Genomic DNA, 55,074 nt, shown 5'->3' on the forward strand with positions numbered 1-55,074 from the left:
CCCCGCCCCCCCCCCCCCCCCCCCCCCCCCCCCCCCCCCCCCCCCCCCCCCCCCCCCCCCCCCCCCCCCCCCCCCCCCCCCCCCCCCCCCCCCCCCCCCCCCCCCCCCCCCCCCCCCCCCCGACTCATTCGAACCGGAATGGCTAGACGATGAACACCTTCATGACCTCGTCGCCGTAGTCGTTGATGACCTTGACCGCGATCTTGCCGGTCTCCGGCTTGTCGAACGGTCGCGACGTCGTGCGGTGGAGCGACTCCCACGCGTCCGGCTCGATCTCCGCCTTCAACGCCGCCTTGAGGCGCTTGTACGGGTCGTTGCCGCCGGTGAAGTAGCAGTGCCGGACGAAGAACGACTCCTCGTTGTAATTCGTGTCGATCATCCAGAGCGCAATCTGGCTCGTGTCGTTGCTGCGGATCTCGCCGGTGGTCGGGTCGAACACGTCAACGCCCTTGAGGTCGACCACCATCTGACCGTCCTCGGTGGACTCCAGCTCGATGTCGGGCTCACCGAAGACCGTGAAGAGGTTGCCGGCACCGGTCTTGGCGAGGTCCTCCCCCATCAGCAGCTCGACATTCATCCGAACGAGCAGCACCCGCACCCGACCAAGGTCGCGCTCGCCGGCGACCGACGCAAAGCCCTCCTCCGAGGTCTCCACGGTGACGCCGTCGGACTCGGTGACCTCGGTCGCCTGCGCGTCAAAGGCAAAGCCGAGGACACAGAGCAGGTCGATGTCCCCCGCCCGGTTGGCCTCGCGGGCAGCCGACTTGATGAACGACGGGGAGACCGTGCCGTACTGCGGGCCGATGGCGATTCCGACTCGGCTGGGCGCCTCCTCCGGAGCAGCGCCCCCACTGGCCCGCTCCCCCACCGCCTGGATGTAGACACCGGCGTAGGGCTCGAGGCCGGTGAACTCGATCCGCTCCTTGCGCCGGCCGTTCTGAATGCCCGCCTTACCAAGGTTGTCGAGGATCGATTGCTCGAAGGTCGGCGCCGACGCGTCCTCTGCAGCCGACTGCTCGCTGATCGTCTCGCGATGCTCGACATCGTCGGGTCCGCCGCCGAAGGCCAGCGAGCGGTGAGGCGAGAGGCTCTCAACGGTGAACGGACCTGTCACGCGGGCCTTCGACTTATCCTCGTACGGCTTGTCGTACAGCACCTCGAAGTCAGCGTGTCGCTTGATCGCCGCATCGATTTCCGCCCTCGACATACCGTCGCGGATGTCGGGGTTGTTGGCAATCGACTTCAAGGTGATGTGCTGAACGCGCTCATAGACGAAGCCATGGCGGATGTCGTTAGTCACCTCGGCCGGAGGCAGAGGCTTGCCGCCGACTTGCTCCTCCTTGGCCCTACCGTCGAGCGAGTCGGCGATGTAATAGTAGGGGAACTTTGCGCCCATTAGCCGCTGTCGCGTGAGCGCCAAGGCGACGCGCGAGGTGTCAATAGTGATCCAGCGCCGCCCCCACTGCTCGGCGACATAGGCGGTGGTACCTGCGCCACAGGTTGGGTCGAGGACGAGATCGCCGGGCTGCGTACACATCAGCATACAGCGTTCAATCGTACGACTGGCGGTTTGCACGACATAGATTTTGGGATCAGCCCTGCTCTGCACCCCGCCGATATCCATCCACGCATTGTTTATAGCAAAGGCGGGGAAGTCGTCAAGGTAGCGAACGTAAGAAAGCGTGTTTCGAGTCCTCGCCACACGCCCGGCTAGGAGAAGACGAGCCATGCCTGCTTCGTTCGTCTTCCAGCGACTCTGCATCGTCGGAAGGAAGTCACGACCGTCAACGTGGACAGGGAACCACGAGGCCGCACCTTCGCCTTTGACTCGACCTTGGCTTTGACTGGTCAGGTTATCTAGTCGATACGGTCGTCCATCTGCGTCCACAGATCCGTACTTGGACGCGCCCAAACCGCCCGCTTCTTTTGCGGCGTAAATTGGGTTGAATCTTGTTCGACTGCGATCCTTGCCGTACCACAGGAGGAAGTTGGAGACTGAGGGCAAGAACTCATTAGTTGCGCCAGCCGTGGTCGCAAAAGTGATGAGGCTGATGAAGTTTTGATCACCGAACACTTCATCGAGCAGTGATCGGACAAGATGGACATTCTCATCGCCAATTTGGACGAAGCATGATCCAGTTTCCGTCAATAGCTCGCGAGCGACCAAAAGGCGGTCACGCAGGTAGGAGAGGTAGGAATGAATACCTAGTTGCCAGGTGTCCCGGAAAGCCTTGATTTGTTCCGCCTCTCGGGCGGCATCCTCAAGTTTTCCGTCCTTGACGTCTCGACTCCGCGCCGAGACCTGCCAGTTGGAACCAAACTTGATCCCGTAGGGCGGATCAATGTAGATCATCTGCACCTGGCCGCGCAGGGCTTCACGGTCTGCGAGCGAGGCCATCACTTGGAGTGAGTCTCCAAGGATCATGCGGTTCGACCAGTTGGCCTCGTGCTTGTAGAAATCGACCATCTCGAACTCGCCGAGACCGTCGAACGACTCGAACAGCGACAGCTCGGGCTCTTCCTCGCCTGGGGCGGCCGTCTGACGCAGGTTCTCGACCAGCACTCGCGGATCGATCTTCTCCTGGATGTAGATCGGCGGCGCGTCGACCACCAGGTCCTTGTCAGCAGCCGGATCGCCTTCCGGGTACTTGCCCTTCCAGACCAGCTGCGGGTCGAGGCTGGGGTCGCGGGCGAGCGCAACGGTTCGGATCTCTTCTAGCTCTGGCGTCCCGAAGTCCTCGACCGCGTCGGCCGTCGGCAGATTGACCCGGGTATCGCGATGCTCGATCGCCTCGACCGGGGTGGGCATCTTCGGACCATTCGGCTTACGCGCCACGTGCTACCTCGTCATAGTCGAGCAGGTCGGGATCGCCGACGATGGGTGCGTCGGCGTAGAGCAGGTCGATGGTTTCGTTGAGCCGTTGGCGGACGTCCACCATGGAGGTGATCTCGACGTAGCCCCAGCGGCCGAAACCGCCGTGGTTGTTCACCGCGACGCACCACTGGTCGCGAGCGGTGTCCGCCTTCGCCTTGGTCGGACCTGGGCTCTTCTGGCCGCCGGAGACCTCGATGATCAGCGTCCGCTGGACGCCGTCCTCGCGAGGCTTGAGCCGTACGAGGAAGTCGGGCCAGTAGGAGTGGGTCCGGCCCTTGTGCACATACGGGATAACGAAGCCGAGGTGGTCGTTCTTCGCGTACGCCAGGACGTCCTGGTGCAGCTCGCATTCATTGGCGAGCTCCTGTTCCCAGGTGTTGCCATCCCTGCCGTCCAGCGTGACGTGACTGATCTCGGACTTGATCGTCTGGACGACTGCCTTCCGAGTCGGGAATGCGATGTCGGCAGTGGAGCCCACCGGATCGAACCGGCGGATCATGGGCCGGAGGCGCTCGCGCCGGTCCCCCACCTGTACCGCGATCGCTCGATGGATGGCCTCGGCGGCTACAGCCTGGCCCTCCGTCGACGTCAGTAGATGTCCGATCGCGTATCCCGCCGCGATGTCGACGCACCGCTCGAGCCACTGTCGGGAGATCTGGACCAGTTGGGGGAACAGCCACGGCCGCGGGTCCTCGCCGAGGGCCGTGAAATGCGTGCGGAGGAGCCGTGCGGCGAGCGCGTAGGCCACCTCTTGCCGGCGACGGTCCATCGCCTTCTCGTCGGTGAGCTGCTCCTCTCCCCCGACGACGTCGCTGACGATCGTCCACCTCGGCACGGTGCTTGGGCCGAGCGGGAAGCGGTCGGTGGTTGCCGGGTCGAAAATGAGCTGCTCGTCGGGGATCTCGACCCGGTAGCCGTCCAGCTTCGGGAAGTCGATCCGCAGGTGCTCGCGGCCGGGTAGTGACTCCACCAGGATCGCCGGGGGACGAGGAAGCGGATCCGGACCCGGCCTGTCACTGGGGATGAACGCGAACGGGATGCCGTAGACATTCGCATACTCGGGCTCGAACTTGCCATCCTCGCCGAGGGCGTACGACCGGCGGCGCAGTCCTCGACCGACAACCTGCTCGCACAGGAGCTGGCTGCCGAAAGCGCGGATCCCGAGGATGTGGGTCACGGTGTTGGCGTCCCAGCCCTCCGTGAGCATGGCGACGCTGACGACACAGCGAACGCCCTCGCCCAACTTGCCCTTCTTGCCGACGGTGTTCATGACCTCGCGGAGGAGGTCCTCGTCGGTCAACGAGTCGGCGTCCGCACCGGGGTTGCGCAGCCGGAAATCGGCCTTGAACGCTTCGATCTCGGCAGCCGCGGCTTGCTTGAAGTCCGCCTTCATCGCCTCGCCGGACTCCAGCTGCGCGGAGTCGACCAGGACGGTCCGGGGACGGGCGAGGAACCGGCCGTCCTCGACGTTGCTGAATCTGGGGAGGACGCCCGGCGTCAGGACGCCGTCCTTCTCCGTCCCGGCGATGAAGTCGTAGACGAGCTTCGACACCACCGTATTCGGGCAGACGACGATGAACACGGGCGGCGGCTCGCCGTGCTGAGCCAATGCCTTCTCCCAGTGGGCGAAGGACTTCTCATAGCTCCCGTACAGGCTCTTGAGCGCGCCCTCGAGCTCGGCGGGCGGGACCCATCCGTGCAGCGCCTCGGTGGAGGAGAGCTTCTTCTTCGGCAGCTGGGTACCGACGTAGTCCCACAGCCGCAGGTACGTGACCAGGTCTCCGGTCGCGTCGTCGTCCACCGGGATCCGGGGAATTTTGACGATGCCGCACTCGATGGCGTCCATCAGCGAGAAGTCGCTGACCACCCACGGGAAGATGTAGCCCTCGGAGTAGCCCGAGCCGCCGAGGTAGAAGGGCGTCGCCGACAGGTCGTAGATCGACTTGACGCCCACCTTGCGCTGGATCGCCTGCAGGCCGCGGAACCACACGCGCGCCGTCTCGAGGTCTTCCTTCGTCTGTGACGCCGGCGCGCCCTTGGCAACGGACATGGGTCGGTCCTGGTAGCAGTGGTGCGCCTCGTCGTTGAACACGACGATCTGCTCGTTGCGACCGGCGAAGTCACGTAGGACCCGCGCGACCATCGCGTCGGGCGTCTCGGTGAAGGGGTCGTCTGTCTTCCCGGCGAGCAGGATCTTCTTGGTGTTCGATGCGACGCCCTTGATCTCCTTCGCGTCGCGGAGCAGGAAGGAGTGGTAGTTCGTGATGACGAGCTGCGCCTGCTGAACAGTGGCGCGGAGGTCGGACGGAACGAGGTCGCGCTCGTCGTAGTAGTTGCCGGGGTTGCCGGGAAACAGGACCTGAAGCCGGTCGCGGATGGTGATGCCGGGCGCGACGATCAGGAAGCGCTTGGCGAACCGTGCATCCCGCGGACTGATCACCTTGTTGGCAGTTTGCCAGGCGATGAGCATGGCCATGACGACGGTCTTGCCGGTGCCGGTGGCCATCTTGAGTGCCACTCGGGGCAGGCCGGAGTTGTGGTCGGCGTTGGCCTCGTCGATCTGGCGGCGCCAGTCCGCGTAGCCGTGCCGGCCCGCCACCTCTGCCAGGAAGATCGCCGTCTCGGCGGCCTCGCGCTGCGCGAAGAGAACGCGGTTCTCCCGAGTGGGGTCGGCCCAGTGCTGCAGGAGCTTGCGGCTGGTGGGCGTCACCCGCTCGTAGTCGCGATGCCGCCAACGCTCGACCTCGCGGCGGAGGTCGTTGACGAAGCTGTTGCGCTCACGCCGCTCGCCGGTGAGGTCGAAGTCGATCGCGTCCTGCACGAACAACCCGTCGGCGACCTTCTGGCCCTTTCGTGCCGCGGGGATGGGGATGAACGACTCGCTCGGGCGCCGTCCCTCCTTGACGGTGTTCGTCCGTCCTTGCGGGCCCATCTCGTAGTGCCGGGCCGGCGGGTCGTACGGCCCGTTGAGGATCGGGCTGGCCTCCAGCGTCTCGGTCATCGGCGACCACGCTCTCTCGTCATTTCGCTCCCCCGTCGTTCCGCATACACCCTAGGGCGCCCCAGATGCTCACCCAAGGTCATCGGTCGTGTACCGGCCATCAGCCCTGTACGCGGTGACGCAGAAGGTGGGTGAGGACGGCGTGGTTGGCCTCCCAGCCATCCGGACAGTCCGCCGGCAGGTTGAGGAAGACGTTCGACTCAGTCGGATGCGCGTCCAGGAGGTCACCCGCTCCGTCCCGCCCGACCACGATGCAGCCGTGCCGGTGACGGCTGAGGAGCACGCACAGACGTCCCGCCTCGAGGTGGAACGACGTGGCGTCCCGCCTGCCCGCCAGGGGGTGCCAGACCACGGTCACGTCGAACTCCCGACCCTGAAGCCGGTTCGCCGTGTCCACCACCACCTCGCCGAGCTGGGGTAGACCTCCAGCGGCCAGCCGATGCTGAATCTCTCGCCGCACAGCCGCTACCTGATCGGTGTGCGCGGCACCGATCGCGACCCGGCTGCCGGCCAGGGGACCTCCACCACGGTCGCTTTCGCTACGCGTGTGCGCGTTGCGGGTGAAGAGCGCCGATGTGGCGTCGACGACCGCGTTCACCATCCCGCTGTCCGTGCGGATCGTGTACGCCGCCGGCAGCTCCAGGTAGGCCCACCCCGACGCCGCCATCGCCGTCACTGCTGCGTCTGCTGCGGTGCCGATGTCGACGTGGTCAACCGCCAGTTCGCGCTCGTCGAGATCCGTGGCACTCATGAAGTCGAGTTCGTAGAATGCGTGCCGAACCAGCTCGACGGCCGACGCGGGCAGGCGCCACGACACCGGCAGCTCGATAACCGGTGCGTCCGGATACGAGATCTCCAGTGTGGCGGCCGCGGTCTCCAGCGGTCCCAGCGGCACACCCTCGAAGCGCCGCGTCTCCGCGATCGTGAACGGGTCGAGCTGTCCCGGGTCCCCGACGGCGAGCGCCCGGTCGAAGAGGTTTGCGATCCGGAACAGGTTGTCGCCGCGCATCTGGTACGCCTCGTCGATCAACGTCAGCGGGTAGGACGGGGGGGCCGCCGCTGCCCGGGGGTTGTTGCAGTACACCCACTTGTCGGCCGGGGCCACGATCGCCTCGCAGCCCTGGAGACCCGTGAGTTGGCGGTCGACGGTCAGGCCGGCAATCCCCGCACCGCGAGTCCGAGCACCCTCCTCAGCGCTCTCTGAGACGAACCGTCCGGTCCGCACGCCGTCGGCGGCCAAGGCCAGCATGAGGTCGTCGGCCTGGGCGTTCGTCTGGACGACGATGGGCACCACATCGAGCCCGTCGTCCAGCAGTGCGCGGGTGACCCGGCGCATCGTCGTCGTCTTGCCTGCTCCGGGAGGGGCCTTCGCGATGACGACCCGGCTATCCCCACGCAGTAGCGCATCCGTGATGTTGGTGGTCGCGGCGTCGGACGCCGCGATGGCCTCGGGCTTGGGCATCAGGCGTCCTCTCGGCTGGCCGGACCCGCCGTGGTGGCGGCCGGCGGCGGGGTGTCGTCCGTGTTGCCGTCGTTGACCGCGTCGGCGTCCTCGCCGAGCCGGCGGTGCGTCCAGGTCTCCGATAGCCGGTGCACCGGCTTCGGGGGACCGGCGGACAGGGACAGCGAGGTGAGGCGCACTGTGTCGCCGACCTGAGTCGGCAGGACCGGAGCAACCCCGGCGACTCGGTTCGTCCCGGAGCAGATCTCCAGGGTCATCGTGGCGTCGTCCCGCTCGAGAACCTGCAGGCCGACCTTGCCGTCCCGCTCGGTCCAGGACAGCCGATCACCGACCACCACGCGCAGGTTCTCGCTGGCCAGCCGGATGCGGATCAGCGGGCGGAGAACCCGGTTCGCCCTGCCGGTCGGAACCACTCGACGGTCAGGCTCGGCGTGCTCGACGACGCCTCGCACACCTGTTCCGTCGACTTCCTGTGCGACGAAGCGGAGCGGATCGTCGGCACACTCCTGCGCGACGAGGAGCGCGGTGTCCGTCTCGCGCTCGGCGAGCAAGCGGATCGCCTCCCGGTCAGACAGCGTGTTGCGGAGCCGGACGTCGTCCCCGGTGCTCCAGGCCCACCACCGCCCCCACTCCTTGACATCGCGCTCGTGACGTCGGGCCACGTGTGCAGCCAGACGGAGGCCGCGAAGCAGATACAGCGCCGTCCAGGTGTCGTCCCACGCCGACAGCAGCGCCTCGCGGACCAGTTCGCGCACCTCGGCCGCGAGCGGTTCCACCACCGACGGGTCCGTGCTGCCGGCCCGAGCCGCGTTGAAGTCAGCGATGGCAGGATCGAGGTGGCGCTTGTCCCACTGTGGGCTGGAGGCAGGCCCGGCCGTGGGGCCGTCCTCGGCGGCCAGGGCAGCCGCCGCTGCGCCGTGGGGTCCGGGGTTGATCCAAGCGAGGACGGCGGCGAGCAATTCGTCCTCGAGCGCGGACTGGCCCGTCGTCCAGTGCTGGCACAGCAGGTCTGTCATGGGCAGCACGAGCGACTGCCCGGGGTGTTCGGCCTGCCCGCCGAACCAGGCGAGGTGCCTGCCGGCCTGCACCGTCGTGGGCGGGATCAGACCGGCGCGCCCCGGGAAACGGACGCTGCGGCCCAGCACCTCGAGGAACTGGGCCGTGGCCGTGTTCGGCACGACCAGCTGGGGGCACGGCCGCTCCACGGGATCACCCGGGTCGCCTTCCTCCGGCTCGAACCGGTTGAGGTAGCCGAGGACCATCTCGGCGAAGGGGTTGATAAGCCCGAAGCGGAGATCACGGTTGCGCGGCTCCGGAGCACAGAAGAACTCGGGAGCCGATCGGTCAGTGCCGATCAGGACGCCGAGGGGGCTCGCCGGGTCGCCCGCCAGCTTGTACGTGACGATGACCAGCGGTTCCTCGCTGAGGTGCCGATGGCACATGCCGGCACGAGGCAACGCCCGATCTTCGGCGGCCGCCCGGACCTTGAGGTACGAGTCGAAGACGGTCACGCTGCTCCCCCGTTGGCAAGGTATGCGGTGTGGGCCGTGTGCAGCGCCGCGGTCACGTCGGCTGCGAAGGAGGCCACCTCACCGTTGATCCCAGAGGGCACCTGACCGGTGCGCGCCGCGGTGACGACGTCGGTCACCGTGTCGAACGCGCCGAGGTCGGCGCGAACACCCTGACCGAGTCGGTCGAGGCGGTCACCGGCGATGCAGCGCTCCCGGCAGACCCGAGCCATAGAGCACGAGCTCAGACACCCGGGGGTGTAGTAGTTGTCGACCTTTGTGACCTGGTCGGCCAGCTCATCCGGGTCGTCCACGTCGAACGTGAGGTCGTCGGGTAGCTGCGCCAGCACCGCGGAGAGGTTGGTCCGCCGGGCGAGCCGACGCCTCAGCGCCTTGAGCTCGTTGCGGACGTCGAGCGTGTGGCTCGTCGGCGTGAGGCCGTACCCCTTCGCCGTGATGAGCAGCGTGGTGGTCGACACGAGACCCGGGTCCAGCCCGAGCCGCTCGAGGGTCTGCTGCAGCGACAGCACATAGACCGCGCTCTGTCGCGCAGCCTGCGCCACGTGGCTTCGATCGGTCGGCACTCCGGGGATCACGGAGAACGACTTGACCTCGACCACGTACAGCCGTCCTTCGGAGACGAACGCGAGAGCGTCCTGCTCCAGGTAGCTCGTTCGTCCACCGCGGGACAGCGTCGTGACCGGGTGCCGCAGGATGTTGTAGGCCGCGTCGGGGTTGGTGAGCATCTCGACGAGCGCGTCGGTGGTCCGCTGGGCCCGCCAACGCATCGCGGCCCGGCCGCGCAGACCCTCGGGGACGTCGGAGAGGTCCTTGTAGCGAGCGTCCTCGATGTCGAGGCCCAGCTTGTTCCGCGCCTCGGCGAGGAGATGCCCGTCGTCGACCACGATCCGCTCGAACAGGTTGCCGCGGCGAAGCGCCGCCGGCGACTGCTCCTCCGGCATGGGGTGCCCCAGCCGTGCAGCGAGAGCCGCCTTGTCCATGGCTGCTGCGTCCAGGACGGCGCGCAGGTGGCAGCCGGGATGGTCGAGATCTGCAGCCACGTCTCGGGCGTGGCTGGGCTGCGCAGGCTGGTTGCCGCGGATCCGATCCAGGATCTCCTCGACGTGGTCGCTCTTCGGCGCGATCGTCATCTCCATCCCCTCCCCCTCGACGTGGTCGCGAGCTCGAACGGCCCGCCTGCGCTCCCATGCCTCTTCCGCTTGCTGGTCCCGGTCACGGTCCGGCCTCCTGGTCGGTTTCGTCCGCCGGCCGGACAGCCTTGAGCGGGGCACCGAACAACTGCTGCGCTTCAGGCAGCCGCGCCGCTCGTGCCGCCGCTTCTTCTCGGTCGGCACGGTCACGGTCATCGAGGACTTCGAGTTCACGATGAGCGGCGTCCCGAAGCCGATCGGTGTTGAGCTCGCCCCGCCGGACCCCAGGGACGGTCGCTCCCAGTCGCCAGAGCAGACGTTCGAGTGGAATTGCGTCCGGACTGTCCGAGCCGCCTGATTCACGCGTGCGGTCCAGGGCATCCGCGAGGTACGTCGTCAGGCGAAGGTGTGCGGTGCGCGTGGTCAAGGGAGCCAGGATCCGCTCCGCGAGATCCCAGCTCGAGGAGGTGAGCAATCCTCGAGTGGGCGCCAACGTGTCGTGCTGAAGCGCCGGGCAGATGTAGTAGCTGCGGGCCCCCGGCGCCTTCACATGCGCCTTCTTCTCGTCGTGGCGCAGCGACGTCACCGCCTTGTACGGGATCTCCTGCGCGTACACCGCCGCGGCCACGCTGATGATCTGCTGCGGCGAGAGAGGAACACGGACGCCTTCGAGCACGGCGTGCGTCTGCTCGCGACTCGTCGGTGCCGGCAGGGCGGTCACGTACGAGCCCTGCTCGCGATGGACGCGTGCGACCGCACGCTCCATGGCACGGTCGCGATCCCGCTCGGCCAGACGCAGCTCCCGACTCAGCGACTCCCAGCCGGTGAGGTCCCCGGCCTCGAGCGCCTCCGCCAGCCTCGACTGGAGCGCGGCGACGCGCTCCATGGCCTCGCGGGGGCTTCGATCCGAAGACATGCCCGAGAGGCTAGCGCAAGTTCCAGACTTCGACCAGACTTCTCCAGCATGGCTACCCGAAAGAATCCCTACTGCTCCGGACCATGCAAGTGTGGGGCCGACCAAAAGACGTCGGGAAAGTGGATCTCTGGGCCCCGTCCATGCTCGGTGCAGTTCGCCACTCGGGGTGACCAATCCGAGACCATTTCGGTACGTGATGTCACGATGACTGAACGACTCCGCTCGACGGGGGTGGGTCAAGCGGAGGAGAAACGATGGTCAGCGCTCTCGAGCCGATCCGGCATGGTTTGACGACGGCCCTGGACAAGGCGCTTCACCTCAACCAGAGCCTGGTAGACGCCTACCTGGCCCGCGCGCGCCGCAACCGGCCCGACGCCGCACCCGCGGAGGTCGTGAGCTCGCTGGAGCGCCAGTATCTGGCAGCTGTGACGAGTATGGGGTTGGCCGGGGGCGCCGCGGCAGCCGTGCCGGGCGTCGGGACCCTGGGCGGCTTGGCCGTCAACGTGGTCGAGGTCGGCACGTTCCTCGAGGCCAGCGCGGTCTTCGCGCTGGCTGTGGCCGACGTGCACGGCGTGCGCATCGACGAGCTGGAGCGACGCCGGACGCTGGTGACCGCCGTCTTGCTGGGCAATAGCGGGACGGCGTTTGTGCAGAAGGCCGCTGGGCGCACCGGACCGTACTGGGGCCGTGCGCTGGTCAAAGGGATCCCGATGTCCACCATCAACAAGGTGAATGCGGTGCTCGGCCCTCGCTTTGTTACCAAGTACGGAACCAAGCAGGGCGTCCTGGTGCTCGGCCGCCAGCTGCCGATGGGGATCGGCGCTGCCATCGGCGGTGGTGGCAACGCCGTCTTCGGGCGAACGGCGGTGGGAGCGGCGCGACGTGCCTTCGGACCGGCCCCAGCCATGTTCACGACCGCGGATTCAGCATGAGCTCCGGTGGGCAGGCACCGGATCTGGTGCAGCCTGTCGACCTGGGACGACGACCCACGCTAGTGGGCCGCTCTGCCGACTATCGCCAGGGCAGGGGTCGACGAGGGAGTTCTTAGGCCAGTCGTCGCCGTTCAGAGTCTGTCAATCCAGGTGTCCTCGTCGCGGTCATCCCACGAAGATGTCGACCGCGCCTCGGACGTCGGCCTGGGACTCAGTCGCTCCAGAACGCGCATCGCCTCTGCGCGGGTAAGGGACCGCAGGGACTCGACTGGCCGGTCGGCGACTGCCTCGATTGCCCGCTGGCGATCCGCCATGGCGGTAAGGCCACTGGCGGCAAGCGCCTCCCTGATACGCCCAACGAGCCAATCAGGCAGCGGAGCCTCCGTGCAGGGCCCCGGAACGGGCTCACCCCCCGCGTCGTCGCCGAAGAGGGAGAGGTCGTCTGACACGGACGGCATGCTATTGAGCCTCACGCGTCAGTCGTTAAAGCCCCACGGGTGCCTCAGTCGACCTCGGGACGTTGCCCGCGCGCGGTCCGCTTCGCTTACAGGGATCGCATCGCTACCACTAGGCATGGCAACCGCCGATACGCAGTTGGCTACTACGCGATCCAGGGCTGTTCAGGTCGCTGAACGGCGCATAGACCACATCTGGGCGGGGCGTTCGAACTGGGTGGCTACCTCCCAGCTCACCGCGCCGTCGACGACCTCCTTGCGAAAGTTCCCAACCGCCACGCGCGCCAGCTCTGGGTCGGCAGCCACCCGGGCGGCCAGCTCCAGTGCCCGCTTCTCCACGTCCGCGTCGTCCACCGACTCCCAGGCGAGGCCCAGCTCGCGGGCCTTGTCGCCGTTGATCTCCTCGCCGAACAGCGCCATCGCCGCGGCGGCCTCACGGCCGATCAGCCGGGACAGGATGACGAAGTGCCCACCGCCCGGGTGCAGGCCGCGCTTGAGGAACCCACAGATAAGCCGCGCGTCCCGCGCGATGATCCGCAGGTCGGCCGCCAGCAGCATGTTCATCCCGGCGCCCACCGCTGACCCACGCACAGCCGCGACCGTGGGCACGCGAACCTGCCCCAGCCGGTAGAAGGAGTCGTAGATCGCCGACATGCCCTCGTAGTTCGACGACTCGGCCGGGTCGCGGCCGGCGTCGGTCAGGGTCTGGATGTCCCCGCCGGCGCAGAACGACTTGCCGACGGCGCGCACCACGAGCGCCCCGATGTCCGAACGGCCGTCCACCTCGTCGAAGGCCGCCATCAGCTCACCGGCCATCCCCGGCGTCAGCGCGTTGCGCCGGTCCGGGGCGTTGAGCGTCACGACGGCCACCGCGCCGTCGTAATCCAGCAGCACCTCACCGGAGCCAGCAGCCACGAGCCCACCCTTCGATCAGGCGGCCGACTTCTCTGTCGGCCCGTACCTCTCCGGGCATCAGACCACGCGCCCCGACCCCTTGCGCCGCCACCCCGGAGCCGCTGGAGTGGCCCGGGCAATACCCGCCCGGCAAGGGGACCGCCGTGAACCTGACCCAGGGACTCCACCGCGCCGTCCAGCAGAAGCCGGACGCCGTCGCCACCATCTGCGCCGGGCGCACCAGGACCCACCAGGAGTCGGTCGACCGCATCGCCCGCCTCGCTGGCGCCCTTCAAGATCTCGGCATCGAGGACGGCGAGCGCGCCGCGATTCTCTCCCTCAACTCCGACCGCTACCACGAGTTCCTCGCCGCCACGCTGTGGGCCGGCGGCGTCGTCGTCCCGGTCAACCTGCGCTGGAGCATCCCGGAGATCGCCGAGTCCCTCGCCGAGGTCGACGCCCGCGTCCTCGTCGTCGACGACGCCTTCGCCGGCCACGTCGACGGCATCCGCGCCGCCGACGCCCGCATCGAGCACATCGTCCACGCCGGCGACGGCCCCACCCCCGCGGGCGCCAGAGCCTTCGAGGAGCTCATCGAGAGCCACGAGCCGATCGAGGACGAGCGCCGCGGCGGCGACGACCTGGCCGCCGTCTTCTACACCGGCGGCACCACCGGCCGGTCCAAGGGCGTCATGCTCAGCCACACCAACCTGCTGACCTCGAGCGTCGGCACGCTGGCCAGCGAGCACTTCCTCTCCCCCGACGGCGTCTACCTGCACGTCGCGCCGATGTTCCACCTCGCCGACCTCGCCGCCTGGACCGGCCAGGTGGTCCGCGGCGGCACGCACGTGATGATCCCGATGTTCGAGCCGGTCGCCGTCCTCACCGCGATCCCCGAGCACTCGGTGACCGACGTCCTGCTCGTGCCGACGATGATCCAGCTGCTGGTCGACCACCCGCGCATCGACGAGTTCGACGTGAGCAGCGTTCGGCGGATCTTCTACGGGGCCTCCCCCATGTCCGAGGGCCTGCTCGGCCGGGCGGTCAAGGCGCTGCCCAACGCGCAGTTCACCCAGCTCTACGGCATGACCGAGCTCTCCCCGTGCGCCACCGGCAACTTCCCGGAGGACCACAACGACCCCAGGCGCCGCCGCGCCGCCGGCCGGGCGCTGCCGCACAACGAGGTGCGCGTCGTCGGCCCGGACGACGTCGAGCTGCCCCGCGGCGAGGTCGGCGAGATCGTCGTCCGCGGCGGCAACGTGATGCTCGGGTACTGGAACCGACCGACGGAGACGGCCGAGGCGCTACGCGGCGGGTGGATGCACACCGGCGACGCCGGCTACATGGACGACGGCGGCTACGTGTTCCTCACCGACCGGATCAAGGACATGATCATCTCCGGCGGGGAGAACGTGTACTCGGTCGAGGTGGAGAACGTCCTCGCCCAGCACCCGGCGGTGGCGACGGTAGCGGTCATCGGCGTCCCTGACGAGACCTGGGGCGAGCGGGTGCACGCCGTCGTCGTCCCGGCCGCGGGACAGACGGTGACGCTCGAGGAGCTGCGCGGGTTCTGCGCCGACCGGATCGCCGGCTACAAGACGCCGCGGTCGATGGAGCTGATCGAGGCCCTGCCGGTCTCGGCAGCCGGGAAGGTCCTCAAGCGCGAGCTTCGCAAACCGCACTGGGAGAACCAGGAACGCTCTGTCCACTGAAGGGGGCACGCACATGACCGGCACGCCGCAGGACGTCTTCGCGCACCACTGGGACGCGCTCGTCGCCGGAGACGTGCCCGCCGTGATGGAGGACTACACCGACGACGCCGTCCTCGTCACCGCCGACGGCGTCTTCGAGGGACGGGACGCCATCGCCGGCTGGTTCTCCGCCGCTGTCGGCGCCCTGCCGGACGCCAAGTGGGCCCAGAGCTCCACCGCGTACGCCGGGGACGCCCTTCTGCTGCACTGGAACGCCATCTCGCCCCAGGGCCGGATCGACGACGGCGTCGACACCTTCGTCTTCACCGACGGGAAGATCCGGCTGCACACCGTCTCCTTCTCCGTCTCGCCTGCCTAAGCCCGAGATCACGGTCGCGCTGCACCAACGGGTGACCTGCGACGCGGCCACGTTGACGTGCCGGTTGATGGTGATCGACGTTGACCGCATGGAGCCCCACGAGGAGCAAGGCGCGCGGCCGGACGAGCCGAGGCCGGCTGGCCCGCCGAACGTCCCTCCGGGCTCCCCGCCTCCCCCGCACCACGCGCCGCCGGGCTACTGGGTCGTGCCGCCCGGCTACTCGGCGCCGATGGGCTACTACGCGGTCCCTGCGTCGATGCCCGTGGCGACGCCGATGCGGGAGGGTGCCGAGAAGGCCACGAAGCTGAGCTCCTGGGGCCTCACTCTGAGCATCGGCGGATTCGCGTTGCCCCTTCTCGCCCTCCTGTTCGCGGCGCTCGACGGCCTCTTCTGGTTCCTGGGCGTGCTCCTCGCCTGGCTCGGGCCCTTCTCGGCCCTGCTCGGGCTCGTCCTCTCGGCCATGGCCATGTCCGGGCGTCACGCTCGCCGGGGCCAGGCCGTGGCCGGCCTCGTCGTGGGGATCGTCGCCGTCGTCTTCTGGCTGTTCTTCCTGATGATCGGGTTCGCCACTCGCGTCTGACGGGGACCCTCCCCCGGGCGTTCCGGGGGGCCCGCACTGGACAGCGGACCCCGACAGCGAGAGCGTGTGCGCCACCGCCTGCGAGAGGGGACGCATGTACGCCCGGTCGACCACCGTCCACGCCGATCCGAACGCCATCGACGCCGGGATCGCCTTCCTGCGCGACAACGTCATGCCGACCCTCGACCGCACCGAAGGCTGCATGGGCCTCTCGATGCTCGCCGACCGCAAGAGCGGCCGCTGCATCGCCACGACGTCCTGGACCACCGCCGAGGCCATGCGCGCCACGACCGAGCAGCTCAAGCCCGTCCGCAACAAGTTCGCCCTCGCGCTCGGCGGGGAGCACCCCGAGGTGCAGGAGTGGGAGATCGCCGTCGTCCACCGCGACCACCCCAGCGGCGAGACCGGCGGCGCGCAGGTCACCTGGGCGCGCATCCAGCCCAACCACCTCAAGGACCTGCTCGACGCCTACCGCGTCAACCTCATGCCCAAGCTCGAGGCCCTGCCCGGCTTCTGCAGCCTCAGCATGATGGTCGACCGCCGGAACGGCCGCACCGTCAGCGTCACCTGCTTCGAGACCCGCGAGGCGCTCGACCTGGTCCGCAAGCAGGCCCGCATGATGCGCGAGCAGTTCGCCCAGGCCATGGGCGCCAAGATCCACGACGTCGCCGAGATGGACCTCGTGCTCGCCCACCTGGGGGTCCCCGAGACGGTCTGAGCCTGCCGATAGGAAACCGGGGCCACCAGAACAGCGGCCCCCGGGAACCGAGAGGACGGCATGCTCCACCCTGCTCTGCCCGCCGACCACCGACTGGCCGCCCTCCGTGCGCCGCGCCCCATCTCCACCGGCAACCTGCTCGCCGACTGCGAGCGCTGGTGCCGCGACCACCTCCCGCCGCGGACCATCCCCCGGCAGGCCGAGGTGATCCCCATGGACCTCACCCGCCGGCGCTGACCGCCCGGGCCCTCGGGCCCTGGCAACCCCGCAGCGGGGACGCCGACGCTGGTCGGGTCACCGGCCCGGGAGGCGATCGGCGTGGACGACGCGACGCTGCCCACGGGCACGGTGACCTTCCTCTTCACCGACATCGCCGGCTCCACCCGGCTGGTGCGGGCCGACCGCGCGGCCTATACGCGAGCGCTGGACGAGCACCGACGCCTGCTGCGCGCCGTCCTCGCCCGGCACGGCGGTCGAGTGGTCGACACCCAGGGCGACGCCTTCTTCGTGGCCTTTCCGACCGCCGCACAGGCGGTGGCCGCCGCGGCCGACGCCCAACGGGCCCTCAGCACAGGCACCATCGCCGTGCGGATGGGCCTGCACACCGGCGAGGCCACCCTCGGCGAGGGCGGCTACGTCGGCCTCGACGTGCACCGCGCCGCCCGCATCGCCGCCGCCGCCTCGGGCGGCCAGATCCTGCTCTCGGGCACCACCGCGGCCCTCGTCGACGAGCAGCTGCCCGCCGGCACCGCGCTGCGCTCCCTCGGCACCCCCGGCTCAAGGACTTCCCGCAGCCCGCGCCCCTCTTCCAGCTCGACGTCGACGGGCTGCCCACGCAGTTCCCGCCGCCGCGCGCCCCACGCGAGCAGCACCTCCCGATCCCGCCCGGCGAGCTCATGGGCCGCGAGGACGACCTCGCCGCGCTCACCGAGCTGCTGCGCGACCCGCGCACCCGGCTGGTCACCGTCACCGGGGCCGGCGGCGTCGGCAAGACCCGCCTCGCCCTCGAGGCGGCCCACGCCGTCGCCGGCGACTTCCCCGGCGGCGCCGTCTGGGTGCCGCTCAGCGCCGTCACCGACCCCGCGCTGGTGCTGCCCACCGTCGCCGACGCCGTCGGCGCCCGCCGGGAGCGCGGCGCCGACGCCGTCACCGCCATCGGGACGGCGCTCGGCGACGACCGGACGCTGCTGCTCCTGGACAACGTCGAGCAGGTCGCCGACGCGGCCACCGACCTGGCCGCGCTGCTCGACGCCGTCCCCACCGCCGTCGCCCTGGTCACCAGCCGCCAGCTGCTGCGGCTGCGGTCGGAGAGGCAGTACCCCCTCGGCACCCTCCCCCGGGCGCCGGCCAAGCGGCTGTTCCTGGAGCGCGCCGGCGCCGTCCGCCCCGGTTTCACCTTCGACTCGCTGAGCATCGACGCGGTGGGCGAGATCTGCCGCCGTCTCGACGGCCTGCCGCTGGCCATCGAGCTGGCCGCCGCCCGGGTCCGGCTGATGCCGCCCGCCGCGCTGCTCGACCGCCTCGTCCGGCAGCTCGACTTCCTCTCCGGCGGGCCGGTCGACCTGCCCGGCCGGCAGCGCACGCTGCGCGCCACAATGGACTGGAGCTACGACCTGCTCGACCCCGCCGACCAGGCGGTCTTCGCCCAGCTCGCCGTCTTCTCCGGCGGCTGGACGCTCGACGCCGCGGAGGCCGTCTGCAGCGCCACCGACGTCGTCGACTGCCTCTCGGCCCTCCTCGACGCCAGCCTGATCGTCCGCTCGGGCGAGGAGCGCCTGGACATGCTCGAGACGGTGCGCGCCTACGCCGCCGAGAAGCTGGCCGCCTCCCCCGCCCGCGCCGACACCGAGCGCCGCCACACCGGGTGGATGGTCGACCTGGTCGAGGCCCTGGTGCGGGCGACCGGGCACGAGCACCGGACGCGCGCCGACCGGCTGGACGCCGAGCTGGCCAACCTGCGCGCGGTGCTGCAGAGGGCCATCGACGCCGGCGACGTCGCCACCGCCGCCCTGCTGCTGCGCGACACCCTGTCGTACCGGACCCGCCGCGACGACGAGCAGGAGGCGAAGGGCTGGCTCGACCGGGCGCTGGCCCTGGCCGACGACGCACCCCCCGACGTGCGGGGCCGCCTGCTCGTGCTGCGCGCGCTCGTCGGCGGCCTCTTCGGTGACCTCGACTCGGTCCAGGCGCTGCTCACCGAGGGACGCGCGCTCCTCCCCGACGACGCCGACCACGCCTACGACCACGCCGCGGCCGCGGTCGCCGCCATCTACTCCGCCGTCGCCGAGAACGCGTGGGCGGACGCGGAGCGCTTCATCGAGGATGCGCTCGCGCGCTACACCGCGCTGCACCACGAGGTGGGCCAGGCGCACATGGAGATCGCCAGCGGCGACGTGGCGCTGCTGAGTTCCAACCTCGAGGCCGCCCAGCGGCACTACGCCACGGCCGCTGAACTCGGCGACAGCATCGGGGACGACGCCCTGGTCGGCCAGGCCAGCAACCTCCGCGGCCTCACGCTCGCCGCCCGCGGGGACGTCGACGCCGCTCGAGGCTCGATCCTCGACGGCGTGACGGCGTGCCGGCGCGCCGGTCAGCGGGCGAGCACGGCGCACTCGCTCGAAGGGTTGGCGGCACTGGCCCTGGCCGACGGCCACCCGGACGTGGCGGCCCGAGCCCTGGGCGCGGCGGCCGCGGTGCGCGAGGTCATCGGGTCACCGCTCTCCCCCGCCCTTCCCCTGCTCCTCGACGACCTGGCCGCCCGGGCACGGGACCAGCTGGGCGAGGACACGTACCGGGCGGCTGCGGCGGAGGGCGCGTCGTGGTCGCTGCAGGACGCCCTCGCCCGGACGCTCGATGCGGTCGCCCCGGCCTCGTGACAGGCCCACCGTCAGCGGCTCAGTCGCCCCGGTCGACGAACTCGGCACCGCCGTCCTCCGGGCCGAGGCCTGGCGCATCGACCACGACGCGGAAGCCGCCGTCCCTCCGGGCCTCGAACGACGGCAGGACCGCCTCCAACAGGCTGCCGACGTCCGCGGCCATGACGAGCACCTGCGCCGATGCGCGCAGGCTGCCGGCGAGGTGGCTCGCCGCCCGCTCGGTCATCTCGCGCCCCTCGCCGTCGTCCGGAACGGTGGCGAGCGCGAAGCTGAACGCCTCCGCCTTGACCGTCGTCGGGTCGAGCTCGCCCTCGACCGTCACAGTGATGCGGACCGGCTGACGCGAACCCATGCGGCCCATCGTGGGCGCAGCCGCCGACAGAACGGCGGCTCAACCCGCCACCAGACACCGGTACCGGCCGGTCCCGTCCGTATTGACGTCACTGCCCGCGGTTGGTACGACACATCCGGTGGAGCACGGCGTGGTGCTCGGCCACACGGGGGTCCTGCGCTCAACCGAGGGGGACCACATGCGCAGATTGATCGTCCTGTTCGCCGCGTTGCTGGGGCTGATGGCGGTCGCCGGCCCCGCGCAGGCCGTCACCAACGGCGTCCCGGACGGCGACAACCATCCGTACGAAGGGCTGCTGCTCTTCACCGACGGGACCAGCTACTGGCGCTGCACCGGGTCGCTGCTGAGCCCCACGGTCGTGCTGACCGCCGGGCACTGCACCGACGGCGCCACGCAGGTATGGGTCACGTTCGAGACCCACGTCGACCGCGGCACGCTGCCCATCGCCGACTTCCTGGCGACCGGGCCGTTCACCACCGGCACGGCGTACACCCACCCGCAGTTCTGCGTCGAGTGCGGTCCCGGGCTCACCCGGTTCGCCGACTACGACATCGGCGTCGTCGTGCTGGACGAAGCGGCGGACGTGACCGAGTTCGCGGAGCTGCCCGAGGCCGGCTTCGTCGACACGCTCGGCATGGGGACGCCCGTGGACATCGTCGGTTACGGGGTGCAGGAGCGCGTCGTCGGCGGTGGCCCGCCGCAGTGGGTCGGCACGTTCACCCGCTACTACGCCCCCTCCCTGCTGGTGGCCAGCGAGAACAGCATCAGCGACCGGTTCATCAAGCTGACCGCCAACCCGGCACAGGGCCGGGGCGGCACCTGCTTCGGCGACTCCGGCGGGGCCGACTTCCTGGGCGGGACGAACACCGTCCTGGCGGTCAACTCCTTCGTGACCAACGGCAACTGCGCCGGCGTCACCTACTCCCAGCGGGTCGACCTGCCCGAGGTCCTGGCGTGGATCGAGGAGTTCCTCTCCGTCTGAGCACAGCGGCCGCCCGGTCCTCGGGACCGGGCGGCCGCCGTCGTGCCGACATCCCTGCTGGGGGTGGGGTGTCCGGCGGATGATCCCGGGCGGGAGCACGACGAACCGGCCACGGGCACAGGAGTCCCCATGGAGCGCGACCGCGGAGGCGTCACGGTCCTCGACCTGCCGGCGGGCAGGCGCGAGACACCCAACCTCATCGACATGATCTGGTGGCGGCACTGGGTCTACGGGCTCGTCGAGGTCGACGTGACCACACCGCGCACCTTGATCAGGGACTACGAGTCCCGGACCGACGAGCAGCTGTCCTTCACCGGCTACCTCGCCCTCTGCGTCGGGCGCGCCGTGAGCGAGGACCGGACGGTCCACGCCATGCGCAAGGGCCGGCGCCGGCTCGCGGTGCCCGACGACGTCGACGTCCTGGTCATGATCGAGCGGCAGGTGGACGGCGTCCGCGTGCCCACCGGTCACGTCGTCCGGCGGACCGACCGGCGGCCCTACCTTGAGATCAGCCGCGAGATCCGCGAGGTGCAAGACCGGCCCGCCTCCGACGCCAAGGGCATGCCCCCGCTCCTCCACCGGCTGATGCTGCTGCCCGGCCCCGTCGCCAAGCTGTTCGCGGCCCTGCTGCGGTTCTCCGCGCGCCGCGCTCCCGAGCGGCTGGCCGGCATGGGCGGCACCGTGGGCCTCTCGGCCGTCGGCATGTTCGGCCGGCACAGCGGGTGGGCGCTCGCCCCGAACGGCCACACCCTCGACCTGCTGGTGGGCGGGCTCGTCCGCAAGCCGGTGGTCGTCGGGGACCGGGTCGAGCCGCGCGACGTCCTCAACCTCACCATCGCCTTCGACCACGACGTGGTGGACGGGGCACCGGCCGCGCGCTTCGTCGAGCGGCTCCTCGCCCACATCGAGAGCGGTACCGGCCTGCCGGTCGCTCCCCAGACCGCGGTGTCGTCCGCCGACGCAGGACGCCAGGCCACGAGCGCCGACGCCGGCTGAGTTCCCTCAACGAGCGCGCGAGTAGAACAGGACGGCGTTCCCGCCCGGGAAGGTCCGCACGTCGTCGAGGTCGAACCGGGTGGGCGCGAACCGCGGCCCGAAGGCGGTGCGGCCCGTCCCGGCGACGACCGGGTAGCTCTTGACCACCAGGCGGTCGATCTCGTCGAGGAGCTGGCCGGCCAGCTGTCCCCCGCCGGCGAGGTAGACGTCCAGCCCCGTCTCCTGCCGCTTGAGCGCGCGCACCGCCGCGACCGGGTCGTCGCGGATGACGGTCACCTGCGGGTCCGGGGACTCCAGTGTGCGGGACACCACCACCTGGCGCAGGTGGGCGTAGGGGCTGGTGATGCCGGCCTGCAGGGCGGGGTCGTAGGTGCGCCGGCCCATGACGATGGTGTCGAAGCGCCGGTTAGGCGCCGCGTCGATCCCCAGCGCCCGGCGGATGTGCGTGGGCAGCGCGTCGCCGAACTCGGTGGCCATCCACTCCTCGTACGGCTCGGAGATCGGGTAGAAGTCGATCTGGTCGTCGGGCCCGGCGATGAAGCCGTCGATGGTCACGCCGACGTAGTAGACGAGGTCGCGCACACCGCCTTTCCTACTCCGACCGCGCAGGAACGGTTGCACGGCTGAGGCCCGGAATCAGGTCGATCCCGGGCCTCAGCGGTTCAAAGGTCAGACGCTCTCGGGCACCCGCTCGGTGGGCCGGCGGCGCACCGGGCGCAGCGCCCGCGATGCGGTGTTGCGGGCCAGCTCGAAGATCGGGCCGGTGTCCCACGGCTTGCGACCCGTGTCGTCGTCGGCGGCCGGCGAAGGCTGCGGAATCTCCGGAGACGCCCCGACAACCGCCCGCTCGGCGGCCGCGGCCAGCCGGGCCCGGCGGCGCTCCAGCACCGCCTCCTTCTGCCGGTCGACGCGCTCCTTCTCGGCCAGCACGAGCAGCTCCTGCTGCGCCTCCTCGACCTCGCGGCGCGCCGCCTGCTGCAGCTCCTCCACCGACAGGTCGCCGTCGTCCCGCAGCTCGGCCAGCCGGTCGTACGTCGTCTTCGGGCCGAAGTTGAGCAGCATCTTCATCAGCACCGGCAGCAGCTCGATGCAGATGAACAGCAGCGCCAGCATCCAGTGCGCGGCGGCCATCGTGGCGTTCGAGTCGGTCAGCCGCGACAGCGCCTCGAGCCGGATGAGCATGCCGGTGTTGTCGGAGTTGGTGGCGTCGAACGCCGCCTGCAGCTCCGCCTGGTCCTCGGTCAGCCGGGCGAGCTCGGCCTGGTCGGTCTCCAGGTCGGCGGCGGCCTGCTGCATCGCCCGCTGGGCACCGCCCGACACCGCGTCGATCGCCGCGTCGAGTTCCGCGCGGGCCGAGGCGACGACGCCGGCCTGCGCGTCGGCGGCCGCGCGGGCCTGCACGTAGGCCTCGCCGGTGCCGGCGTCGCCGGTGCCGCAGGTGCCGTCGAGCTCGCACTGCGCCTTGGCCGACAGCTCCCGCTGCGTCGCCAGCGCCTGGTCGTACGCCGTCTGCGCCGTCGCCACCTCACCCTGCAGCAGCGCGAGGTCGGGGTCGGCCTGCCCGCCGGAGGCCACGACCGCCTGCTCGGCCGCCACCCGCTCGCGCAGCTCGGGCAGCCCGACGAAGCGGGCGTCGGCGTCGAGCGACCGCTTGTACTCGTCGGACTTCTCGGCCTGCAGCGCGACGATCTCGGTGTCGATCTCCTTGTGGAAGATCTGCAGCGTCAGCGGCGTCGAGATCACGATGCCCAGCACCAGCGCCAGGCCGACCCGCGGCACCGCCATGAGCACGTTGCGCTTCAGCGAGCCGTCGTGCGCCATCCCGACCAGCAGCATCCGGTCGAGATTCACGATCACGAAGCCCCAGCCGATGCCCACCAGCAGCGCGACCGCCCACCAGGCGCCGAGCGCCATGTGCACCGCGAAGGCTGCGGAGAGGACGGCGAGGCCGCCCGTCGACAGCAGCACACCGCCGAGCGCGACGAACTTCGCGCGGGCGCCGGGCGCCGACTCGAGGATGTCCGGTCGCGCACCCGCCAGCGTCGCCAGCCAGTTGCCGATCCGTCCACGCCGTCTGGCCATCCCTTAGCCCCCTCCTCAGGCGGCGGGATCGAGGAGCATCCGCCACCTTCTCTCCCCTATCGGCGGGCTCGGCGGCCAACGGCACGGTCCGGCGTGTGAGGAGGTTGACCCGGGGCCTCCGTGCGCGGACCGTTCCGTCACATGCAGACCCGGTTCACCGAGCTGGTCGGCTGCACCGTCCCGATCCAGCAGGCCCCGATGGGCGAGATCGCCGCACCCCCGCTCGTCGCGGCGGTCGCCGACGCCGGCGGCGTCGGCACCCTGTCCGCCCTCAACGTCCCGCCGTCGCTCCTCTTCGAGCGCGTCGACGGGCTGCTCGAGCGCACCCGCGGCGTCCTGGCGGTCAACTTCGCCGGTCAGGACGTCGACCCGGGCGTCGTCGCCGACGCGGCCGCCCGCGTGAGGCTGATCGACTGCTTCTGGTTCGACCCCTCCCCCGCGCTCGTCGAGCGCGCCCACGCCGCCGGCGCCCTGGTCAACTGGCAGGTCGGCTCGGTCGACGAGGCCCGCGCCGCCGTCGACGCCGGCTGCGACCTGGTCACGGTGCAGGGCTACGAGGCCGGCGGACACATCCGCGGCTACGACGCCCTGTTCCCCCTCCTGCAGGAAGTCCTCGACGTCGTCGCCGTCCCCGTGCTCGCCGCCGGCGGCATCAGCGACGCCGGCACCTTCGCCGAGGTGATCCGCGCCGGGGCGGACGGCGCCCGGATGGGCACCCGCTTCATCGCGACGGCGGAGTCGGGCGCGCACCCGCTCTACAAGCAGGCCCTCGTCGACGCCGGGGACGACGCCACGACCATCACCGACGCCTTCGCCGTCTGCCCGCTGTGCGCCACCAGCCCCCGCGCCCGGGTGCTGCGGTCGGCGGTGGAGCGCGTCGCCGGGGCGGCGGACGTCGTCGGCACCGCGACCATGGGCGGCCAGCAGGTGCCCGTCCCCCGCCACGCCGGCCTGCCGCCCTTCGCCGGCGTGGACGGCGACGTCGCGGCCATGGCCCTCTACGCCGGCAGCGGGGTGGGGGCGATCAGCGACATCCTTCCCGCAGCGGACGTGATCGCCGAGTTCGTGGCGGCGGTGCGGCCGACGGCCCGGGCCTGAGGGCCATCGGGCTCTGTCCCGCCCTCCCGGCGCGCCGCGACCCTGAAGTGACCACCTACGCCGGGAGGTCGTCGATGTACCTCACCCAGGGCCTGCACCGCTCCGTGCAGCAGCAGCCCGATGCCGTCTGCACCGTCTACTCCGGCCGCACCCGCACGTACGCCGAATCGGTCGACCGGATCGCCCGCCTCGCCGCCGGCCTCCGCTCGCTGGGCCTGGTGGAGGGCGACCGCGCCGCCATCCTGTCGCTGAACTCCGACCGCTTCCACGAGTTCCTCGGCGCCACGCTGTGGGCCGGCGGTGTCCTCGTCCCCGTCAACATCCGCTGGAGCGTCCCCGAGATCGCCGACTCACTCGTCGAGGTCGACGCCCGCATCCTCGTCGTGGACGACTTCTTCGCCGGGTACGTGGACGCCCTCCGGCTGGTGCACCCGCGCCTGCAGCACGTGATCCACGCCGGCGACGGCGCTCTTCCGGACGGCGCTCTGTCGTTCGAGGAGCTCGTCGCCGGCTCCGAGCCGATGGAGGACGTCCGCCGCGGCGGCGCGGAGCTCGCCGGCATCTTCTACACCGGCGGCACCACCGGCCGGTCCAAGGGCGTGATGCTCAGCCACGCCAACCTGCTCACCTCGTCGTTCGGCGGGCTCGCCGTCGAGCACTACGGCAAGGACGGCGTCGGTCTCTTCGCCGCGCCGATGTTCCACCTCGCCGCCTTCAGCGTCTGGGTCGGTGGGGTGGTGATCGGCAGCACGCAGGTGATCGTCCCGTTCTTCGAGCCGGGCGCCGTCCTCAGCGCGATCCAGGAGCACCGGGTGACCGACGTGCTGCTCGTGCCCACGATGATCCAGATGGTCGTCGACTCCCCGCAGGCCGACGACTTCGACGCCACCAGCGTCCGCCGGGTGCTGTACGGCGCCTCGCCCATGTCCGACGCGCTGCTCGGCCGGGCGACCAAGGCGTGGCCGAACGCGCGTTTCCTGCAGGCCTACGGCATGACCGAGCTCGCCCCGCTCGCCACCGTCCTCACCCCTGACGACCACGAGGACCCGCGGCACCGGCGCTCGGTGGGCCGCGCCGCCCCGAACAGCGAGGTGCGGATCGTCGGGCCGGACGACGCCGAGCTGCCCCGCGGCGAGGTCGGCGAGATCGTCGTCCGCGGCGGCAACGTGATGCTGGGCTACTGGAACCGGCCGGAGGAGACCGCGACCGCGCTGCGCGGTGGGTGGATGCACACCGGCGACGGCGGCCGGATGGACGACGACGGCTACGTGTACCTCACCGACCGGCTCAAGGACATGATCATCTCCGGCGGGGAGAACGTGTACTCGGTGGAGGTCGAGAACGTCCTCGGCGAGCACCCCTCCGTGGCCACCTGCGCGGTCATCGGCGTGCCCGACGACACCTGGGGCGAGCGGGTGCACGCGGTCGTGGTGCCGACCGCCGGCGCCACCGTCACCCTCGAGGAGTTGCACGACTTCTGCGCCGAGCGGATCGCCGGGTACAAGATCCCGCGGTCCGTGGAGATCGTCGAGCAGCTCCCGCTGTCGGCCGCCGGCAAGGTGCTGAAGCGGGAACTGCGCCGTCCGCACTGGGAGGGGCAGGAGCGCGCCGTGCACTGACGGTGTCACCCGATCGGGTGACCCCTCGTCCGGAGGAGGTCCACCTCGGGCGAGGTGCATCCGACCAGGCCAGCGTGGAGATGGTGACAGCGACGACCGCACTGCGGGACGTCCACCACTACGTCGCGCGGGCGGAGCTGCGCCGCGCCCTGACGCGCAAGGTCCTCGAGGCGGAGCCCGACCAGCTGCCCGACTGGTCGAGCTTCCGCGTGATCGGCCCGTTCGAGGTCTTCGACCCGCGCGGTGCGATCCGCTTCGAGTACCGCGGCTCGGTCGGCTTCCGCGCCCTGCCGGAGCGGCTGCCCAACAAGCGCGTCCCCCGCTGAGCTACCTTCCCCGCCGATGAGCGCGGGAGCGGGTGGGTTCGCCGAGCAGCTGCGGCGGTTCCGCGAGCGTGCCGCGCTCACCCAGGAGGAGCTCGCCGAGCGCGCCGGCATCACCGCCAAGGCGATCGGCGCGCTGGAGCGCGGCGAGCGGCGCCGCCCCTACCCGCACACCGTGCGCGCGCTCGCCGACGCCCTCGGCCTCGGCGACGCCGACCGCGACGCGCTCTCCGCCGCCGCCCGGCCGACCGCGGCCACCGAGGCACCCGCCCCGACCAGAGTTCCCCTCCCCGTCGCGCCGCTCATCGGCCGCACCCGCGAGCGCGACGAGCTCACCGCGCTGCTCCGCGACGGCTACACCCGCCTCGTCACGCTCACCGGCCCCGGCGGCGTCGGCAAGACCACCCTCGCCCTCGACGTCGCCCGGGCGCACGAGAACGTCACCGTCGTCGAGCTGGCCCCCGTGCCCGACGCCCGCCTGGTCCTCCCCACGCTCGCCCGCGCCCTCGGCGTCCGCCAGCTCGCCGACCCGCTGATCGACGCCGTCGTCGCCCAGCTCGGCGACCGGGAGCACCTCGTCGTCCTCGACAACCTCGAGCACGTGCTCGACGCCGCCGGCGACGTCGCCGACCTGCTGGCCCGCGCCCCCGGCCTCACAGTGCTCGCCACCAGCCGCGCGCCGCTGCGGATCCGCGCCGAGCGCGAGTACCCGCTCACCCCCCTGCCGGTCCCCGGCAGCACTCACCCGGACGACGTCGGCCGCTCCCCCGCCGCCCAGGTCTTCCTCGACCGCGCCCGCGCCGCCGGCCGCACCATCGAGCTCGGCACGACGGCAGCCGACGTCGCCGCCATCTGCCACCGCCTCGACGGCCTGCCCCTGGCGCTGGAGCTCGCCGCCGCGCACGCCCGCTTCCTCGACCCCGCCGCCCTGCTCGCCCGCCTCGACCAGGTCGTCGCCGAGCCGCGCTCCCGCGACCTGCCCGCCCGGCAGCGCACCATCGGGGCGACCCTCGACTGGAGCCACGACCTGCTCACCTCGGCCGAGCAGATGCTGCTGCGCCGGCTGAGCGTCTTCGCCGGCGGCTTCCCCCTCGAGGCCGCCGAGCAGGTCAGCAGCGGCGCCGTCCTGCCCACTCTTGGCGGGCTCGTCGAGCAGTCGCTCGTCGTCGCCGAGCCCGGCCGCTACCGCATGCTCGAGCCGATCCGGCAGTACGCCGCCGCCAAGCTCGCCGAGGCCGGCGAGACCGGCGCCGTCGCCGACACGGCCGCCGACTTCTTCCTCGACCTCGCCGCCGACGCCCGCCCCGGCCTCAAGGGCCCCGACCAGGGCGAGTGGCTCGACCGGCTGCAGAGCGAGCACGGCAACCTCAGCGCCACCTTCGCCGCCCTGCTCGACCGGCGGCGGTTCGGCGACGCGGCGCTGCTCGGCGTCGACACCTGGATGTACTGGGCGCTGCGCGGCAACGCACTGGAGGGGCTCGGCTGGCTGACCCGCGTGCCCGACGACGTCCTCGACGACCTCGAGCGCGCCGCCCTGCACGTCGGCATCGCCGCGCTGCGCTACGCGTCCGGCGACATCCCCGGCATCGTCGAGCCGGCGGCCCTTGCCGTCGAGGAGGCCACCAAGGTCGGGCACGACGAGCTGCTCGCCGAGGCGCTCGTGCTCGGCGGATCGGCGGCCCTCTTCCTCGGCGACGTCGCCGGCGCCACCCGGCTGACCGACCAGGCCCGCGCGGTCGCGGCCACGGCCGGCAGCCGGTGGGCGCAGGCGCACGGCGCGCAGCTGGAGGCCCAGCGGCTGATCCGCACCGGCGACCCGGCCGGCGCGCCCGCCGTCCTCGACGAGGCCGAGCGGATCGCGCGCGAACTGAGCAGCCCGTTCACGCTCGCCACGGTGCTCAACGCGCAGGCCAGCCTCGCCAGGGTCAGGGGCGAGGACGACGCCGCGCTCACCCACCTCCTCGAGGTGGTCCAGCTGGCGGCGAGCATCCGCACGACGTGGAACACCGCCTACGCGCTGCCCGACCTGGGCGCGCTGGCCGCCGAGCGCGGTCAGCCCGAGCTCGCCGCGGAGCTGTTCGGCGCCGCGGCCACGGCGTCGGCCACCACCGTCGCCGTTCCCCCGGACCCCGAGCACGCGAGCCGGGTGCTCAACGACGTCCGGACGGAACTCGGCGAGGACGCCTTCCGGCGGGCCTGGGAACGCGGCCGGCAGCTCGAGCCGGCCGACGTCCCCGACCTCGCCGCGCGGATCAACCGCGCACCCGCCTGACGTACTTCTCGTACTTCCGGGCGAACACGGTCTTCAGCAGCAGCCGCACCGGCAGCGGGACGACGGCGTACATCTCCTTCGCCTCCTCCGGTGTCGCGTCCTCGAGGACGGCGCCGAAGAGGATCGGCAGGTCGGCCTTCTGCATCCTCGACATGCCGTGCTGCCCGAGCTCCGCCCACTCCTCCTGGCTCACGTGCCGCGCGGCGAGCGGCAGGATGTGCTGCTCCTCCTCGGCCAGGTGCTCGAACAGCCCGTCGGCCAGCTCGACGAGGAGCGACGCGACCTCCTCGGTCACCGCCGGACGCGCTTCGGCCTCCCAGCGGGTCAGCGCGGCCTGCAGCTCCGCGGTGCACTCCTCGACCCGGTGGTGCTGGGCCTCCATGCGCTGGATGAGCGCCTCGTCGGGCGGGCAGCGCTCGAGCAGCTTCGGCCACAGCAACTCGTCCTCGCCGGTGTGGTGCAGGTGCAGGCCGGTCAGGATGAAGCGGGCGTGCCTGGCCAGCACGGCCGCGCGGGCGGTGTCGCCCGGCCGCACCGCGCGGACGAGCGCGGGCATCAGCCCGAACTCGCGGCGGAAGGCGCGGTGCACGACGTACATGTCGTGGACGTCGGTCAGCTGGGGATCTGCGGTCTCGGTCATGGGGGGAGCGTGTCGCCGCGCCGGGGCACGGAACACCCACAGCGGGCCCACACCGACCCCCACAGTTCGGGACGCTGGGCCCTGTCGGGGCCGGACGGCGCGGCGTCACACTGCGGGCCCATGAGCACGGTCCGCCGCGAGGTCGTCGTCGCCCGCCCCCGGGCCGCCGTCTTCGAGTACCTCGCCGACCTGTCGCGGCACCACGAGTGGGAGAGGGACCTGGTCCGCACGGAGATGGTGGACGACGGCCCGATCGGCGTCGGCACCCGCGGTGTCGAGGTGCGCCGGGTGATGGGCCGCGAGATGCGCTCGCCGTTCGTGATCACCCGGCACGAGCCCCCGTTCCGGCAGGACTACCACACCACCGGGGGTCCCGTCCGCCCGGACGGCTTCCTGACGTGCGAGGAGGACGGCGAGGGCACCCGCGTGTCGTACGAGTTCACGGTGCCCGGCCCGTTCGGCCCGGTCATGGCGTGGGTGATCGGCCGTGGCATGGACCGCGACCTCGTCACGCTCAAGCAGCTGCTGGAGAAGGACGGCTGAGGCTGCAGTCGTCATCTGCTGACAGCGATCCGCGTCCGGGTCGGCAGGTGCCGTGCGGCGCGGCTCGCTCACGTGGCCGAGGTGCTCCCGCACGCTCTCTCCGTGGGCTACTTCGGCACCTTCATCTACCGCGACGGCGAGTGGCGCGAGCGCGCCGACGGCACGCCCGACCTGGTCGTCGACATCCACGACAGCGACATCGCGACCGTCGACTACCGCCCGGCACCGCCCGGGCTCGGCCGCTTCTACCTCGGCATCCAGCCGCGGGACTACTTCGCCGACCCCGACGCCAGCCGGCCGCTCGACGTCCCCGCCGAGGTCGACGGCTTCGTGAGCTGGGCGTCGCAGACGCTGGGCCGGGCGCCGCACCCCGAGGACGTGCGCGACCTGGTGGCCGAGGACGGCAACACGGTCCCGGACGACGACTTCGTCGAGGACACCGTCGCCCGCCTCATCCAGCTGCTCGGCCTGCCGCTGCCCCCGGCGCTCGAAGAGGTCACCACCTAGCGAGCCCCACCGCTTCTGCGGTGTTCCTGCTGCTTCCCCCGTGCTGCAGGACCGTGGAAGCAGCAGGAACACCGCGGAAGTGCGCGGCGCGGCCGTCCCTTCCCGCGGTGACCGACGGGTGGGCACTCGCCGCGAGGGAGGGAGAGCCATGAGCGCTGCGCCGACGCGACCGCCGCGGGTGCCGCCCGAGTGGTTCGCGCGCGCCGCCTGGCGGGTGCACCGCGCGCTCTACCGGCTCAGCGGCGGCCGCTTCCTCTGGACGCCCGCGAACAAGCGCGGCTGGGGCGCGCTGCGGCTCACCGCGGTCGGCCGGAAGTCCGGGCAGGAGCGCAGCGTCATCCTCGGCTACCTCGAGGACGGCGACGACCTCGTCCTGCTCGCCATGAACGGCTGGCAGGAGGGCCACCCGGCGTGGTGGCTCAACCTCCAGGCGCACTCGGACGCCGTCGTCCGGCTGGACGGCCAGGAGCTGCGGCCCGTGCGCGCCCGCGCCGCGGCAGGCAGCGAGCGCGAGAGGCTGTGGCAGCGCTGGCGCGCGGTCGACCCGAAGCTCGACGCCTACGCCGGCCGGCGGTCCACCGAGACCCCCGTCGTCGTCCTCGAACCCAGGACCGGCTGAGACCCTCGGACGGCGGGCAACTCCTGGACGGCCGGCCGGGCACCCGAGGACAGTGGGCGCCGCGGCGATGCCGCAGGGGCGTCGCCGCCGGCACGGAAGGAGGGGCGGCATGCACGCCCGATCCACCACGATCCGGGGCAACCCCGGCGCCACGCACGAGGGCACGGCCTACCTGCGGGACAAGGCGCTGCCGGTGCTGCAGGACCTGGACGGCTTCGTGGGGCTGTCGATGCTGGTCGAGCGGGAGACCGGCCGGTTCATCATGACCTCGGCCTGGGAGGACGAGGAGAAGATGCGGGCCAGCGCCGAGCGGGTGCACCCGATGCGCGAGCGCCTGGTCGCCCTGTTCGGCGGGGAGCCCGAGGTGCAGGAGTGGGAGATCGCCGTCCTGCACCGGGCCCACGAGACCGGGGACGGCGGGTGCGGCCGGGTCACCTGGACCGAGGGCGACCCGCGCGACCTCGACCGGATCGTCGACGCCTACAAGTCCAGCCTGATGCCCAAGCTGCAGGAGATGCCCGGCTTCTGCAGCTGCAGCCTGCTCGTCGACCGGGCGAGCGGCCGCACCGTCGGCACCGTCTCGTTCGCCGACCGCGACGCGCTGACGGCCACCCGCGAGAGCGCCGCGCGGATCCGGGAGGAGTTCACCCGCGCGATGGGCCGGACCGTCACCGACGTCGCCGAGATGGACCTCGTCCTCGCGCACCTGCGGGTGCCCGAGACGGTCTAGGAACGGCGCCGGGCCCTGCTCGTCCTCCCCCGTGGTGGACGAACAGGGCCCGAATCCCCCTGGTGCGGGTCCCCCGTCCCGCAGGAAGAACTCTGGCGGCCGCACCGCGCGATCGGCTCCACGCACCCGCAAGAGATGCGCAAGACCGCCGGAGGGGTAGGCAGGGACGGCCCGGCGGTGCCACGCTGCCCCGGTCGAGGGGGCGCCATGACCGACTACGCGCTCGCGGTCAGCGAGGCCGAGATCCGCCGCTACCGGTACATGGCCGAGCTGGCCCGGCACGACGAGGCCGAGCACTGGCGCCGCGCCGGCATCGGCCTGGGCGCCGTCGTCGCCGACGTCGGCTGCGGCCCGGCCGCCGTCGCCGTCCAGGTCGCCGAGGTGGTCGGCCCGGCCGGGCGGGTGCTCGCCGTCGAACCGGACGAGTCGGCCCGCGCCGCCGCCCGGCAGGTGATCGCCGGGTCCGGCGCCACCAACGTCGAGCTCACCCCCGGCAGCGGCACGCACAGCGGGCTGCCCGCCGGCTCGGTCGACGTCGCGATGATGCGCCACGTCCTCGCCCACAACGGCCCGGACGAGCAGCGGATCGTCGACCACCTGGCCTCGCTGGTCCGGCCGGGCGGCGCCGTCTACCTGGTCGACATCGACGGGACGGCGATGCGCGCCCTCGACCTCGACCCGGACCTGGAGGACCTCGACGCCACGTACCTCGAGTTCCACCGCCGCCGCGGCAACGACCTCATGCCCGGGCTGCGCCTGGGCAAGCTGCTGGCCCGTGCCGGGCTGGACGTCGAGCTGCACGAGGGCCGGTACACGATCATCGAGCTGCCGCCCGGCGTGCGGTCCCCGGCGTGGGCGGCGCGCGACGCGATGGTCGTCGCCGGTGTCGCGACGGCGGACGACGTCGCGCGCTGGGAGGCCGCCTTCACCCGCGAGGACGTCTCCGCCGTCCGGCCGGTCTACTTCGCGCCGGTGTTCGTCGCGATCGGGCGCCGTCCCTAGGGCGCGACCACCGAGTGCGGGAACGGGTCGTCGTCGGAGAGGATCGTCGGGCCGCGGGGACGCCGGAGGCGCGGTGTCGCCCGTGCAGGCGACAGGGTTCGGGCCCCGCTCGTCTTCCCCCGTGCAGGACGAGCGGGGCCCGTTGCTTCCCCCTGGTGCGGGTCCCCCGGCCCGCAGGAAGAACGGTGCCGGGCCGACCGCGCGCTCAGCTGCACGTCTCCGCAAGAAATCCGCAGGACCGCGCACCCCTGCGCGCGTCGCCGGCGATGACAGGGGTGAGGTGGCCGCGTCCGGCGTCCGTCAGCCGGGCCTTCCCCGTGGGCACGGCTCCGGCGCCGGCGCGGCCACCTCCCTCAGGCGAGCTTCTCCAGCACCGCGCGCTGCGCCTCGGTCAGCGCGACGGCGGAGGTCCGGCCCGCGTCGACGAGGGCGAAGGTGAACTCGACGTCGCCGGCATCGGCGCCGTCCTGCTCCAGCCGCAGCCCGGCCGTGAACGACGTCCGCCCGATGCGCCGGACGACGACGTCGACGGTGAGCTCGCCGGTGAACAGCTCGCGCCGGAAGTCCGCCGACACGTGGACCATCGCGAGGTCCCTGGGCCCGATCTCGGGGACGCAGAACTCCCGCAGCGCCAGCTGCCAAGCGTCCGAGGCCGTCTCCATCGCGAGGTAGAACGGCACGTGCCGGTCGTCGATCGTCGCGCGCCGGTGCTGCACGGGGACGACGAAGCGGGCCACGGGCCGGTCCTCTCAATTGACGCACGCGTCAGATCACTGTAGCCGCGCGCCGACCCGTTGCCCCGGCCGGGCGCGCACGGGCACACTGCGCCGCCGCCCCCGATCCCTCCTGGAGCTCCCGCATGCCCTCGTTCCGCGGCCTGGTCGCGCTGACCGCCGTCGTCGTCCTCTCCGCCTGCGGTGGCGGAGGTGCCGGAGGGCGTTCCGGCAGCCCGGGCGCGCCCGCGCCGGCCGAGGACACCCGGCCGTGGCTGGACGAGGTGACGGCCACCGTGCCGCTCGACGCCGCGGGCGCCGAGGCGGTGGGCGTCGTGCGCACCCGCGAGCGGGACGCGGTGGTGCTGCTGCGCTCGCCCGACCGGGCGCCGGCGCTGGCGCGCGTCCTCGCCGACACGACCGAACCCGACGTCGTCGAGCTGACCGCCCTCGACCCGGGCGCGCCGGTCCTGCTGCTGAACTCGGTGGTGGGCCGGGTGATCGCGGTCGGCTTCTCCGGCGGCCGGCTGGCGACCAACCCGGTGACGGCGGACGGCCAGCAGGCCACGGTCCCCCTCGCCGCCGACCTCACCCCCGCGACCGTCGCCGGCCTGCTCGCCGCGGAGTCGACCTACGGCGACACCCTGCACCTGGTGGTCACCGACCCGGCCGGCGCGTCCCGCCTCGTCTCGGCGAGCACCTACGCCGGCACGGTCCTCGCCGAGGTGCCGCTGACGCTGACCACCCCGGGGCCGGTGGTGCCGCGGTTCCTCACCGCCACCGAGGACGGCGCGACGATCACCCTCGTGGCCGAGGCCGGCGGGGTGCCGGTGCTGGCCCGCTTCGACTCGGAGCTGCAGCCGCTCGGCGAGGTGCCGCTGCCGGGCTCGTCGGTGCTCGCCGCGCACCCGGACGACGAGTCCGGCTTCCCCGGCCAGGTCCACGTCGCGGTCGCCGACGGGACCGGGGTGTCGGTCGTGCGGGTGGGCGCCGACGAGACCGCGGCCGAGGTGGTCGCGTCGCTGCCCGGCGCGCCGTCGGTCCGCACGCTGTGGGTCGACGGGTCCGACGACCACGCCTACCTGGGCGGCGCTTCCTGGGAGGCGGTCCCGCTCAGCGACGGCGAGCCGGCCACGGTCGAGCTGTGCGCCGACGGCGAGGTCACCGCCGTCGACGCCGAGTACGCCGTCGGCCGCTGCGCCGGCGTCCCGACGCTCTGGGTGCTCGGGTAGCCGAGGTCAGCCGGCCGCGTGCAGCACGCCGCGGCCGCGCTCCTTGGCGACGTACATGGCGACGTCGGCCTCGCGCAGCACGGTCTCCAGCGGCGTCCCGGGCTCGGCCATCGCCAGGCCGATGCTCGCGCTGACGTGCACGGTGCGGCGGCCGATGTCGACCTCGTCCACCAGGGCGACCGCGAGCCGCTCGCCCACCACCGCGGCGGTGGCCCGGTCCAGCCCGGGCAGGACGGCGGCGAACTCGTCGCCGCCCAGCCGCCCGACCAGCGCGTCGGGGACGTCGTCGAGGTGCGCGCGCAGCCGGTCGGCCAGGCGCACCAGCAGCTGGTCGCCGACCGCGTGCCCGCCGCGGTCGTTGACCTCCTTGAACCGGTCGACGTCGATGAACAGCACGGCGCCGCCGCAGGCCAGGGCGGTCGCGCCGGCCTCGAGCAGGTAGCGGCGGTTGGCCAGGCCGGTCAGCTGGTCCTGCTGCGCGACGCGGGTCATCGTCCGGCGCCAGCCGTCGGCCTCGGTGGCGACCGTGGTCAGCCGCTCCACGGTCTCGTGCAGCCCGATCCGGCGGTCGTCGTCGGCGTCCGGGGACAGCTCGCGGACGGCGGCGGCGAGCAGGTCGAGGACGTCGTCGAGCGGACGGCGCGTGGCCACCGCCTCGAGCACCCGGTTCTGCAGCGCGAGCAGGGCGGCGTCCCACTGGTGCGTGGCGACCTGCCGGCGCAGCGACAGCACGCTGCGGACCAGGCGCACCTGGACGAGCAGGAGGTCGAGGTCCTCGCCGGAGAACGAGCGCGGCTCGGCGTCGAACACCCCGAGCGAGCCCAGCACGTAGCCGTCCTCGTCGATGAGCGGCACCCCGAGGTAGGAGCGGATGGCGCCCGCGACGACCGCCGGGTTCTCGGCGAACACCGGGTGCACGGCCGCGTCGGACACCTCCAGCGGCGCCCCCTCGGCGACCACGTACGCGCAGAACGACAGCTCGTCGGGCACGTGCGAGTACGCCACGCCCACGCCGATCTCGGCCGGGAAGCACTGCCGGTCGGGGCCGACCAGGTTGATGATCGCGATCGGCGCCCGCAGCGCCCGGGCCATGTAGCTCACCACGGCGTCCAGGTCGGGATCGCCGGCGTGGCCCTCGAGGCGGTAGCTGTCGATCGCGGCCAGGCGGGCCGGGTCGGCGACGGCAAGGCGCGGGCTGACCACGCGCGCACCGTAGCCGCCGACGGTCACGTTGGGAACACGCTGCGGCACCGCTCACCGGGAACCGGCCGGACCCGTGCCGGAGCCGTTCCGCTCCCGGAGCCGAGGACCGTGCGGCCGTCCGGCCGCTCCCCCGGGCTCAACAGCGCCGCGGGAGCGGGGACGTCACCGCACGAGCCGGCGGTCAGGGGGTCCAGCGGGGGTCGCGGCCGGTCTGGCCGAGCAGCCGCTCGAACACCGGCGCGTCGTCCGGCACCGGGACGACGGGGCCGTACATCGAGTCGCGCACCTCCGGCGAACCGGCGGCCAGGTCGAGCGCGAACCCCAGGCACGCCTCCGCGGCGGCCGGGTCGGCGCGGTACTCCTGACCCGTGGCGGCGGCCAGGTCCCAGCCGTGCACCAGCACCTCGTTGAGCGCCACCACGCCCATCGCCGCGCCGGGCATGCGCACGCCGGCCACCTCGGTCAGGCCCTCCCAGGCGGCGGGCTCGCGCCACGCGGCGGCCAGCGCCTCGAGGCGGGCCGGCAGCTCGGTGCGCCACTCCGGCGGCAGGTCCTCCGCCGACGCCCGCGGCCCGCCGGCCAGCGGCGACTTCTCCGCGCCGTGCCGGAACGCCAGGGTCAGCCCGGCGAAGTGGTCCAGCAGGGCCGCCACCGACATGTCAGGGCAGGGCGTCGGGTCGCCGAGCTGGTCGTCCCGGACACCGGCCACGATCCGGGCCACCTCCGCGGTCTGCGGGCCGAGATCGAGCATCTGCGTCTGCATGCCCGGTAGGACCGGCCGGGCGCCCGGGACTCATCGCGGCAGCGCGGGCTCCGGCGTCCGCCGCAGCGACGCGGCCGCCGCGGCCAGGACCGAGACGTCCAGCCACTCCAGGAGGAAACGCGAGCCGTCGACCTCCACGACGGTGGCGTCGGCGGGGAGGGTGCGCTGGGTGCCGTCCATGTCGACATGTCAGCACCCGCAGGTTGCCGACATGTCGCCTCGCCGCGTCGCTCGGATGTCCTCAGGCATAGGTACCTATACCTGCGTGCTGGCGGCCAGGACGCAGGTATAGGTACCTATGCCTGAGAAGCGGACGGCGACATGATCGTCCCCGGCCGGTAACACCTGGGGAACGCCGCACCACGAAGGTCGGGCGCATGACCGCAGTCGAACGACCGCTCGCCGCGCCGGTGCGTGCCGCCGTCCTGGGCCGGGTGGCCGCCGCGCTCGCCGTCGCCTCCGCGGTCGTGCACCTGCTCCTGCTCGACGCCGGCTCCCTCGGCTCGCTGGTCATGCTCGCCATGGCGCTGGTCTGCCTGCCCTGCGCCTGGCACCTGTGGCGGCACCCCACCGCGACCACGTGGGGCCTGACCGCCGCCGTCGACGGCGCCATGCTCCTGCTGCACGCGCAGATGCTCTCCACCGTGACGCACCACGCGCACACGACCGCCGGCCCGCTCATGTGGACCGGCCTCGCCCTCGTGACCGGCCAACTCGCCCTCGCCGGCGTCGCCGCGGTGCGCCGCTGAGCACCGGAACGCCGGAAGACCGCAACGGCCCGTTCACCGAGTGAGCACCCGGTAACCGAGACGGAAGAAACCCGGCAGGACGGCGGCAACATTCGGGGCAGACAGTCCCCCGCATGGCGACGACGGTCCTCGACACCTCCCCCTCGGTAGCCGCTCCCCCGATCGCCGCCGGCGCCCCGTCGCTGCGGAACAGCACCGTCGTCCGGCTGCTGCGGTTCGCGGTCGCCAACGTCCGGCGCCGGCCCGAGCGGTTCGCCCTCGCCACCTTCGGCATCGCGCTGGCGATCCTGTCGGTGACCGTCGTCCGCACCATCTCCTCGAGCTTCGCCATGACCGGCGACGCGGCGGTCACCCAGGTGCTGGGCGGCGCCGCGCTCTGGGTGGTGCCGGCCGAGGGCGTGCACTACGACAGCGGCGCCGGCGCGATCGTCTCCGACGGCCCGCCGCCCGAGCTCGCCGTCCCCGACGGGTGGACGGCGGACCGGGTCACCGACGCCGCCGGCAACGGCTGGTGGACCCTCGACCCGCCCGCCGACGACGCGAACCGCAACGACCTCGGCGCCCTGCTCGGCGAGGCCACCGGGTACGCGAGCACCACCAACCCCGCGGTCGAGCCCGACGGCGCGCCGCTGGTCTACGACGCCGTCGGGGGCAGCGGCGCGACCACCTTCGAGCAGAAGTTCTCCGCGCTGTTCTCCGGCGAGGTCACCAGCTCCACCCTCGGCCTGATCAGCACGATCGGGCTGGTCCTGGGCTTCGTCATCGCGATCAGCTCGTTCCTCGCCGCGGTGCAGGAGCGCCGCCGCGAGTTCGGGATCATGTCGAGCATCGGCCTGGCCGACGAGGTCCTCTACTTCTTCCTCGTCGAGTCCGCGCTCGTCTTCCTCGCGGCGTACGTCATCGGCACCGGCCTGGCCGCCGGCGCCGTCTGGCTGGTCCTCCCCGAGATCGCCACCCCGGTCGCCTGGCTGCAGGCCGCCGGGACGGTCGCCGCCTACCTGCCGGCCATGGCGATCGTCGGCGCGCTCGTCCCCGTCCACCGGCTGCTGCAGCAGCGGCCGGTCCAGCTGCTCACCGACGACGCCTGAGGAGCCGACTCGTGATCAAGCACGGCCTGGCCTACGGCCTGCTCTCCACCCGGCGGCGCAAGAAGTCGCTGCTGCTGCCGATCGTCACCACCGCCACCGGCGCCTTCCTGCTCGTGATGGTGCTCGGCACGGCGTCGGGCATCAGCGACCAGGCGGCCGGCCTGGGCCACCCCGACGAGCTGCGCCGCGCCGTCGTCCTCATCGCCGTCACCGTGCTGGTGGTCGGCGTGGTCGAGGTCGCGGTGGCCACCACCCGCACGGTCGCCAACCGCACCCGCGAGCTGGGGGTGCTGGGCGCGACCGGGGTGCGCCGGCCTCCGGTCATCGCCGCGCTGCTGGTCGAGCCGTTGGTCGCCGCGGTCGTCGGCGCCCTGGCCGGCTCCGCGCTGGCGGTCGTGGCGGCCCTGGTCATGGGCGGCACCGGGATGGCCGGGTCGGGCTTCTCCGCCGGCGGGACGGCGCTCGGCGCCGGGATCGCCGTCGTCGTCAGCGCGGTCGCCGCCGTCGCCACCAGCTTCGTGCCCACCTGGCGGGCCGCCTCCCGTCCGCCGATCCGTTCCCTCACCGCAGGAGCCTGACGATGACCCTCACCGAGGAACCCACGAAGACCGCCGTCGTGCAGGTGACCGGCGCGTGGAAGCTGCACAAGCTCGGCGACGAGGTGGTCAGGGCCCTCGTCGAGGCCGACCTGACCGTGATGCCGGGCGAGTTCGTCTGCCTCATGGGCCCGTCGGGCAGCGGGAAGTCGACGCTGCTCAACATGATCGGCGGGCTGGACCGGCCCACCAAGGGCTCCGTCGTTCTCAACGGCCAGGACACCGCCGCCCTCACCGAGAGCCAGTTCGCCGCGCTGCGCCACGACACGATCGGCTACATCTTCCAGAGCTACAACCTGATCCCGTTCCTGTCGGCGGTCGAGAACGTCGAGCTCCCGCTGATGTTCGAGCCCTACGACCGGGCGGCGCTGCGCACGCGCGCGGTCGAGCTGCTCGAGCTGGTCGGGCTCGGCCACCGGATCGACCACGTCCCGCCGAAGATGTCCGGCGGCGAGCAGCAGCGCACCGCGATCGCCCGCTCGCTCATCGGCAACCCGGCGCTGATCCTCGCCGACGAGCCCACCGCCAACCTCGACCACCGCACCGGCGCCACCGTCGTCCGCCTGCTGCGGGACCTCTGCACCGACCTCGGCGTCACCGTCGTCGCGAGCACGCACGACCCGACGGTCGCCGAGGAGGCCAGCCGCGTCGTCCGCATGCAGGACGGCGCGATCCAGCCCGCCTGAGGCCCCTTCCGACAGGAGACACGACCATGGCCATCGACGCCGCACCGCCGGAGCCACCCACCGCCGGGCGCGACACGCTCATGACCACCGAGCTCGTGCCCGAGCAGGTGCTGCCCAAGGTGCTCGGCACCTTCGGCCTCACCGCCACCTACGTCTTCATCATCTGCTGGATCACCGGCTCGTCGGTCATGGCGACCGGCGGGTGGACGGCGATCCCGATGTGGGTCCTCGGCATCGTGCTGTTCCTCGTCCCGGCCGGCATGGCCGTCGCCGAGCTGGGCAACCTGTGGCCCGGCCAGGGCGGGGTCTACATCTGGGCCTACCGCACGATGAACGAACCGCTGGCCTTCTTCGGCGGCTTCCTGTCGTGGGTGCCGGTCATCCTCAACGGCGCGGCCTCGCCGGCGATCGTGCTGCAGCTGCTGCTGCTCGCCTTCCACGCCGAGATCGGGCTGACGCTGTCGATCATCCTGCAGCTGGTGATCCTCTGGGTCGTCGTCGGCCTGGCGCTGGCCAAGCTCGCCGCCAACCAGAAGATCATGAACATCACGTTCGTCGTCTACGGCGTGCTGACGGCGGTGATCTTCGTCGTCGGCGTCACCTACGCGGTGAGCAACGGCGGTCCGGCCACCGAGTTCGTCGCCCGCGACGCGCTGGTACCGAACTTCGCCGTCGGGGGGTTCCTCTTCGGCACCGTGCTGCTCTACCTGGTCGGCGTCGAGACGCCGTTCAACATGGGCGCGGAGTTCCTGTCGGTGAAGCGCAGCGCGACCCGCATGATCGCGTGGGGCTCGGCGGCGCTGATCCTCATCTACCTGCTCACCACGCTCGGCACGATGATGGCGCTGCCCACCGAGGAGATCGACCCGGTGACCGGCGTGATCGGCATGCTGGCGCAGAGCGGGTGGGACGGCCTCATGGAGGTCGCCGCGATCGTCCTGGCGCTGATCGTGTTCGTCGCGCTGGTGACCTACCAGGTGGCCTACTCGCGGCTGATCTTCGTCTCCGGCCTGGAGCGCCACCTGCCGCGGATCTTCACCCACCTCAACCCGCGCACCCGCAACCCGGTGACCGCCGTCCTGGTCCAGGGCGCGATCTCCTCGACGATCATGGTCGCGCTGTTCAGCCAGTCCTCGATGGCCAACGTGACCGTGTACCTGACCGGCGCGCTGAGCGTGATCTGGCTGGTGTCCGGATTCTTCTTCTTCCTCCCGCTGGTGATCGCGCGGAAGAAGTACGCCGACCGGTACGCCACCGAGGACTTCTGGCGGATCCCCGGCGGCATGCCCGTCGTCTGGCTCGTGGCGGTGGTCGGCTCCCTGTCCACGGCGGCCGGCGTCTACTACTCGTTCGCCACCCCGTGGATCGACGTCCCCGCCGGCACCTGGATGACCTGGCTCGGCTCGATCACCGTCGGGTTCCTCGTCGTCGCCCTCCTCGTCTACGTCTTCGGACGGCGCTCGGCGCAGAAGCTCTCCGCCCCCGACGCGCTGGCCCACCTCGCGGTGCTGGAGAAGCCGAAGTCCGAGACCCCCGAGACCGTCTGACCCGGTGCCTTGTCGCGATCAAGCAAACGTGCTTGATCGCGACAGAGCACCGAACCCCTTCAAGGAACAGGAGAGCTCCACCTCATGGCAGTCGACACCGCCCTCGCCGACCTCAGCGGCGCGCCGTCCGCCGCGGCGCACCCGCTCGACCCGCTGACCGGCGCGGAGATCGAGCGCGCCGCCGCCGTCGTGCAGGGCAGCGACCACACCAGCGACACCCTGCGGTTCGTGATGATCTCGCTGGCCGAGCCGCCCAAGCCCGCGTCGCTGGTATTCGACGAGGCCCCGCCGCGCAAGGCCTTCGTCGTCGCCTACGACAACGCGCAGAAGATGATCTTCGAGGGCGTCGTCGACCTCGACCTCGGCCTCGTCGAGTCGTGGACCCCGATCCCCGGCCGCTTCCCCTCCTACCTCGCCGAGCACATGGACGGCGTGGAGAAGGTCGTCCGCGAGGACCCGGGCTGGCAGGAGGCGATGCGCAAGCGCGGCGTCACCGACTTCGACCTGGCGATGGTCGACCCGTGGCCGGCCGGCTACTACGGCGCCCAGGACCACTACGACAACTCGCCGCTGATCTGCCGGCCGCTGACGTTCATGCGCTCGGCGCCGGGCGAGCACGGCTACGCCCGGCCGGTCGAGGGCCTGATCGTGCACTTCGACCTCGACGCCATGGAGGTCGTCGAGATCGAGGACCACGGCGTCGTCCCGCTGCCGCCCACCGCCGGCAACTACACCGAGCGCTTCATGTTCGATCCGGACAACCGCCCGGCGTTCACGCAGTTCCGCGAGGACCTCAAGCCGATCGAGATCACGCAGCCCGAGGGGCCGAGCTTCGCCGTCGACGGCTGGAACGTGACCTGGCAGAAGTGGTCCCTGCGGGTCGGGTTCAACCCGCGCGAGGGCCTGGTTCTGCACCAGCTCACCTACACCGACCGGGGCGAGATCCGGCCGGTCATGTACCGGGCGGCGCTGTCGGAGATGGTCGTGCCCTACGGCGACACCTCGCCGACGCACTGGAACAAGAACGTGTTCGACATGGGCGAGGTCGGGATGGGCCTGATGGCCAACCCGCTCACCCTCGGCTGCGACTGCCTCGGGGAGATCCACTACTTCGACGGCGTCGTCAACGACTCGCTCGGCAACGCGGTGACCATCCCGAACGCCGTGTGCATGCACGAGGAGGACTACGGCATCGCCTGGAAGCACACCGACTTCCGCACCGGCGAGGTCGAGGTCCGCCGCTCGCGCCGGCTGGTGATCAGCTTCATCGCCACCGTCGGCAACTACGAGTACGGCTTCTTCTGGTACCTCTACACCGACGGCAACATCGAGCACGAGATCAAGCTGACCGGCGTGCTCACCACCGGCGCGATCGCGGTCGGCGAGAAGCCGCGCTGGGGCAACCTGGTGGCGCCGGGCATCTACGGCCCGCACCACCAGCACTTCTTCAGCGTCCGCATGGACATGACCGTCGACGGGCCGGACAACTCGGTCTACGAGGTCGACTCGATCCCCGAGCCGGACCCGGCGCTCAACCCGCACAGGAACGCCTGGATCACCCGCGACACCCTCGTCTCCTCCGAGGCCGAGGGCGCCCGGGACTGGAACCACCGGACGGCCCGCTACTGGAAGGTCGTCAACCCGAACAAGGTCAACGAGCTGGGCAGTCCGGTGGGCTACAAGCTCATGCCCAAGGACGTCGTCCCGACGATGGTCCAGGAAGGCAGCTACATCTACGACCGGGCCCGGTTCGTGCAGCACGACCTGTGGGTCACGAGGTACGACCCGCGGGAGCTCTACGCGGCCGGCGACTACCCGTACCAGTCGCCGGACGTCCAGGGTCTGCCGGTCTACCAGTCCGACGACGCGCCGCTGGAGAACACCGACGTCGTGCTCTGGTACACCGTCGGCGCGCACCACGTCGTGCGGCCGGAGGACTGGCCGGTCATGCCGTGCGCGTACGTCGGGTTCATGCTCAAGCCGGTCGGGTTCTTCGACGGCAACCCGGCGCTGGACCTGCCGCCGAGCATGTCCTGCGCGCACTGCGGGCACGGCGCCTGCACCTGCGGCCACTCGGCGACCGACCGCGGGCTGCCGATGGCGGAGCACGAGGGGCACGCCCACTGAGACGGCGCGAGCACCGGCCGTCGTCCCCGGTCGGGGACGGCGGCCGGCGGGCGGAGGGCGGCCCACGCACCGAGGACGGCGACGAGCGAGCCGGCCGCCAGCAGCGCGACGGCGTTGCCGAGCCGCGGCGCCGGCCCGGTCAGCAGGAACCCGGCCAGCCCGCTTCCGCCCCCGCCGGCCGCGACGGCGAGGGCGCCCAGCACGCGTCTCACCTGAGCGCGTCCAGCGCCGCGCCGAGGGCGTTGGCGGCCTCGTAGCCGGCCGACTGCTCGTCGACGGCCCGCGGGCGGGCCGCCGACCGCGGCGAGCCCAGGTGCACCAGCAGCGCGCCGAGGACGCCGAACAGCACGCCGGCGCCGACGAGGGCGAACCCCAGCGCCGGCGTCGTCTCCAGGAACACGGCCCCGCCCACGACGGCGAGCGCGCACACCACCAGCGACGACGCGCCGAGCAGCATCTTCACGATCGTTCTCCTCCCGATCCGGTCGCCGACGAGGGTCCGGTTCGGCGCTTGGCGCCCGCTTGGGCCCGGCTACCCTCCGAGAGGAGTGGCCCGCCTCCCCGCGGGCCGCGCCGGGGGGTGGTGGCCGTGGACGTCGACGTGCTCGACCTGCCGAGCGCCGGCCCCGAGCCGATCCCCGTCGACACCGCCCTGGCCGCGGTGCTCGGCTACGCCCGCGGACGGCGGCCGCTGCGCTTCCGGTCGCCGTCGCACCCCGAGGGCCGCTGGGTGCAGGTGCCGGCCTTCGGCTGGTCGCGGTTCGACGGCCAGCCGCCCCCGGCCGACGTCCCCGGCGACTTCGACGTCCTGGTCGCCGAGGGCCTGCACGGCCGGCTGGACCGGGCGTCGTGGACGGCGGCGCGGGCGTCGCTGCACGAGGCGTGGCCGCTGTTCCGCGCCGTCGCGGCCCGCGCCGGCGGGCGCGCGTTCTGGGAGCTGCCGGCCGACGAGTTCTCGGTGCTCGAGGAGCCGGGCACGGTGGGCGCCCTGCTCCGGGAGGTCCGCGGCCTGCCGCAGGACTCCGTCGTCCTCGCCGCCCTGCACCACCGCGCGCCGTCGCTGGTGCCGCACCTCAACCCGACCACGCACCGCCAGCTGGGGCCGCACCTGCGGGAGAGCGACAGCGGCGTCGAGGCGGTCGTGCACCGGGAGCTGCGCGGCTCGGCCGACGCGTTCGCCGCCCTCGAGGACGCCGCCGCCCGGCTGCTCGGCGCACCCATGACGCGGCTGCGCATCCACGACGTCCTGGTGTGGCTGGCCGGCAGCCTGCGGCTGACCCACGCAGTAGTGCTGGGGCAGGCGACCGCCGAGTGGGCGCGCCAGCCGGTCGCGGTCACCTGAACGCGTCGAAGAAGCTCGACCAGCCCGCCCAGTCGGTGCGCCCGCGGCCCCTCGGCGCCGCCGCCGGGTCGACCTCCACGTTCCGGGTCAGCGACCAGGACAGCACCATGACCCCGCCGGTGACGGCGACGACCCCGCCCACGATCAGCCCGGTCAGCAGCCCGGCGTCCAGCCGGTCGAGCAGGAACAGCGGAACGACGACGGCGGCGATGCCGGCCAGGAGCAGCAGCACGCCGGTGGCGGTCAGCTTCGACACGGCGCGTCAGCCCTCGTACGGCTGGTAGCCGCTGCGCCGGGCACGCAGGCCGGAGACCACGATCGCCACGCCGACCAGGTCGACGACGACGCCCGCGACGATCAGCCACAGGCCGCCGCCGTCGCCGGTGAGCATCAGGACGCCGACCACCACGGCGGCCAGCCCCAGCGTGCTGATCAGCATCCCGAGCGCGAGGTTCTTCGGCACGGGCGCACCCTGGCACACCGCGAGGCCGCGCCGGAAGCCGCGCACACTGGTGGCGTGACCGCTCGGGGCGTCGTCCGCCTGCTGAACACCTCCGGCGGGCGCGCGCTGTGCCTGGCCGGGGTGGTCGACGCCGACGCCGTCGACTCGTTCTGGCACCGCTACGGCCGCGAGCCCGCGCGGGTCGACTGCATCGACGCCGGCTCCGTCGTCGTCCTGTCGACGCCGGGCGCCGAGCTGCTCGCCGACCACCTGTGGGCGGCCGAGCGGGCGGGGCGGGAGGTGGCGGTGCGCCGCTCCCCCGCCGTCGCGCACGTCCTGTAGGCGGCCCTCCGCCGCGATCATGAAGTTCGGGAAGCGACACGCGGCGCCGAGCCGGTGTGTCGCTTCCCGAACTTCATGATCGCGGCGGCAAGGGGGGACATCGCTACTTGAAGAAGTCCCAGAAGCTGCCCGACGTGTCCCAGGGGCGCCCGCCGCCGCCCTGCGGCTCCGGGATGGCGTGCCGGACCAGGAACAGGCCGGCCACGAACGGCAGGATGCCGACGCCGAAGCCGATGCCGCCCAGCAGCGCCCGTTCGGGATCGACGATCGCCAGCACCATGCCGCCGATCGACACCGCCAGCCCGACCACGATCCACACGACGCCCCACACCGTCCGTGCCCGCATGCCTCTCCTCCCTCGCGGCGGAGGACTGTCGCACACCGCGCGGCCGATCGGGCGGATCCGAGACGCGGTCAGCCCGGCAGGCGCACCAGCCCCGCGGCGACCGCGAACGCGGCCGCCCCGGCGCGGTTGCCGGCGCCGATCTTGGGCAGCAGGTGCTCGACGTGGGTGGCCACCGTCCGCTCGGTGATGCGCAGCGTCCGCGCGATGATCCGGTTGGTCGCCCCGGTGGCCAGCTCGACGAGCACCTCGAGCTCGCGCAGCGAGAGGTCCGCGGGGCTGGCGGCGGCGCGGTGCTCCACCAGCACCCAGGGCCCGGCCGGCCGCGCCTCGACGGCGAGCAGCTCGCTGCCGCGCAGCACGAGCAGGTGCCGGCCCAGCCGCGACGGCCAGCGCGCCCGGTCCAGCAGGCCGGCCAGCGGCGCCCCGGGCGCCACCAGCTCCGGCCGCGCGTCCGGGGTGAGCGCCACCGTCCGGCCGTCGGCCGGGGACCAGGCGACCACCCCGGCGCCGGCCGGCGCGGGCGGCACCGCGAGCCCGCCGAGGGGGTCGACCAGGTCGGCGAGGTCGGGGCCGAGCAGCCGCAGCCAGGCCACGGCCTCGTCGTCCACGCCGTCGGCGGTGGTGGACGACGACGTGCTGACGTGCACCGCCCCGACGTACCGGCCGGACGGCGACAGGCAGAAGCTGACGCCGTCGGTGTAGGCCAGCGGCCGGATGACCTGGTCGAACATCGGGCCGGTGCGCCGGTCGGGCGCGATGTCGCGGACCCGCAGCGGACGGCCGGACCGCCGGACGACGGCGAACAGCGGGTCCTCGTGGAAGGAGTTCTCCAGCGCCGCCACCGCGGCGGCGCCGTAGCCGGAGCTGGCCAGCACCTCGTGCCGGCCGCGCAGCGGGTCCCAGCGGGTGACGGCGGCGGCGCACCCGGCCAGCGACTCCAGGGCGGTCAGCACGGTGCGGGCGCGCACCGGGTCGGACGGCGCCTCCCCGGACGCCACCGCCTCGGCGGCCTCGCGGACCCCGAGCGCGGCGCCCAGCCGGCCGCCGGTCGTCCCGGAGCCCATGGGGCAGGGTGGCACGCGGCACAGCACACCGGCCAGCCCCGGCGCACTCGGTAGTTCTGCCGATGCCCGGGCGCAGCCGCCCCGAGCACCATCCCGCCATGGACGCAGCGGAGTACGCGGAGCAGGACGCCACCGGGCTGGCCGAGCTGATCGCCGCCGGCAAGGTCAGCGAGCAGGAGGTGGCCGCCGTCGCGCGCGAGGCGGTCACCGCGGTCAACGGGAGGCTCAACGCCCTGGTGGGCGAGGTGTTCGACGCCCCGTTGGCGCACGACCCGGCCGGACCGTTCGGCGGGGTGCCGTTCGCGATCAAGGACCTCGTGCTGCACGCCGAGGGCGTGCCCCAGCGGGCGGGCACCCGGATGCTCGGCCCGGGCGTCCCGTATCCGTACGACACCGCGCTGATGCGCCGCTTCCGCGAGGCCGGGCTCGCCGCGATCGGCGTGACGGCCACCCCCGAGTTCGGCTTCAACGCCTCCACCGAGTCGGTCGCCAACGGCCCGACCCGCAACCCGTGGGACCCCGACCGCTCCCCCGGCGGGTCCAGCGGCGGGTCGGCCGCCCTGGTCGCGGCCCGGGCGCTGCCGGTGGCGCACGCCAACGACGGCGGCGGGTCGATCCGCATCCCGGCCGCCGCCTGCGGGCTGGTCGGCCTCAAGCCCTCCCGCGGCCGGGTGTCGGTCGCGCCCGACTACTCCGACCCGCTGCTCGGGCTCGGCATCGAGTTCGCCGTGACCCGCACGGTGCGCGACGCCGCCGGCCTGCTCGACGCCGTCCACGGGTCGGAGCCCGGCGACCGGTACCTGCTGCCCGCGCCGGCGACGACCTTCGCCGCGGCGGCCCGACCGCCGGCCGGCCGGCTGCGCGTCGCCGTCTCGACCACCGCGCCCAACGGCGCGCCGGTGGACCCCTCCTGCGTCGCGGCGGTGCAGGCCGCGGCGGCGGCGCTGGCCGAGGCCGGGCACACCGTCGAGGAGGCCGCACCGGAGTACGACGTCGCCGCGTTCGACGACGCCAACCTCAAGGCGTGGACCAGCTTCCTCGCCGACGGCGCCTACGGTGCGGCCGCCGTCCTGGGCGTGGAGCTGTCGACCGCGCTGCTCGAGCACACGACGCTGGCCTGCGCCGAGTACGGGGCCGGCCTCACCGCGCTGGACCTCTACGGCGTCGACCGGACCTTCAACGCGGTCACCCGCGCCGTCGGGCAGTTCTTCACCGGGTTCGACGTCCTGCTCACCCCGACGACGGCTGCGCCGAACACGGAGATCGGCCACCTGCACGCCGACAACCCCTCGCTCGACGCCCGCGGCTGGTACGACCGGATCTTCGCGTTCGCGCCGTTCACCGCCCTGGCCAACGTCACCGGCGTGCCGGCGATCAGCGTGCCGGGGACGCCGTCGCCCGAGGGCTGGCCGGTCGGCGTCCAGGTGGTCGGCCCGTACGCGGGCGAGGAGCGGCTGCTGTCGGTCGCGGCGCTGCTGGAGCAGGCGCTGCCGTGGGCCGACCGCCGACCCGCCGTCGCCGTGGGGTGACCGGCCCGCCTTCCTGGGGGAAGGTGTCGGCATGACGTCTGCGCTCCGCTCGTCCCCGTCGGTGGAGGAGGCGATCGCGCGGGCTCACGGGATCGCCGACCTCGGCGCGTTCCTGCACATCGCCGAGCGCGCCGAGGGCGGTGCCGGCCCGCTGGCCGGCGTCCCGCTCGCGGTCAAGGACAACCTCGACACCGTCGACTTCCCCACCTCCGGCGGCACCCCGGCGCTGGCGGGCTCCCGGCCCGGGCGCGACCACCTGGCGGTCGAGCGGCTGCGCGCGGCCGGGGCGGCGGTGATCGGCAAGACGAACCTGCACGAGCTGGCGCTGGGGATCACCAGCAACAACGCGGCGTTCGGGCCGGTGCGCAACCCGCACGACCGCGACCGCTCCGCCGGCGGCTCGTCGGGCGGCTCGGCGGTCGCGGTGGCCACCGGCGTCGTCCCGATCGCGCTCGGCACCGACACCGGCGGCTCGATGCGGGTGCCGGCGGCGCACTGCGGCGTGATCGGGTGGCGGCCGACGGTCGGCCGCTGGGGCACCGACCGCTGCGTGCCGATCTCGCGCACCCGCGACACCGCCGGGGTCTTCGCGACCACGGTCGCCGACGTCGCGCTGGTCGACTCCCTGGTCAGCGGCGACCCGGTGGCCGAGCCCGGCCGCCCGCCGCGGCTCGGCGTCCCGCGCCGCGGCTACTTCGACGGCCTGCACCCCGAGGTGGCCGCCACCGCCGCGCGGGCGCTGGACCGGCTGGCCGACGCCGGCGCGCAGCTGGTCGAGGTCGACGTCGCCGACGCGCACGACCTCGACGCCGAGTGCGGCTTCCCCATCGTGTTCTTCGAGATCGCCGAGGACCTGCCCGCCTACCTGGCCACCCTGCCCGGGCCCGAGCGGGAGCTGACGTTCGCCGACGTGCTGGCGCAGGTGGCCTCCCCCGACGTCCGCGGCGCGATGGAGCTCGCGGCGGGCGGGTCGATGACGCGCGAGGTGTACCTGGAGGCGCTGTCGACGCGGCAGCGGCTGCGCGACGCCTACCGCACCGCGCTGCGGCCCGCGGACGGCGAGCCGCTCGACGCCCTGGTCTACCCGACGGTGCCGCTGCCCCCACCACCGCTCGGCGACGACGACACGACCGAGCTCAACGGAGAGCAGGTGCCGGTCTTCCTCACCACGATCCGCAACACCGGGCCCGGCTCGACCGCGGGCATGCCGGCGATCTCGCTGCCGGCCGGCGCCACCGCCACGGGCCTACCGATCGGCATCTCGCTGGAGGCCCTCCCCCGCGACGACTGCGCGCTGCTCGCCGTGGCCGCGCAGGTCGAGGGTGCGCTGCGGGGATAGCCGGCTCACCCCAGCAGCGAGGTCGGCGCTGTCGCACCGCTCGGTGCCCGGAGGCCTGCGAGATCGCCGATGTCGCCGGACCTGCGTCCCGGGGGCGACCCGTTCCGCGCTGGGTCGTCATCGGGGGCTTCTGCACGCTCTCGTCATGAGTCATCGTGAGCACATGAGCGACAGCGCCACCGTCGAGGAGTCGGCGACCGACCTCGGCGGCATCGGGGGTGACCACCGCCGCCGGGTGCGTCGGGACGGCGCCCGCCGACGTCATGCAGGTGCTGTTCGTGACCAGCACGACGCCCCGCAGATCTGAGGAGGACCCGTGACCCTGACCGCTCCGCAGTCCACCGCCACCCACCCGCTGTCCCGGATGACCGCCGAGGAGATCACCGCCGCGCGCGGCATCGTCGAGGCCGCCGGGCTGCTGCAGGAGAGCAGCAAGTTCGTCTACGTCGGCCTCGAGGAGCCGCACAAGCGCGACGTCCTCGCCTGGTCCCCGGGCGACCCCGTCGAGCGGCGGCTCCGCGTGCTCCTGCTCGACCGCGCCACCGGCGCCGGCCGCGACCTCACCGTCTCGGTCACCCAGCGCAGCGTCGTCCGCGACGAGGAGATCGACGCCGTCGCCGACGGGCAGGTGCCGATCCTCGACGCCGAGTTCGAGGCGATCGAGCCGATCCTCGCCGAGGACGAGCGCTGGGTCGGCGCCATGGCCAAGCGCGGGCTGGACATCGGACAGGTGCGCGCGGTGCCGCTCTCGGCCGGGTCGTACTTCCCCGAGGAGTTCGGCCACCGGATCATCCGCGTGCTCGGCTTCCACCAGGCCGACGAGGCCGACCTGCCGTGGGCGCACCCGGTCGACGGCGTCGTGGCCTACGTCGACGTCACCCGCGGCGTCGTCACGGCCGTGCACGACCACTACGACCTGCCCGTCCCGGCCGAGAGGGCGGACCTGGACCAGGACACCCACCCGCACGCCGTCCGCGACCTCAAGCCCATCGAGATCACCCAGCCCGAGGGCCCGAGCTTCACGGTCGAGGACGACGTCGTGCGGTGGGCCGGGTGGGAGTTCCGCGTGAGCTTCGACGTCCGCGAGGGGCTGGTGCTCCACCAGCTGTCCATCGACGGGCGTTCGGTGCTCTACCGGGCGTCGATCTCGGAGATGGTGGTGCCCTACGCCGACCCGTCGCCGGTGCGGTTCTGGCAGAACTACTTCGACACCGGCGAGTACCTCTTCGCCCGGTACACCAACTCGCTCGAGCTGGGCTGCGACTGCCTCGGCGAGATCCACTACTTCGACGCGCTGCTCGCCGACGAGGACGGCGCCCCGCGCACGATCCCCAACGCCGTCTGCCTGCACGAGGAGGACTACGGCGTCGGCTGGAAGCACACCGACCTGTTCACCCAGATGGCCGAGACCCGCCGCTCGCGACGGCTGGTGATCAGCTTCTTCACGACGATCGGCAACTACGACTACGGCTTCTACTGGTACCTCTACACCGACGGCACGATCCAGCTGGAGTCGAAGGCGACCGGCGTCCTGTTCCCCTCCGCCTTCCGCGGCGACGAGCACCCGTACGCCACCGAGGTCGCGCCGGGCCTGGGCGCGCCGTTCCACCAGCACCTGTTCTCCGCCCGGCTCGACATGGCCGTCGACGGGACCAGCAACACGGTGCACGAGGTGGAGGCAGTGCGGGTGCCGATGGGCGACGGCAACCCGTACGGCAACGCGTTCCGGCGGCGGTCCACCCCGCTGACCCGGGAGTCCGAGGGCGCCCGGCTGACCGATGCGACCGTCGGCCGGACCTGGCACGTGGTCAACCCGGCGAAGACCAACCGGTTCGGCCAGCCGGTCGGGTACGCGCTCCACCCGCAGAACTCCCCGGTGCTGCTCGCCGACGAGGAGTCGTCGATCAGCAAGCGGGCGACGTTCTCGACCAAGAGCCTGTGGGTCACGGCGTACGACCCGACCGAGCGGTATCCGGCCGGTGACTTCGTCAACCAGCACCCCGGTTCCGGAGGCCTGCCGACGTTCGTCGCCGACGACGCGCCGATCGAGGACGCCGACGTCGTGCTGTGGCACACCTTCGGGCTGACCCACTTCCCGCGCCCGGAGGACTGGCCGGTCATGCCGACCGACTACACCGGCTTCACCCTCAAGCCGGTCGGCTTCTTCGATCGCAACCCGGCCCTGGGCGTCCCGCGGTCGACGTCGTCGCACTGCGCGCACGAGGGGTGACCAGCGCCGTCGTCCGCGCCCGGCCGGGGGCGCTCGCCCTCGGCCGGGCGGCGGCCCTGCCGGCCCCGGGCGGGTGCGCCGCCCGGCGCCGATGGCGGCTGCCGGCTCGGCGCCGAGCCGCGGGCGATCGCCGGCAGCGGCGTGCCACGTCCTTGTCGGCCCCCCGGCGGCGGGGCTAGCGTCCGCTCCCTGCAGGTCAGCGGGGACAGTCCGGACATCACTCCTCGAGGAGGGCCCGTGGCCATCCACCCAGCCGAGACCGTCGCCGGGCGCTCCACCGGGCAGGTGGCGGGATGAGCGCGCAGGAGGCGCAGCCGGGCACGGCCCACCACGACCGGGGGCTGGCCCACGGCTCGATGACCCAGCTCGACGTGATGGCCCAGTCCGTGGCCGGCATGGCGCCGAGCGCGGCGATGGCCACCACCCCGGCGCTGATCGCGCTCTTCGCGGGCCGCGGGACGTGGCTGTCGTACCTGCTCGCGATGGTCGTCGTCGTCCTCATCGGCCTGTGCGTCGCGCAGTTCGGCCGTCGGTTCGCCTCCTCCGGCTCGCTCTACAGCTACGTCGCCCACGGCCTCGGCCCGGCCGGGGCGTTCGCCGCCGGATGGGGCCTGGTCATCGGCTACACCTGCATCGCGATCGTCGGGACCGCGGGCACCGCGATCTACTTCGGCAGCTTCCTGGGCAGCCTCGACGTCGACGCCACCTCCACCCTCGTGGTCACCGTCCTGGTGGCGGTCACGGCGGCGGGCGCGGCAGCGATGGCGGTCACCGGCATCCGGATCTCCACCCGCGTGGGGCTGGTGCTCGAGATCATCTCGGTGGCGGCGGTGCTGCTCGTGCTCATCACGGTGCTGGCCCGCAACGGCGGCTTCGCCGACACCTCCCAGTGGCGGCTGGAGGGGAGCACCTTCGACGGGATCACCTTCGGGATCGTGCTGGGCGTGCTCGGCTTCGTCGGGTTCGAGAGCGCGGCGAGCCTGGGCGCGGAGGCCCGCGACCCGCACCGGACCATCCCCCGGGCGGTGATCGGCAGCGCGGTGCTGGTCGGCATCCTCTACGTGCTGGCCGCGTACACCTCGGTGCTCGGTTTCGGCGGTCCAGAGGGGCTCAGCCAGAGCGGGGCGCCGGTCAACGACCTGGCCGAGGGCAACGGGCTGGGCTCGGTCGCCTGGATCGTCGACCTCGGCATCACCGCCTCGTTCATCGCCGTGACCATCGCCTGCATCAACGCCGCCTCCCGGGTGCTGTACACCATGGGAGAGGAGGAGGTGCTGCCCCGGGCGCTGGGCCGGGCGCACCGCACGCACAAGACGCCGCACGTGGCGATCGCCGCCATCGCGCCGATCGTGGCCGTGGTGCCGATCGTCCTGGTGGCCACCGGGACGGCGCCGTTCAACGTGATCGCCTACCTGGGCACCCTGGGCACCTTCGGCTACATGCTGGCCTACCTGCTCATGGCCGCCGCGCTGCCGATCTTCCTGAGCCGCCGCGGGGAGGGCAACCCGCTCTCGGCGGTGCTGGCGGTCGTCGTCGTGGCCGCTCTGGTCTACGTGTTCTACAAGAACGTCGTCCCGGTGCCCGAGCCGCCGCTGAACCTGCTGCCGTGGATCTTCCTGGGACTCCTCGTCCTCGGCCTGGCCTGGTACCTCGCTGTCCGCCGGAGGCGGCCGCAGGTGGTGCAGGAGGTCGGCACCTTCGGGGAGTAGCCGGTCGCCCGCGCCCGGGCGGCGACGCGGGGTGACGACCCGCGCACCTGGGCGCCTCCGACGGCACCCCGCGCGGCGAGATCGACCGGTGGCAGCAGGTCCGCGACTACCGGACGGCGATCACCTGGGCGCAGACGCAGCCGTGGGCCGACCCCGACCGGACCGGCATCTGCGGGTCCAGCTACGGCGGCGCGCACGTGCTCGTCGTCGCCGCGCCGGACAAGCGGGTCAGGGGGGTGGTCTCGCAGGTGCCCCTGGTCAGCGGCCTGGCCAACGCCCGCCGGCTGACCGCGCGGCCCGCTACGCCGGTGCCGCGCCGCAGATGATGCAGGTGGCGTGGGAGAAGGGCCCGGCCGAGCCCGGGCCGGTGCAGGACCGGGCGCCGAACTGGCGCAACGAGGTGACGCTGCGGTCGGTGGAGATGTTCGTGGAGTACGAGCCGGGCGCCTGCATCGCCGACTTCGCGCCCACGCCGCTGCTCATCGTGGTCGCCTGCCAGGACCACCTCACGGTCGCCGACCTGTCGCTGGAGTACTTCGAGCGGGCGCGGCAGCCCAAGGAGCTGGTGGCCCTCAAGTGCGGGCACTTCGAGGCCTACGTGGGCGAGGCGTTCGAGCAGTCGGCGCCGCGCCAGCTCGACTGGTTCCGCACGCACCTGTGAGCGGAGTGGGGGGGGGGGGGGGGGGGGGGGGGGGGGGGGGGGGGGGGGGGGCGGGGGGGGGGGCGGGGGGGGGGGGGGGGGGGGGGGGGGGGGGGGGGGGGGGGGGGGGGGGGGGGGGGGGGGGGGGTGGGGGGGGGGGGGGGGGGGGGGGGGGGGGGGGGGG

At 72.5% G+C, this 55,074-nt stretch carries 54 protein-coding genes and 1 pseudogene; 35 read left to right on the forward strand and 20 right to left on the reverse strand.

The genetic code is table 11. The features are described from left to right. Window positions 1-142: 142 nt before the first annotated feature. The 6 genes from ACI8AF_RS21700 to ACI8AF_RS21725 form a co-directional block, all read right to left on the reverse strand. The gene (locus tag ACI8AF_RS21700) at window positions 143-2,809 is read right to left on the reverse strand and encodes a site-specific DNA-methyltransferase (protein ID WP_456541834.1); all 2,667 of its coding nucleotides are present in this window, start codon (window positions 2,807-2,809) and stop codon (window positions 143-145) included. Window positions 2,810-2,825: 16 nt separating this feature from the next. Beyond that, window positions 2,826-5,876, reverse strand: coding sequence for a BPTD_3080 family restriction endonuclease (locus tag ACI8AF_RS21705; protein WP_456541835.1), 3,051 nt, complete (start codon window positions 5,874-5,876; stop codon window positions 2,826-2,828). A 100-nt stretch (window positions 5,877-5,976) separates the two neighbouring features. Beyond that, complete coding sequence (locus ACI8AF_RS21710; protein WP_456541836.1) at window positions 5,977-7,338, reverse strand: AAA family ATPase; 1,362 nt, start codon at window positions 7,336-7,338, stop codon at window positions 5,977-5,979. Further along, complete coding sequence (locus tag ACI8AF_RS21715) at window positions 7,338-8,849, reverse strand: hypothetical protein (protein WP_456541837.1); 1,512 nt, start codon at window positions 8,847-8,849, stop codon at window positions 7,338-7,340. Before ACI8AF_RS21715 ends, ACI8AF_RS21710 begins: the two co-directional genes overlap by 1 nt. Continuing rightward, window positions 8,846-10,003, reverse strand: a complete 1,158-nt coding sequence (locus tag ACI8AF_RS21720; protein WP_456541838.1) for a hypothetical protein — start codon at window positions 10,001-10,003, stop codon at window positions 8,846-8,848. The genes ACI8AF_RS21715 and ACI8AF_RS21720 overlap by 4 nt, the downstream gene beginning before the upstream one ends. 76 nt (window positions 10,004-10,079) lie before the next feature. Then, entirely contained in the window at window positions 10,080-10,913 is an 834-nt protein-coding gene (locus tag ACI8AF_RS21725; RefSeq protein WP_456541839.1) for a hypothetical protein, read from the reverse strand. Between the two features lie 254 nt (window positions 10,914-11,167). Here ACI8AF_RS21725 and ACI8AF_RS21730 point away from each other — a divergent pair, with 254 nt between their 5' ends. Next, complete coding sequence (locus ACI8AF_RS21730; RefSeq protein WP_456541840.1) at window positions 11,168-11,845, forward strand: hypothetical protein; 678 nt, start codon at window positions 11,168-11,170, stop codon at window positions 11,843-11,845. Window positions 11,846-12,465: 620 nt separating this feature from the next. Here ACI8AF_RS21730 and ACI8AF_RS21735 read toward each other — a convergent pair. Next, window positions 12,466-13,215 (reverse strand): enoyl-CoA hydratase/isomerase family protein, encoded by a 750-nt coding sequence (locus ACI8AF_RS21735; RefSeq protein ID WP_456541841.1) that lies wholly within the window; start codon window positions 13,213-13,215, stop codon window positions 12,466-12,468. A 143-nt stretch (window positions 13,216-13,358) separates the two neighbouring features. On the opposite strand from ACI8AF_RS21735, the gene ACI8AF_RS21740 reads away from it, so the two are divergent. The 7 genes and pseudogenes from ACI8AF_RS21740 to ACI8AF_RS21770 all read left to right on the forward strand — a co-directional run bounded on the left by ACI8AF_RS21740 (window position 13,359) and on the right by ACI8AF_RS21770 (window position 19,438). Then, window positions 13,359-14,906 (forward strand): acyl-CoA synthetase, encoded by a 1,548-nt coding sequence (locus tag ACI8AF_RS21740; protein ID WP_456541842.1) that lies wholly within the window; start codon window positions 13,359-13,361, stop codon window positions 14,904-14,906. A 13-nt stretch (window positions 14,907-14,919) separates the two neighbouring features. Further along, window positions 14,920-15,264 carry a nuclear transport factor 2 family protein gene (locus ACI8AF_RS21745; protein ID WP_456541843.1) on the forward strand — a complete coding sequence of 115 codons (345 nt, stop codon included), beginning with the start codon at window positions 14,920-14,922 and terminating at the stop codon, window positions 15,262-15,264. Between the two features lie 229 nt (window positions 15,265-15,493). Continuing rightward, a complete protein-coding gene (locus ACI8AF_RS21750) occupies window positions 15,494-15,844 on the forward strand; it encodes a hypothetical protein (protein ID WP_456541844.1) in 351 nt (116 codons plus the stop codon). A gap of 94 nt (window positions 15,845-15,938) precedes the next feature. After that, window positions 15,939-16,562, forward strand: coding sequence for a hypothetical protein (locus ACI8AF_RS21755; RefSeq protein WP_456541845.1), 624 nt, complete (start codon window positions 15,939-15,941; stop codon window positions 16,560-16,562). Between the two features lie 60 nt (window positions 16,563-16,622). Beyond that, window positions 16,623-16,799: a hypothetical protein gene (locus tag ACI8AF_RS21760; protein WP_456541846.1), complete on the forward strand. Its 177-nt coding sequence runs from the start codon at window positions 16,623-16,625 to the stop codon at window positions 16,797-16,799. A gap of 153 nt (window positions 16,800-16,952) precedes the next feature. Further along, a pseudogene (locus tag ACI8AF_RS21765) lies at window positions 16,953-17,231 on the forward strand (adenylate/guanylate cyclase domain-containing protein); the annotation flags it as partial. 227 nt (window positions 17,232-17,458) lie between these two features. After that, complete coding sequence (locus tag ACI8AF_RS21770) at window positions 17,459-19,438, forward strand: ATP-binding protein (RefSeq protein ID WP_456541847.1); 1,980 nt, start codon at window positions 17,459-17,461, stop codon at window positions 19,436-19,438. A gap of 19 nt (window positions 19,439-19,457) precedes the next feature. Here ACI8AF_RS21770 and ACI8AF_RS21775 read toward each other — a convergent pair whose 3' ends face one another. After that, on the reverse strand, window positions 19,458-19,790 hold the full coding sequence (locus ACI8AF_RS21775; protein ID WP_456541848.1) for a hypothetical protein: 333 nt from the start codon (window positions 19,788-19,790) through the stop codon (window positions 19,458-19,460). Window positions 19,791-19,968: 178 nt separating this feature from the next. On the opposite strand from ACI8AF_RS21775, the gene ACI8AF_RS21780 reads away from it, so the two are divergent. Continuing rightward, window positions 19,969-20,772, forward strand: coding sequence for a S1 family peptidase (locus ACI8AF_RS21780; RefSeq protein ID WP_456541849.1), 804 nt, complete (start codon window positions 19,969-19,971; stop codon window positions 20,770-20,772). Between the two features lie 129 nt (window positions 20,773-20,901). Further along, on the forward strand, window positions 20,902-21,768 hold the full coding sequence (locus ACI8AF_RS21785) for a 2-oxo acid dehydrogenase subunit E2 (protein ID WP_456541850.1): 867 nt from the start codon (window positions 20,902-20,904) through the stop codon (window positions 21,766-21,768). Window positions 21,769-21,774: 6 nt separating this feature from the next. Here ACI8AF_RS21785 and ACI8AF_RS21790 read toward each other — a convergent pair whose 3' ends face one another. After that, window positions 21,775-22,350: a dihydrofolate reductase family protein gene (locus ACI8AF_RS21790; RefSeq protein ID WP_456541851.1), complete on the reverse strand. Its 576-nt coding sequence runs from the start codon at window positions 22,348-22,350 to the stop codon at window positions 21,775-21,777. A gap of 87 nt (window positions 22,351-22,437) precedes the next feature. Then, window positions 22,438-23,850: a DUF4407 domain-containing protein gene (locus ACI8AF_RS21795; RefSeq protein ID WP_456541852.1), complete on the reverse strand. Its 1,413-nt coding sequence runs from the start codon at window positions 23,848-23,850 to the stop codon at window positions 22,438-22,440. Window positions 23,851-23,991: 141 nt separating this feature from the next. On the opposite strand from ACI8AF_RS21795, the gene ACI8AF_RS21800 reads away from it, so the two are divergent. The 4 genes from ACI8AF_RS21800 (at window position 23,992) to ACI8AF_RS21815 (ending at window position 29,162) form a co-directional block, all read left to right on the forward strand. Next, window positions 23,992-24,948, forward strand: coding sequence for an NAD(P)H-dependent flavin oxidoreductase (locus tag ACI8AF_RS21800; RefSeq protein WP_456541853.1), 957 nt, complete (start codon window positions 23,992-23,994; stop codon window positions 24,946-24,948). Between the two features lie 47 nt (window positions 24,949-24,995). Next, complete coding sequence (locus ACI8AF_RS21805; protein ID WP_456541854.1) at window positions 24,996-26,567, forward strand: acyl-CoA synthetase; 1,572 nt, start codon at window positions 24,996-24,998, stop codon at window positions 26,565-26,567. Window positions 26,568-26,650: 83 nt separating this feature from the next. After that, window positions 26,651-26,893 (forward strand): hypothetical protein, encoded by a 243-nt coding sequence (locus tag ACI8AF_RS21810; protein WP_456541855.1) that lies wholly within the window; start codon window positions 26,651-26,653, stop codon window positions 26,891-26,893. Window positions 26,894-26,909: 16 nt separating this feature from the next. Beyond that, window positions 26,910-29,162, forward strand: a complete 2,253-nt coding sequence (locus ACI8AF_RS21815; RefSeq protein ID WP_456541856.1) for an ATP-binding protein — start codon at window positions 26,910-26,912, stop codon at window positions 29,160-29,162. Here the strand turns inward: ACI8AF_RS21815 and ACI8AF_RS21820 are convergent. Beyond that, window positions 29,143-29,802, reverse strand: coding sequence for a hemerythrin domain-containing protein (locus tag ACI8AF_RS21820; protein WP_456541857.1), 660 nt, complete (start codon window positions 29,800-29,802; stop codon window positions 29,143-29,145). The two genes, ACI8AF_RS21815 and ACI8AF_RS21820, sit on opposite strands and share 20 nt — an antisense overlap. 120 nt (window positions 29,803-29,922) lie before the next feature. Here ACI8AF_RS21820 and ACI8AF_RS21825 point away from each other — a divergent pair, with 120 nt between their 5' ends. The 5 genes from ACI8AF_RS21825 to ACI8AF_RS21845 all read left to right on the forward strand — a co-directional run bounded on the left by ACI8AF_RS21825 (window position 29,923) and on the right by ACI8AF_RS21845 (window position 33,203). Beyond that, on the forward strand, window positions 29,923-30,345 hold the full coding sequence (locus ACI8AF_RS21825; RefSeq protein WP_456541858.1) for an SRPBCC family protein: 423 nt from the start codon (window positions 29,923-29,925) through the stop codon (window positions 30,343-30,345). A 102-nt stretch (window positions 30,346-30,447) separates the two neighbouring features. After that, window positions 30,448-30,852, forward strand: coding sequence for a hypothetical protein (locus ACI8AF_RS21830; RefSeq protein ID WP_456541859.1), 405 nt, complete (start codon window positions 30,448-30,450; stop codon window positions 30,850-30,852). 148 nt (window positions 30,853-31,000) lie between these two features. Further along, window positions 31,001-31,471 (forward strand): nitroreductase/quinone reductase family protein, encoded by a 471-nt coding sequence (locus ACI8AF_RS21835; RefSeq protein WP_456541860.1) that lies wholly within the window; start codon window positions 31,001-31,003, stop codon window positions 31,469-31,471. A 109-nt stretch (window positions 31,472-31,580) separates the two neighbouring features. Next, complete coding sequence (locus ACI8AF_RS21840) at window positions 31,581-32,201, forward strand: antibiotic biosynthesis monooxygenase (protein WP_456541861.1); 621 nt, start codon at window positions 31,581-31,583, stop codon at window positions 32,199-32,201. Window positions 32,202-32,408: 207 nt separating this feature from the next. Continuing rightward, a complete protein-coding gene (locus ACI8AF_RS21845; protein WP_456541862.1) occupies window positions 32,409-33,203 on the forward strand; it encodes a methyltransferase domain-containing protein in 795 nt (264 codons plus the stop codon). A gap of 353 nt (window positions 33,204-33,556) precedes the next feature. Here the strand turns inward: ACI8AF_RS21845 and ACI8AF_RS21850 are convergent, their stop codons facing one another. Continuing rightward, on the reverse strand, window positions 33,557-33,940 hold the full coding sequence (locus ACI8AF_RS21850) for an acyl-CoA thioesterase (protein WP_456541863.1): 384 nt from the start codon (window positions 33,938-33,940) through the stop codon (window positions 33,557-33,559). Window positions 33,941-34,062: 122 nt separating this feature from the next. Here ACI8AF_RS21850 and ACI8AF_RS21855 point away from each other — a divergent pair, with 122 nt between their 5' ends. After that, entirely contained in the window at window positions 34,063-35,148 is a 1,086-nt protein-coding gene (locus tag ACI8AF_RS21855) for a hypothetical protein (RefSeq protein ID WP_456541864.1), read from the forward strand. Window positions 35,149-35,154: 6 nt separating this feature from the next. Here the strand turns inward: ACI8AF_RS21855 and ACI8AF_RS21860 are convergent, their stop codons facing one another. The 3 genes from ACI8AF_RS21860 to ACI8AF_RS21870 all read right to left on the reverse strand — a co-directional run bounded on the left by ACI8AF_RS21860 (window position 35,155) and on the right by ACI8AF_RS21870 (window position 37,294). Next, a complete protein-coding gene (locus tag ACI8AF_RS21860) occupies window positions 35,155-36,351 on the reverse strand; it encodes a diguanylate cyclase domain-containing protein (RefSeq protein WP_456541865.1) in 1,197 nt (398 codons plus the stop codon). Window positions 36,352-36,532: 181 nt separating this feature from the next. Next, window positions 36,533-37,114: a TIGR03086 family metal-binding protein gene (locus tag ACI8AF_RS21865; RefSeq protein WP_456541866.1), complete on the reverse strand. Its 582-nt coding sequence runs from the start codon at window positions 37,112-37,114 to the stop codon at window positions 36,533-36,535. Window positions 37,115-37,144: 30 nt separating this feature from the next. Then, complete coding sequence (locus ACI8AF_RS21870) at window positions 37,145-37,294, reverse strand: hypothetical protein (protein ID WP_456541867.1); 150 nt, start codon at window positions 37,292-37,294, stop codon at window positions 37,145-37,147. A gap of 197 nt (window positions 37,295-37,491) precedes the next feature. Between ACI8AF_RS21870 and ACI8AF_RS21875 the strand changes: the two genes are divergently transcribed. The 6 genes from ACI8AF_RS21875 (at window position 37,492) to ACI8AF_RS21900 (ending at window position 43,907) form a co-directional block, all read left to right on the forward strand. Next, a complete protein-coding gene (locus ACI8AF_RS21875; RefSeq protein ID WP_456541868.1) occupies window positions 37,492-37,863 on the forward strand; it encodes a hypothetical protein in 372 nt (123 codons plus the stop codon). Window positions 37,864-37,976: 113 nt separating this feature from the next. Continuing rightward, a complete protein-coding gene (locus ACI8AF_RS21880) occupies window positions 37,977-38,951 on the forward strand; it encodes an ABC transporter permease (protein WP_456541869.1) in 975 nt (324 codons plus the stop codon). A gap of 11 nt (window positions 38,952-38,962) precedes the next feature. Beyond that, the gene (locus ACI8AF_RS21885; protein WP_456541870.1) at window positions 38,963-39,529 is read left to right on the forward strand and encodes an FtsX-like permease family protein; all 567 of its coding nucleotides are present in this window, start codon (window positions 38,963-38,965) and stop codon (window positions 39,527-39,529) included. A gap of 2 nt (window positions 39,530-39,531) precedes the next feature. Further along, on the forward strand, window positions 39,532-40,233 hold the full coding sequence (locus ACI8AF_RS21890) for an ABC transporter ATP-binding protein (protein ID WP_456541871.1): 702 nt from the start codon (window positions 39,532-39,534) through the stop codon (window positions 40,231-40,233). 26 nt (window positions 40,234-40,259) lie between these two features. Beyond that, window positions 40,260-41,780: an APC family permease gene (locus ACI8AF_RS21895; protein ID WP_456541872.1), complete on the forward strand. Its 1,521-nt coding sequence runs from the start codon at window positions 40,260-40,262 to the stop codon at window positions 41,778-41,780. An 84-nt stretch (window positions 41,781-41,864) separates the two neighbouring features. Then, window positions 41,865-43,907, forward strand: a complete 2,043-nt coding sequence (locus tag ACI8AF_RS21900; RefSeq protein WP_456541873.1) for a primary-amine oxidase — start codon at window positions 41,865-41,867, stop codon at window positions 43,905-43,907. Between the two features lie 208 nt (window positions 43,908-44,115). On the opposite strand, the gene ACI8AF_RS21905 is transcribed toward ACI8AF_RS21900, so the two are convergent. Then, on the reverse strand, window positions 44,116-44,370 hold the full coding sequence (locus ACI8AF_RS21905; RefSeq protein ID WP_456541874.1) for a hypothetical protein: 255 nt from the start codon (window positions 44,368-44,370) through the stop codon (window positions 44,116-44,118). Between the two features lie 126 nt (window positions 44,371-44,496). Here ACI8AF_RS21905 and ACI8AF_RS21910 point away from each other — a divergent pair, with 126 nt between their 5' ends. Then, window positions 44,497-45,249, forward strand: a complete 753-nt coding sequence (locus ACI8AF_RS21910) for a hypothetical protein (RefSeq protein ID WP_456541875.1) — start codon at window positions 44,497-44,499, stop codon at window positions 45,247-45,249. Here ACI8AF_RS21910 and ACI8AF_RS21915 read toward each other — a convergent pair. Together ACI8AF_RS21915 and ACI8AF_RS21920 are read right to left on the reverse strand one after the other, a co-directional pair. Then, entirely contained in the window at window positions 45,242-45,505 is a 264-nt protein-coding gene (locus ACI8AF_RS21915) for a hypothetical protein (protein ID WP_456541876.1), read from the reverse strand. The two genes, ACI8AF_RS21910 and ACI8AF_RS21915, sit on opposite strands and share 8 nt — an antisense overlap. 6 nt (window positions 45,506-45,511) lie before the next feature. Further along, complete coding sequence (locus ACI8AF_RS21920; protein WP_456541877.1) at window positions 45,512-45,712, reverse strand: hypothetical protein; 201 nt, start codon at window positions 45,710-45,712, stop codon at window positions 45,512-45,514. A 54-nt stretch (window positions 45,713-45,766) separates the two neighbouring features. On the opposite strand from ACI8AF_RS21920, the gene ACI8AF_RS21925 reads away from it, so the two are divergent. Beyond that, window positions 45,767-46,033 carry a hypothetical protein gene (locus ACI8AF_RS21925; protein WP_456541878.1) on the forward strand — a complete coding sequence of 89 codons (267 nt, stop codon included), beginning with the start codon at window positions 45,767-45,769 and terminating at the stop codon, window positions 46,031-46,033. Between the two features lie 103 nt (window positions 46,034-46,136). On the opposite strand, the gene ACI8AF_RS21930 is transcribed toward ACI8AF_RS21925, so the two are convergent. Beyond that, window positions 46,137-46,379, reverse strand: coding sequence for a hypothetical protein (locus ACI8AF_RS21930; RefSeq protein WP_456541879.1), 243 nt, complete (start codon window positions 46,377-46,379; stop codon window positions 46,137-46,139). A gap of 68 nt (window positions 46,380-46,447) precedes the next feature. Then, entirely contained in the window at window positions 46,448-47,443 is a 996-nt protein-coding gene (locus tag ACI8AF_RS21935) for a helix-turn-helix transcriptional regulator (protein ID WP_456541880.1), read from the reverse strand. Between the two features lie 98 nt (window positions 47,444-47,541). Here ACI8AF_RS21935 and ACI8AF_RS21940 point away from each other — a divergent pair, with 98 nt between their 5' ends. From ACI8AF_RS21940 to ACI8AF_RS21970, 7 genes are all read left to right on the forward strand, one after another. After that, a complete protein-coding gene (locus tag ACI8AF_RS21940; RefSeq protein WP_456541881.1) occupies window positions 47,542-48,972 on the forward strand; it encodes an amidase in 1,431 nt (476 codons plus the stop codon). Between the two features lie 31 nt (window positions 48,973-49,003). Continuing rightward, the gene (locus tag ACI8AF_RS21945; protein WP_456541882.1) at window positions 49,004-50,311 is read left to right on the forward strand and encodes an amidase family protein; all 1,308 of its coding nucleotides are present in this window, start codon (window positions 49,004-49,006) and stop codon (window positions 50,309-50,311) included. A 163-nt stretch (window positions 50,312-50,474) separates the two neighbouring features. After that, window positions 50,475-50,618 (forward strand): hypothetical protein, encoded by a 144-nt coding sequence (locus ACI8AF_RS21950; protein ID WP_456541883.1) that lies wholly within the window; start codon window positions 50,475-50,477, stop codon window positions 50,616-50,618. Window positions 50,619-50,627: 9 nt separating this feature from the next. Then, on the forward strand, window positions 50,628-52,541 hold the full coding sequence (locus ACI8AF_RS21955; protein WP_456541884.1) for a primary-amine oxidase: 1,914 nt from the start codon (window positions 50,628-50,630) through the stop codon (window positions 52,539-52,541). A 293-nt stretch (window positions 52,542-52,834) separates the two neighbouring features. Continuing rightward, window positions 52,835-54,250, forward strand: coding sequence for an APC family permease (locus ACI8AF_RS21960; RefSeq protein ID WP_456541885.1), 1,416 nt, complete (start codon window positions 52,835-52,837; stop codon window positions 54,248-54,250). Between the two features lie 47 nt (window positions 54,251-54,297). Continuing rightward, window positions 54,298-54,576 (forward strand): alpha/beta hydrolase, encoded by a 279-nt coding sequence (locus ACI8AF_RS21965; RefSeq protein ID WP_456541887.1) that lies wholly within the window; start codon window positions 54,298-54,300, stop codon window positions 54,574-54,576. Between the two features lie 5 nt (window positions 54,577-54,581). Next, the gene (locus ACI8AF_RS21970; protein WP_456541886.1) at window positions 54,582-54,911 is read left to right on the forward strand and encodes a hypothetical protein; all 330 of its coding nucleotides are present in this window, start codon (window positions 54,582-54,584) and stop codon (window positions 54,909-54,911) included. Window positions 54,912-55,074 lie beyond the last annotated feature (163 nt).

This window comes from Blastococcus sp. SYSU D00669, from assembly GCF_054050715.1.

Coding starts and splice junctions, on each gene's coding strand:
- ACI8AF_RS21700 (WP_456541834.1), bottom strand. CDS start 2,809: ATGCCCACCCCGGTCGAGGCGATCGAGCATCGCGATACCCGGGTCAAT.
- ACI8AF_RS21705 (WP_456541835.1), bottom strand. CDS start 5,876: ATGACCGAGACGCTGGAGGCCAGCCCGATCCTCAACGGGCCGTACGAC.
- ACI8AF_RS21710 (WP_456541836.1), bottom strand. CDS start 7,338: ATGCCCAAGCCCGAGGCCATCGCGGCGTCCGACGCCGCGACCACCAAC.
- ACI8AF_RS21720 (WP_456541838.1), bottom strand. CDS start 10,003: ATGGAGATGACGATCGCGCCGAAGAGCGACCACGTCGAGGAGATCCTG.
- ACI8AF_RS21725 (WP_456541839.1), bottom strand. CDS start 10,913: ATGTCTTCGGATCGAAGCCCCCGCGAGGCCATGGAGCGCGTCGCCGCG.
- ACI8AF_RS21730 (WP_456541840.1), top strand. CDS start 11,168: ATGGTCAGCGCTCTCGAGCCGATCCGGCATGGTTTGACGACGGCCCTG.
- ACI8AF_RS21745 (WP_456541843.1), top strand. CDS start 14,920: ATGACCGGCACGCCGCAGGACGTCTTCGCGCACCACTGGGACGCGCTC.
- ACI8AF_RS21750 (WP_456541844.1), top strand. CDS start 15,494: ATGGGCTACTACGCGGTCCCTGCGTCGATGCCCGTGGCGACGCCGATG.
- ACI8AF_RS21755 (WP_456541845.1), top strand. CDS start 15,939: ATGTACGCCCGGTCGACCACCGTCCACGCCGATCCGAACGCCATCGAC.
- ACI8AF_RS21760 (WP_456541846.1), top strand. CDS start 16,623: ATGCTCCACCCTGCTCTGCCCGCCGACCACCGACTGGCCGCCCTCCGT.
- ACI8AF_RS21770 (WP_456541847.1), top strand. CDS start 17,459: ATGGGCCGCGAGGACGACCTCGCCGCGCTCACCGAGCTGCTGCGCGAC.
- ACI8AF_RS21775 (WP_456541848.1), bottom strand. CDS start 19,790: ATGGGTTCGCGTCAGCCGGTCCGCATCACTGTGACGGTCGAGGGCGAG.
- ACI8AF_RS21780 (WP_456541849.1), top strand. CDS start 19,969: ATGCGCAGATTGATCGTCCTGTTCGCCGCGTTGCTGGGGCTGATGGCG.
- ACI8AF_RS21785 (WP_456541850.1), top strand. CDS start 20,902: ATGGAGCGCGACCGCGGAGGCGTCACGGTCCTCGACCTGCCGGCGGGC.
- ACI8AF_RS21795 (WP_456541852.1), bottom strand. CDS start 23,850: ATGGCCAGACGGCGTGGACGGATCGGCAACTGGCTGGCGACGCTGGCG.
- ACI8AF_RS21800 (WP_456541853.1), top strand. CDS start 23,992: ATGCAGACCCGGTTCACCGAGCTGGTCGGCTGCACCGTCCCGATCCAG.
- ACI8AF_RS21815 (WP_456541856.1), top strand. CDS start 26,910: ATGAGCGCGGGAGCGGGTGGGTTCGCCGAGCAGCTGCGGCGGTTCCGC.
- ACI8AF_RS21820 (WP_456541857.1), bottom strand. CDS start 29,802: ATGACCGAGACCGCAGATCCCCAGCTGACCGACGTCCACGACATGTAC.
- ACI8AF_RS21825 (WP_456541858.1), top strand. CDS start 29,923: ATGAGCACGGTCCGCCGCGAGGTCGTCGTCGCCCGCCCCCGGGCCGCC.
- ACI8AF_RS21835 (WP_456541860.1), top strand. CDS start 31,001: ATGAGCGCTGCGCCGACGCGACCGCCGCGGGTGCCGCCCGAGTGGTTC.
- ACI8AF_RS21840 (WP_456541861.1), top strand. CDS start 31,581: ATGCACGCCCGATCCACCACGATCCGGGGCAACCCCGGCGCCACGCAC.
- ACI8AF_RS21845 (WP_456541862.1), top strand. CDS start 32,409: ATGACCGACTACGCGCTCGCGGTCAGCGAGGCCGAGATCCGCCGCTAC.
- ACI8AF_RS21855 (WP_456541864.1), top strand. CDS start 34,063: ATGCCCTCGTTCCGCGGCCTGGTCGCGCTGACCGCCGTCGTCGTCCTC.
- ACI8AF_RS21865 (WP_456541866.1), bottom strand. CDS start 37,114: ATGCAGACGCAGATGCTCGATCTCGGCCCGCAGACCGCGGAGGTGGCC.
- ACI8AF_RS21870 (WP_456541867.1), bottom strand. CDS start 37,294: ATGGACGGCACCCAGCGCACCCTCCCCGCCGACGCCACCGTCGTGGAG.
- ACI8AF_RS21875 (WP_456541868.1), top strand. CDS start 37,492: ATGACCGCAGTCGAACGACCGCTCGCCGCGCCGGTGCGTGCCGCCGTC.
- ACI8AF_RS21880 (WP_456541869.1), top strand. CDS start 37,977: ATGGCGACGACGGTCCTCGACACCTCCCCCTCGGTAGCCGCTCCCCCG.
- ACI8AF_RS21890 (WP_456541871.1), top strand. CDS start 39,532: ATGACCCTCACCGAGGAACCCACGAAGACCGCCGTCGTGCAGGTGACC.
- ACI8AF_RS21895 (WP_456541872.1), top strand. CDS start 40,260: ATGGCCATCGACGCCGCACCGCCGGAGCCACCCACCGCCGGGCGCGAC.
- ACI8AF_RS21900 (WP_456541873.1), top strand. CDS start 41,865: ATGGCAGTCGACACCGCCCTCGCCGACCTCAGCGGCGCGCCGTCCGCC.
- ACI8AF_RS21930 (WP_456541879.1), bottom strand. CDS start 46,379: ATGCGGGCACGGACGGTGTGGGGCGTCGTGTGGATCGTGGTCGGGCTG.
- ACI8AF_RS21935 (WP_456541880.1), bottom strand. CDS start 47,443: ATGGGCTCCGGGACGACCGGCGGCCGGCTGGGCGCCGCGCTCGGGGTC.
- ACI8AF_RS21940 (WP_456541881.1), top strand. CDS start 47,542: ATGGACGCAGCGGAGTACGCGGAGCAGGACGCCACCGGGCTGGCCGAG.
- ACI8AF_RS21945 (WP_456541882.1), top strand. CDS start 49,004: ATGACGTCTGCGCTCCGCTCGTCCCCGTCGGTGGAGGAGGCGATCGCG.
- ACI8AF_RS21950 (WP_456541883.1), top strand. CDS start 50,475: ATGAGCGACAGCGCCACCGTCGAGGAGTCGGCGACCGACCTCGGCGGC.
- ACI8AF_RS21960 (WP_456541885.1), top strand. CDS start 52,835: ATGAGCGCGCAGGAGGCGCAGCCGGGCACGGCCCACCACGACCGGGGG.